This window comes from Streptomyces sp. Ru73, from assembly GCF_002920575.1.
Lineage (GTDB): Bacteria > Actinomycetota > Actinomycetes > Streptomycetales > Streptomycetaceae > Streptomyces.
Window position 1 is genome coordinate 55,518 of the sequence record NZ_PQSQ01000015.1, and the last position, 55,604, is coordinate 111,121.

Genomic DNA, 55,604 nt, shown 5'->3' on the forward strand with positions numbered 1-55,604 from the left:
ACCAGTACAACGGTGACACCGGCGACTCGACCACGTCCTACAAGGCGATACAGACCGATGCCTCGCTCAACCCCGGCAACTCCGGCGGTGCCCTGATCGACATGTCCGGCCGGATCATCGGCATCAACTCCGCCATGTACTCGCCGTCCAACGCCACCAGCAGCACCGCCGGCAGCGTCGGCCTCGGCTTCGCCATCCCGATCAACACCGTCAAGGCCGACCTGGACAACCTGCGCTCCGGCGGCAGCGGCAGCTGAGGAGCGGCGGCCGCACCTGAGAAGCTGGGGACGCAACCGTCCGCTTCCCGTACATACCGAGGACCCGACACCCATGAGCGCCGCCGAGCAGGGCGAGACGTCCGCCCGCATCCTGATCGTCGACGACGAGCCCGCCGTCCGCGAGGCGCTGCGGCGGTCGCTCGCCTTCGAGGGGTACGCCACCGAGGAGGCCGTCGACGGCCTGGACGCGGTGGAGAAGGTGGCCGCTTTCCGGCCCGAACTGATCGTGCTGGACGTGCTGATGCCGCGGATGGACGGCCTGACCGCGGCCCGCAGGCTGCGCGCGAGCGGGCTGACCGTGCCGATCCTGATGCTCACGGCCCGCGACACGGTCGGCGACCGGGTCACCGGACTGGACGCGGGCGCCGACGACTACCTGGTCAAGCCGTTCGAGCTGGACGAGCTGCTGGCCCGCATCCGGGCGCTGCTGCGCCGCAGTTCGTACGCTGCGGCGGCCGGCGCCACGCCCGACGAGGGTGACACGCTCACCTTCGCCGACCTGACGATGAACCTGGCCACCCGCGAAGTCACCCGCGGCGGCCGTCCGGTGGAGCTGACCCGCACCGAGTTCACCCTGCTGGAGATGTTCCTGGCCCATCCGCGCCAGGTCCTCACCCGTGAGCAGATCCTCAAGGCCGTCTGGGGCTTCGACTTCGAGCCCTCCTCCAACTCCCTGGACGTGTACGTGATGTACCTGCGGCGCAAGACCGAGGCGGGTGGCGAGCCGCGGCTGGTGCACACGGTGCGCGGCGTCGGGTACGTCCTGCGGTCCGGCGGTGCCGAGTGAACCTGCGCGAGAGGGCGGCCCAGCGCTACCGCCGGCTGCCCCTGCGGTCCCGGCTGGCGATGCTCACCGCGCTCGCCGTCGCGCTCGCGGTGGCCGCCTCGGCCGCCGCCTGCTGGGTGATCACCCGCGACCGGCTCACCGAGCAGTTGGACGGGACGCTGAGCAAGGTCAGCGTGGACGGCTCGTACGTACGGGCGCTGAGCGCCGAGTGCAACGGCATCACCCAGGGCGTGCGCTTCCCGCCCACGCCGTACACGGTGCAGCTGGTGTCGGTGGACGGCCGGGTGTGCACCTCCTCGGAGAAGTCGCAGATCCCCGCTTCGGCCGCGGACGTCCAGGTCGCGCGGGGCAGTGCCCCCGAGGCGCTGCACACCGCACGGGCCGCCGACGGCGCGGAGATGCGGGTGTCCACGAAGCCGTACGACGGCCCGGCCACCGACGCGTTCGGCAACCAGGTGGCGGTGTCCGTCGCCGCGCCCATGGACCAGGTCACCCGGCCGCTGAACCAGCTCGCGCTGGTCCTGCTGATCGTGTGCGGGGTGGGCGTGCTGGGCGCGGCGACCACCGGCCTGTGGGTGGCCAGGGCGGGCCTGAAGCCGGTGGACCGGCTCACCGCCGCCGTCGAGCACGTCGCCCGCACGGAGGACCTGGCGGTCCGCATCCCCACCGAGGGCGAGGACGAGATCGCCCGGCTCTCCCGGTCCTTCAACTCCATGACCGCGGCGCTCGCCGCCTCCCGCGACCTCCAGGCGCAGCTCATCGCGGACGCGGGCCACGAGCTGCGTACCCCGCTGACCTCGCTGCGCACCAACATCGACCTGCTGGAGCGCAGCGAGCGCACCGGCCGGGCCATCCCGGCCGAGGACAAGCTCGCCCTGCTGGACTCGGTGAAGGCCCAGATGGGCGAGCTGGCCGCGCTCATCGGCGATCTCCAGGAGCTGTCCAGGACGCCCGACCACGGGGCCGCGGGGCAGAGCGCGCCGCCGGTCGTCGCGCTGCACGACATCGCGGCGGCGGCGCTGGAGCGGGCCCGGCTGCGCGGCCCGTCCCTCACCCTCGACGCCGCCCTGGACCCCTGGTACGTACGGGCCGACCCGGCGGCGCTGGAGCGCGCCGTGGTCAACCTGCTGGACAACGCCGTGAAGTTCAGCCCGTCCGGCGGCACGGTCGAGGTGCGCCTCAAGGACGGCCTGCTGACCGTGCGGGACCACGGCCCCGGCATTCCGGCGCACGAACTCCCGCACGTCTTCGAGCGGTTCTGGCGCTCGCCCTCCGCGCGCAGCCTGCCGGGCAGCGGCCTCGGGCTGTCGATCGTGGCCCGCACCGCCCAGCAGGCCGGCGGCGGCGTCCGGCTGCGCCCCGCCGAGGGCGGCGGCACGCTGGCGGAACTCACCCTGCCGGGGGCCGCGGTGCCGCCCCCGGAGGAGCCGCCGACGGCCGGGTGAGGTTCAGCGGGCGAAGCGGCTCAGCGGGCGAAGCCCGACCCCAGCGCCGCGCCCGCCTCGGGGCCGCCGAGCGCACCGGGACCGTAGGAGACCACGCCCTTCGTGGTCAGCCCGGTGGTGGCACCGCGGAGGGCCCACACCGCGCCGGTGTTCTTCGGGGTCGTGCCGTCCTCGCCCGGCGCGCCGGCCGCGAGGTCGGCCTTGCCGTCGCCGTCGGTGTCCAGCAGCGAGACCGCCTCGCCGAACCGGTCACCGGCCTCGGCGACGCCCGGGACGCCCGCGGTGTCCTGGTGGAAGGACTGCGCGCCGGTGCCGGTCAGGCCGCCCTTGCCGCCCTTGAGCAGGACGGTGCTGCCCGCGTCCTTCAGGTTCGCGCCGGAGGCGGAGGTCAGGTCCTCGTACGGGACGCCGACCGCGACGTCCGCGTACCCGTCGCCGTTCACGTCGCCCGCGCTGAGCGAGTAGCCGAACTGGTCGCCCTCCTCGCCGGCACCGGGTACGCCCGCGCTGTCCTGGGTGAGCGTCGTGGTGCGCTTGCCCGGGCCGTCCGGCGAGCCGTACGCGACCTTGACGGTGCCCTTGTCGTACGGGAGGTCCTCGACGACGCCGCCGGGGACCGGGCGGTATATGAGGTCGCCGTAACCGTCCTTGTCGACGTCGCCGACGGTGGCCGACGCCGCGTCCGGCAGCGCGGTGGAGGTGGTGGCGAGGCCGTCCTTGCCGCCCTTCCACAGCTCGCTGGACTCCGACCGCTCCTCGAACTCGTGCATGCTGACCAGGTCGTCCCGGCCGTCCCCGGTGAGGTCGCCGGCCACCAGTTCCGAGGAGCGGAAGAGGTGGTCGGTCAGGAGGTCGGCGGTCCGGGCGGGCGCGCCGGCCCGGGTGAACGGCCCGTACATCACGTGCAGCCCGGAGGACTCGGTCCCGTCGCCGTCGGTGTCGGAGACCAGGTCGGCGTGGCCGTCGCCGTCGAAGTCACCGGCGGTGAGGTTGCCGCCGTCGGTGCCCTGGAGGGTGGCGGCGCCGCCCTTGCCGTCGGTGGAGCCCCACAGGACGTAGGCCTTGCCGCCGCCGTTGACGGCGAGGTCGCTGGTGCCGTCGCCGTCCAGGTCGCGGGCGACGGTGCGGTCGCCGAACCGGTTGTTCTCGCCGGGGTCGCCGGGCACGCCCGGGGTGGCGAGGCTGATGACCTGGTGCTTGCCGGTGGCCGCGCCGGAGGCGGAGCCGTAGACCACGGTGACGTAACCGGCCTTGGCCTTGCCGCCGACGGTGGCCTCGGGCGCGCCGGCAACGATGTCGGCGTAGCCGTCGTGGTTGAAGTCCGCCTGGGGTGCGGTACCGGCCGGGCCCTTGGCCGCGGCGGCCGCGGCGGCGTCGGCGGGGGCCGCGGTCGCCGGGGCGGCGAGCGCGAGCGGGGCGGTGATCAGGGCGGCCACCACGGCGCAGCGCGCTGCGGTGGGGGTGGAGCGGTGGCGCACAGTTCCTCCTGTGGTCGGCACCCGGACACCCCGGGTGCACCTGCCGTACACCCCCTACGACGTCAGTGGTGCGCGCGTGGTTGTACGCACACGCCTCATCTGCCCCTGAAGTCCCTTAGCGCTGCCCGTTTTTCGCGGTGTCCCCGAACGGAAGGTCCTTGCCCGAGAGCCGGGCGCGGATGCCGTCGCGCTCCACGGAGATGGTGCGCAGCCGTACGTCACCGGGGGTGGCCGGGAGGCGGAAGGAGAGGTCGAAGCGGTCGGCGATCTCCGGCTTGGTGAGCCCGGCGAGGCCGCCGAGGATCTTCGGGTCGATGCCGACCTTCCTCAGCAGCCAGGGGTGGTCGGCCACCACGTCGACGAGGTTGACCTTCATCAGCTTGCCGATGAAGCGGGGCGTGCCGATGAGGTCGTGCAGCTTCTGCTCGTTGTGCAGCGCGGCGTCGATGGTCGCGGGCGGGATGCCGATGCGGTCGGCGATGGCCGGCACGCCGAGCATGGCCTTGATCTTGGCCGCCTCCTGGCTGAGCCGGCGGGCCGTCTTGCGGGTGAGCTGCAGTCCCTCGCCCTTGCCGGTGCCGGGGCGGTAGACGGCGATGTCGCCGATGTCCAGCCGCATCCCGCTGATCTCGGTGGAGATGCCGCGGTCGCCGGCCTGCCGGATGCGGGCCGTGGCGTGCATCCGCAGTTCGTGCCCGGCGATCGGCAGTCCGCCCTCGGCGCGTACCGCGTCCGGCCCCAGCTCGCTGAACTTCACCTGTGAGGCGCCCAGTTCGCGGTTCATGTCCTCGAAGGAGAGCAGGACGTCGCCGTGCATCCGGCCGACGGTGCCGCCCTTGAGCGAGGTGGGCAGGTCGCCGTCGAGGGTGACGTCCTCCGCCGTCGCCTCGAACTTGGCGAGCGAGACCCGGTCGGCGGCGAGGTCGGGGATGGTCACCCGCACCCGGTCCAGCCGCTTGTCGGCGACCTGGGTGAGGAAGGGGAAGCCCTCGATGTCCACCTCGGGGTCGGCCGCCAGGTGCAGCGAGTCCTTGAGCTTCTCGGCCGCCTTGTTCTGCGCGTAGAGCACGGCGAACCGGTCGGCGAGACCGGCGAAGGAGGCCGCCACCAGGACGGTGGCGACCAGCTTCGCGGCGAGCGGCACGGCGGCGAACCAGCCGCGGCCGCGCCGGGACTTGCGGTGGTTGGGCGGGGACCAGGCGTCGTCGTCCTCGGTGTCCGGGCGCAGCCCGAGCCCCAGGGGGTCGTCACTGTCGTCGCGCGCGTCGAGGTGGCGGCGCGCGGGGCCCAGGTCCGGCTCGGGGTCGGCCAGCCCGGCGAGCTCCGCGTACGGGTTGACCGGCGCGAACTCGCGGGTGTCGCCGGGCCCGCCGGGGGCGGCCTCGGACGCGCGGGGCTCAGCTGCTTCCCGCGCGTCCTGGGGTGCAGGTGATGCGGATATGCGTGTGGGGGGTCGCATCGGCACATCCCACCATGCGTACGGCCATCGAACGCAAGTCCTACTGCCGGTAAGTGGGGATATGAACGGTTACTTCACCACGGTGATGCGGTCCGCCTTCGGCGGGTCCAGCGGGCCGGACGCCGAGGAGTGCGCGCCGAGGTACGCGGTGAAGGCGTCCAGGTCGGACGGGCCGACGTACTTGTCGGTGCCCTCCTTGAACGCGGTGAAGCCGTCGCCGCCGCCCGCCAGGAACTCGTTCATCGCGACCCGGTAGGTCTTCGCCGGGTCCAGCGGCGCGCCGTTCAGCTTCACCGAGTCCGCGACGATCCGGTCGGCGCCGGACTTGGTCATGTCGAGGGTGTAGGTGAGGCCCTTCGACACCTGGAGGATCTTGGGCGAGCTCTGGTTCGGGCCGCTCACCTGCTGCTGGAGCGCGGTGAGCAGCTGCTTCCCGGTCAGCGAGACCACGTTCATCATGTTGGTGAACGGCTGCACGGTGAACGCCTCGCCGTACGTCACCACCCCGTCGCCCTCGCTGCCCGACGCCTTGAACGCCAGGTCGGAGCGGATGCCGCCGGGGTTCATCAGGGCCAGCTGCGCGCCGCCCTCACCGCTGTCCGCCGTCGCCTCCAGCTGCGCGTCGGCGATGACGTCGCCGAGCGGCGACTCGGGGGTGCTCGCGCCGCGGCCCGCGATGTCGGCGGAGATGTGGCCGACCGGCTTGCTCGCGACCGGCGCGGCCAGCCTGTCCCAGCGCTTGATCAGCGCGGTCATGTCCGCCGCCCTGGGCTGGGTGCGGTCCACCACGTGGTTGGCCGACTTCACGGCCGTGCGCACGATGTCCTTGGTCTTCCGGTCGTACGTCAGCGTGGTGTCGGTGTAGAGCTTGCCGAAGGAGGAGGCCGAGGTGACCATCCGCGGCTGCCCGGCCGGGTCGGGGATGGTGCACGCGTACGCCTGGTGGGTGTGGCCGGTGACCAGCGCGTCGACGTCCGGCGTCACCTTCTTGGCGATCTCGGTGATCGGCCCGGATATCCCGTCGCCGGGACCGGGGCTGTCGCAGTCGTAGTTGTACGCGGTGGAGGCGGGCGCCCCGCCCTCGTGGATCAGCGCGACGACCGACTTCACGCCCTGCTTGCGCAGCACCTTGGCGTACTTGTCGATGGTCTCGGCCTCGTCGTGGAACTTCAGGCCCTTCACGCCCTCGGCGCTGACGATGTCGGGCGTGCCCTCCAGGGTGACCCCGATGAAGCCGATCCGCACGCCGTTGTGCCGCCAGACCGTGTACGGCTTCAGGATGGGCTTGCCGGTCTTCTCGTCGGTGACGTTCGCGGCGAGGTAGGGGTAGTCGGCGCCCCCGAAGGTCCGCCCCTTCTCGTAGCAGCCGTCCTTCGGGTGGCAGCCGCCGTTCTGCAGCCGGGCCAGCTCAGCGCGGCCCTCGTCGAACTCGTGGTTGCCGACGCTGGTGACGTCCAGCTCCAGCTTGTTCATCGCCTCCACGGTCGGCTCGTCGTGGAACAGGCCCGAGAGCAGCGGGCTCGCGCCGACCAGGTCGCCGGCCGCGGCCGTGACGGAGTACGGGTGGCCCCTGCGGGCCGTGCGCAGCGCGTTCGCCAGGTACTCGACGCCGCCGGCCTCGACCTTCTTCCGGCTGCCGTCGGCCTGCTCCTCCTCCACGGTGCCGGACGAGCCCTGCGGCGGCTCCAGGTTGCCGTGGAAGTCATTGAACGAGAGCAGCTGCACGTCGACGGTGCGCGAGGAGTGGCCGGGCCCGCCGGGGGTGCCGGCGCCGGCGGGCAGGGCCGCCGCCGTGACGCCGGCCGCGGCGGCCAGCACCGTCGCGGCGGCCGCAAGACGGCGCCAGGGGCGGCGCCGGTGCGGAGTGACTGACATGTCTCGTCCCCCTTGTGGACTGCGGATGAGGAGTGGTGAGCGACCGGAAGCCTACGGTCAACGCGCGTAGCGCAACAGGGGCGACGGGTTAAGGGACGGTTGCGGTGCGGAGGCCGCTCACCGCCCGCCGGCGGGCCCGGCGCAGGGTGCGTGGACGACGGCGGTGGTCACCGGCCGGGCCCCGCGCCGTACCCTTCGGGGCATGACTGACGCTGCACAGGGAACGGGCCGGCCCGGCCGGGGCATGCAGGTACTGGACGCGCTCACGCCGGACGTGGCCGGTGCCGTACTGGAGCTGATCGAGACGGCGGCACGGACGGACGGGCAGCCCGCCGTCTCCGAGCAGGGGCGGCTGCAGCTGCGCGGCGGCCACCGGGAGGGCGTCAAGCACCTCCTCGTCCGGGCCGAGGGCGACCGCATCGCCGGATACGGGCAGCTGGAGGGCACGGACCCGGTCGAGGCGCCCGCCGCCGAGCTGGTCGTGCACCCCGAGTTCCGCGGCCAGGGCCTGGGCCGCAAGCTCGGCAGCGCGCTGCTGGAGGAGTCCGGGCGGCGGCTGCGGCTGTGGGCGCACGGCGGCCACCCCGCCGCCCGCCACCTCGCGCAGACCCTGGGCCTGACCCTCTTCCGCGAGCTGCGGCAGATGCGCCGCCCGCTGTCCGGGCTGGACCTGCCCGAGCCGGTGCTCCCCGAGGGCGTCACCGTCCGCACCTTCCAGCCCGGCACGGACGACGCCGCCTGGCTCGCCGCCAACGCCGCGGCCTTCGCGCACCACCCCGAGCAGGGCTCGCTCACCCAGCGTGACCTGGACGACCGCAAGGCCGAGCCGTGGTTCGACCCCAAGGGCTTCTTCCTGGCCGAGAAGGCCGGTGAGCTGGTCGGCTTCCACTGGACGAAGAAGCACGCCGAGGAGGGCCGGGGCGAGGTCTACGTCGTCGGCGTACGGCCCGAGGCGCAGGGCGGCGGGCTCGGCAAGGCACTCACCGCGATCGGGCTGCGGCACCTGGCCGCCGAGGGCGTGCCGACGGCGATGCTCTACGTCGACGCGGACAACGTCCCGGCCGTCACCGTCTACGAGCGCCTCGGCTTCGTCACGCACGAGACGGACCTGATGTACCGGACCGAGCTGTGACGCACAGCGATACGCGCAGGCAAGGCTGTTGACGGTGTGTCATGAGCGGGCGGCGGGCCGATGGGCCCGCCGCTGCGGCGCCGCCCGGCACCGGGAAATCGCCTCCGGGTAGCCCCCCGCTTGCCTGTCCGCCATGTCCGCGTTACCGGCGATTCAAACTCGCTTGCGAGCATCACTGAATGCAGCCCTCCGCGCAGCCGGCCGGTGACCGATGGCTCCGGGCCGCCCCACCGCCTCCCGACGCGCTTTCCCGCCCGGAAGCGCGGAAGAATGAGGCCATGGACCAGCAGACCAGCGCCCAGGCCACGCCCCAGACGCCGTCCGCACAGGCGCAGCCCTCGGTCGGTTCGATCGCCGCGCACCGCCCGAACACGGTCGCCGCCTCCCTGCCCGAGCTGGAACCGGACCTCGACGCCGATCTCGACGCGTACGACGTCGACGGAGCGCTGGGCGACGACGGCGAGGAGCTGCCCGCCGGCCGTTTCCTGGACCGTGAGCGCAGCTGGCTCGCGTTCAACGAACGGGTCCTGGAGCTGGCCGAGGACCCGGCCACGCCGCTGCTGGAACGCGCCAAGTTCCTGGCGATCTTCGCATCCAACCTGGACGAGTTCTTCATGGTCCGGGTCGCGGGCCTCAAGCGCCGGATCGCCACCGGGGTCGCCACCCGCTCCGCCTCCGGGCTGCAGCCCCGCGAGGTGCTGGACCTGATCTGGACCCGCTCCCGCGAGCTCATGGCCCGGCACGCCGCCTGCTACCAGCAGGACGTCGCCCCCGAGCTGGCCGGCGCCGGCATCCACCTGATCCGCTGGCCCGAGCTGACCGAGAAGGAACAGGCCCGCCTGTTCACCCTCTTCCGGCACCAGATCTTCCCCGTGCTGACCCCGCTGGCCGTGGACCCGGCGCACCCCTTCCCGTACATCTCGGGCCTCTCGCTGAACCTCGCCGTGGTGGTGCGCAACCCCGTCAGCGGCCACGACCACTTCGCCCGGGTCAAGGTCCCGCCGCTGCTCTCCCGCTTCCTGGAGGCGTCCCCGCAGCGCTACGTCCCCATAGAGGACGTCATCGCGGCCCACCTGGAGGAGCTGTTCCCGGGCATGGAGGTGCGCGCGCACCACATGTTCCGGGTCACCCGCAACGAGGACCTGGAGGTCGAGGAGGACGACGCGGAGAACCTCCTCAAGGCCCTGGAGAAGGAGCTGCTGCGGCGCCGCTTCGGGCCGCCGGTCCGGCTGGAGGTCGAGGAGTCCATCGACCCCGCCGTCCTGGACCTGCTCGTCCAGGAGCTGAAGATCTCCGAGGCCGAGGTCTACCCGCTGCCGGGCCCGCTGGACCTGACCGGCCTCTTCGGCATCGCGGCCCAGGACCGGCCGGAGCTGAAGTACCCCAAGTTCGTCGCCGGCACCCACCGCGACCTCGCCGAGGTCGAGTCCGCCTCCGCGCCCGACGTCTTCGCCGCGCTGCGCGCCCGCGACGTCCTGCTGCACCACCCGTACGACAGCTTCTCCACCTCCGTACAGGCCTTCCTGGAGCAGGCGGCGGCCGACCCGCACGTCCTCGCGATCAAGCAGACGCTCTACCGCACCTCCGGCGACTCCCCGATCGTCGACGCCCTCATAGACGCGGCCGAGTCCGGCAAGCAGGTCCTCGTCCTGGTCGAGATCAAGGCCCGCTTCGACGAGCAGGCCAACATCAAGTGGGCCCGGAAGCTGGAGGAGGCCGGCTGCCACGTCGTCTACGGGCTGGTCGGCCTCAAGACGCACTGCAAGCTCTCCCTGGTCGTCCGCCAGGAAGGCGAGATGCTGCGCCGCTACTCCCACGTGGGCACCGGCAACTACCACCCCAAGACGGCCCGGCTGTACGAGGACATCGGACTGCTCACCGCCGACCCGCAGGTGGGCGCCGACCTCTCCGACCTCTTCAACCGGCTCTCCGGCTACTCCCGCCGCGAGACCTACCGGCGGCTGCTGGTCGCCCCCACCTCGCTGCGCGACGGCCTGGTCCAGCGCATCACCAAGGAGATCGCGCACCACCGCGCCGGCCACCCCGCGTACGTCCGCATCAAGGTCAACTCCATGGTGGACGAGGCCGTCGTCGACGCCCTGTACCGCGCCTCGCAGGCCGGTGTACCGGTCGACGTCTGGGTACGCGGGATCTGTGCACTGCGGCCGGGCGTGCCGGGCCTCAGCGAGAACATCCGGGTCCGCAGCGTCCTGGGCCGCTTCCTCGAGCACTCACGGGTGTTCGTCTTCGGCAACGGAGGGGAGCCGGAAGTATGGCTGGGCAGCGCGGACATGATGCACCGCAACCTCGACCGGCGGATCGAGGCGCTGGTACGGGTCACCGACCCCGGCCACCGCGCCGCGCTCAACCGCCTGCTGGAGACGGGCATGTCGGACGCCACCTCGTCGTGGCACCTCGGCCCGGACGGCAACTGGACACGGCACGCGGCCGACGCGGACGGCAGGCCGCTGCGGAACGTACAAGAAATGCTCATCGACGCCCGGAGGCGCCGGCGTGGCCTTGCGACCTGACCTCTCCCCGCCCTGCGAACGGAGCCGTGCACGCGCGGCCGCCGCGGCCGGTCCGGCCGCCGTCGCGTGCCCGGCCGCCACGGTCACCGTGAGGAGGACGGCATGACGCACGGAGCGAACCGCGGCACCGCGTCCGTATCGGCACCGGCCGGCCTGCTCGGCGCGGTGCCGGGGCCCGACCGGGCCACGGCGGGCGAGGTGCTCTCCGCCTATCTGCACGAGCAGTCGACGGCGTTCCTGCGCGCCCTGCGGCTGCACCGCGAGAGCGGCTCCGACGCGCGCAGCAGCGGAGAAGCGGCCCGTGAGCTGCGCGCGGCGGCCCGCCGGATCAGCGGCGCCCTGCACACCTTCCGGCCGCTGACCGACGAGTGCTGGGCCGACCAGCTCAGGTCCGAACTGGGCTGGCTGTCCGGCACCCTGGCCCGCGAGCACTCCTACGCCGACCGGCTCGAACGCCTGCTGGCCGCGCTGCACCGGGTGGCCGGACCCGCCGAGCCGGCCGGCGGCACCAGAGCGCCCGAGAACGGCACCCCGGCGCCGCGCACGCCGTCCCGCGCGGCGGCGGCCGGCGACCCCGGCCCGCGCACCGGCCGGGGTCGCGAGGAGCGGACCCGCGACCCCAAGGACCCGGCCGCCACGACCGCCGCCGGGGCCGCACGGGCCGGCGCGCTGCTGGACCGGCAGCTGACCCTCGCGCGCACCCGCGCCCACTCCGCTGCCCTCCAGGCCCTCGGCTCCTCGCGCTTCCACGCCGTCGCCGACGCGGTGGCGGTGCTCGCCTCCGAGGCCCCGCTGGACAAGAACGCCGCCGACCGGCCGGCCACCGAGGCGCTGCCCCCGCTGGCCGAGCAGGCGCACCGCCGGCTGGCCGAGGCCGTCGCCGCGCTGCCGCTGTCCCGCGCCGGGCACCCGTACAACGCCGCCGCGCTGGCCGCCGACGACCGGCACGACGCCCCCTGGCACCAGGTCCGGCTGCTGCTGCGGCACAGCAGGTACGCGCAGGAGGTCGCCGACGGCGGCGTCACCGACCTGCGGCTGGTGGAGGCGGGCCGGGCGCTGGAGCGGCACCGGGACGCGGCCGAGGCCGCCGCTGCCGCCTCCGCCGCCGCCCGCACCCCGCGCATCGCCCCGGCCACCGCCTACGCGCTCGGCGTGCTCCACGCCGACCAGCGGCACGAGGTCGAGGCCGCCCGGTACGCCTTCACCCGGGCCTGGAGGACCGTATGCCCGACGGAACGGTGATCCGCGCGGCGGGCTGCGTCCTGTGGCGGCACGCGCCGGCACCGGGCGGGCTGGAGATCGCCCTGGTGCACCGGCCGAAGTACGACGACTGGTCGCACCCGAAGGGCAAGCTGAAGCGGGGTGAGGAGGCACGCGCGGCGGCGGTCCGCGAGGTCGCCGAGGAGACCGGCATGGACTGCCGGCCGGGCCCCGAGCTGCCGTCCGCGCACTACGAGGTGAACGGCCGCCCCAAGGAGGTCCGCTACTGGGCGGCCGAGGCGTGCGGCGGCGCGTTCGCCGCCAACGACGAGGTCGACCGGGTGCGCTGGCTGCCGCCCGCCGAGGCGCGCGAGCTGCTCACCCAGGACCGGGACCGGCCGCTCGTCGACGCCCTCATGGACGCGCTGCACACGGCCTGACCTGGCTTTTTTCCGCCCTGCCGAACAAGCCTCGACTGACTTGAGTCGGGGCTTGTCAATTTTCCTTCGCGGAGCTATACCGGATGGCGAAGGGCATCGCAGTCAGCAGACAGCGTTGTGGGAAGGAGATGACCCGTGATGCTCATGCGTACCGATCCGTTCCGTGAATTCGACCGGCTCACCCAGCAGCTGTTCGGTACGACGACGCGGCCGGCGACCCTGCAGATGGATGCCTACCGCGCTGACGACACCTTCGTCGTCCACTTCGACCTCCCCGGCGTCGACCCGGAGAGCATCGCCCTGGACGTCGAGCGCAACGTCCTCACCGTCCGTGCCGAGCGCCGTTCGCCCGCGCCCGAGAACGCCGAGCTGATCGCGGCGGAGCGCACCACCGGTACGTTCAGCCGCCAGCTCTTCCTGGGCGACAGCCTGGACACCGAGCGCATCGACGCCTCGTACGACAACGGCGTCCTCACCCTGCGCATCCCGGTCGCGGAGCAGGCCAAGCCGCGCCGCATCGAGATCAGCGGCGGCAAGGGCGAACCGAAGCAGATCCAGGGCTGAGCCCTCAGGCCGCGCCGCGCGGCGCCAGCGCCGTCCAGCGGACGGTGACCTCACCCAGGCGCCAGCGGCGCGGCCCGTCGGCCAGCGGCCAGCCGGCGTCCCGCAGCGCCTGGACCGACCGGATCCAGCGCTGCCGGGCGCCGAGCGCGCCGTACGGCGCCGCGGCCGCCCAGGCGCGGTCGAAGTCCCGCAGGAAGGCGTGCACCGGCTCGCCCGGCACATTCCGGTGGATCAGCGCCTTGGGCAGGCGTTCCGCCAGGTCGGAAGGGGTTTCCAGGGAGCCGAGCCGGGCCGCGAAGGTGACCGTGCGGGGCCCCTCGGGGCCGAGCGCGACCCAGACGTGCCGGCGCCCGATCTCGTCGCAGGTGCCCTCCACCAGCAGCCCGCCCGGCGCCAGCCGCGCGCACAGCCGCGCCCAGACCCCGGCGACCTCCGCCTCGTCGTACTGCCGCAGCACGTTCGCCGCGCGGATCAGCGCGGGGGCGCGGCCGGGGGCGCCCGGCAGCGGCACCTCGAAGCCGCCGTGCAGGAAGACCAGCCCGTCCCGCTCGTACGGCCGCGCCGCCACGACCCGCTCCGGATCGATCTCGACGCCCACCACCTGCGCACCCCCGTGCGCCGTCCGCAGCCGCCCCAGCAGCTCGACCGCGGTCCAGGGCGCGGCCCCGTACCCGAGGTCGACGGCGACCGGGTCGGCGGTGCGGCGCAGCTGCGGGCCGTGCGCGGCGGCGATCCAGCGGTCCATGCGGCGCAGCCGGTTGGGGTTGGTGGTCCCGCGGGTGGCGTTCCCCACCGGGCGTGCGGAAGGGGGCGGGGAGGAGCTGCGGGCCATGACAAGACTTTATGCGCTGTACGCCGGGCGGCCGGGCGGCCGACCGGCGAGGGTCACGCTTTGGCAAAGAGGGCGGGCTCCGGGGCCCGGCGGGAAATGGCTCGGCCGCTTCCGTTGTTGGGCGGTTGAGAGGTGTTTTTGCGCCGGATTTCTGCCGGATTTTGGGAGGGAGCTCGCAGTGAGCCAATACGTGTCCCGGCTCCGCGGCCGACCCCAGGGCCAGTTCACCGGCCCGGCCAGGCTGCGGCTGGGGGGCTCCCGCAAGCCCCGCCGGGTGGCGATGCTGAGCGTGCACACCTCGCCGCTGCACCAGCCCGGCACGGGCGACGCGGGCGGCATGAACGTCTACATCGTCGAGCTGGCCAAGAAGCTCGCCTCGCTCAACATCGAGGTCGAGATATTCACCCGCGCCACCACCGGCGCGCTGCCGCCCTCCGTCGAGCTGGCCCCCGGCGTCCTGGTCCGGCACGTGGACGCGGGCCCGTACGAGGGCCTGAACAAGGAGGACCTGCCCGCCCAGCTGTGCGCCTTCACGCACGGCGTGATGCAGGCCTGGGCCGGGCACCGCCCCGGCCACTACGACCTGGTCCACTCGCACTACTGGCTCTCCGGCCACGTCGGCTGGCTCGCCGCCGAGCGCTGGGGCGTCCCGCTGGTGCACGCCATGCACACCATGGCCAAGGTCAAGAACGCCGCGCTGGCCGAGGGGGACACCCCCGAGCCGGCCGCGCGCGTCATCGGCGAGACCCAGATCGTGCGCGCCTCGGACCGGCTGATCGCCAACACCGCCGAGGAGGCCGGCGAGCTGGCCCGGCACTACGACGCCGAGCCCGGCAAGGTCGCCGTCGTGCACCCCGGCGTCAACCTCGACCGCTTCCGCCCGGCGAGCGGCACCGCTGACGGTGGCGCCGCCGACGAGCGGGCCGCGGCCCGCGCCCGCCTCGGCCTGCCCCAGCACGCGCTGATCCCGCTCTTCGCCGGCCGCATCCAGCCGCTGAAGGCCCCCGACATCCTGCTGCGCGCCGTCGCCGTCCTGCTCGACCAGGCCCCCTCGCTGCGCTCCCGCATCGTCGTGCCCGTCGTCGGCGGCCCGAGCGGCAGCGGCCTGGCCAAGCCCGAGGGCCTGCAGAAGCTCGCGGCGCGGCTCGGCATCGCCGACGTGGTGCGGTTCCGGCCGCCGGTCGGCCAGGACCAGCTCGCCGACTGGTACCGCGCGGCCAGCGTGCTGGTCATGCCCTCCTACAGCGAGTCCTTCGGCCTGGTGGCCATCGAGGCCGAGGCGTGCGGCACCCCCGTGATCGCCGCGGCGGTGGGCGGTCTGCCGGTCGCCGTGAAGGACGGCGTCAGCGGCTTCCTCATCGAAGGGCACGACCCCGCCGACTACGCCCGCGCGCTGCGCCGGTTCGCCGACGACCCCTCGCTCACGCCGCGGATGGGCGCGGCGGCCGCCCGGCACGCCGGCTCCTTCGGCTGGGACACCGCGGCCTCGGCGACCGCCGACGTGTACACCGCCGCGTTGCAGGAGCGGCGCCGTCGCCTACGATCACTGCATGGCTGAGGACAGCAGGGCCGCGGACGCGCGGCGGACCGTCGAGGAGACGCTGAACGACGCCGGACTGGAGTGGGAGTCCCCGGCGGAGGGCAACTACGTCGTCAAGCTGCCCGGTACGCGCAAGCTCTCCACCACCTGCTCGCTGCTGGTCGGCCGGCACTCGCTGTCGGTCAACGCCTTCGTCGTCCGCCGCCCCGACGAGAACCACGAAGCGGTGCACCGCTGGCTGCTGGAGCGCAACACCCGGCTGTACGGCGTGAGTTACGCGATCGACAAGCTCGGCGACATCTACCTGGCCGGCAAGCTGCCGCTGGCCGCCGTCACCCCCGAGGAGCTGGACCGCATCCTCGGCACGGTCCTGGAGAACGCCGACGGCGCCTTCAACACCCTGCTGGAGATGGGCTTCGCCACGGCCATCCGCAAGGAGTACGAGTGGCGGGTCGCACGCGGCGAATCCACCCGCAACCTGGAGGCGTTCGCCCACCTGACCGGCCGGGACAAGTAGCGGCCCCGGTCGGCCGGGTCGGCCGGGATGAGCAGCGGGGGCTGGTCGGCCGGCGGGCGAGCAAGGGCTCCGATCGGCCGACAAGGTCCGGCCTCGGCCGGCGGGGACGCGTAACGGCGCAGACCGGCCGGGGCAAGTAGCCGCTTTCGGCCCATTTCACGGCGTATCGTCCCGGCTCTTCCGCCGCCCGCCGGCCCCGTGGCATGCTCGCGGCTTCCTCTCCCATGCACCTCTTCACCTGCATGAAGGGCGGCCCATGGACATCAGCCGGCGCACCCTGCTGGGCAGCGCGACCGCCGTGGCGGCGGCCGCGGCACTGCCCGCCCTCCCGGCCTCGGCGGCCGGCCACGACACGGCCCTCTGGGACGAGTTCGCCGCCCGCCCCTTCACCCACCCGCAGATCCCGTACGTCGGCCGGGCCGGCTGCCGGCACCGCCCACGGGCCGCGGACCGGGGCCCGGTGATCGACGCGGTACGCGACCACGGCGCCGTCCCGGACGGCAGCAAGGACTCCGCCCCCGCCCTCAACCGCGCCATCGAGGCCGCGGGCCGCCGCGGCGGAGGCGTCGTCGCGCTCCCGCCCGGCACCTTCCGCATCGACGGCATCATCCGCATGGGCCACGACGGCGTCGTACTCCGCGGCGCGGGCAGCGGCCGCACCAAGCTCCTCGCCACCAAGCACCTCACCGAGCTGATCGGCCCGTACGGCAGCCGGTACGGCGGCGACAAGTCCGCCTGGTCCTGGACCGGCGGCCTCATCTGGCTCTGCCCCACGGCCCGCTGGAACTCCCTGATCGCGGCGATCAGGAAGAAGCACTGGCCGTACGAGGGCTGGACGGGCAACCGGCGCGACGAGTGGCGCACGCTCACCACCGTACGCCCGGCCCGCCGGGGCGACTGGACGGTGCGGGTCGCCGACCCGACGCGGCTGCGCCCCGGCGCGCTCGTCCTCCTCCGGCTCGCCGACGACCGCGGCCACACCCTCCTGGAGCACATGGCGGGCGGCGGCCCCGGCCCCGAGGCGTACCACTGGGACGACAAGGTCAAACTCACCAGCTACGTCCCGTACGAGTGGCCCGTGCGCATCGTCGCCATCAAGGGGCGCACGGTGACCCTGGAGCGCCCGCTGCCACTGGACGTACGCCCCGAGTGGGACCCCCGCTTCACCACCCACGTCCGCGCGCTCACCGGCGCCGGCGTCGAGGGCCTGACCATCGAGGCCGTCGAGACGCCGCAGTCCCCGCACCTGCACGACAAGGGCTACAACGGCATCACCCTGCAGTGCACGTACGACTGCTGGGTGCGGGACGTGGTCGCGCGCCACGTCGACAACGGCCTCGGGATAACGGCCGGCTCCGCCTGCACGATCAGCAACACCCGTGTCGCGGGCCGCGGCTGGCACCACGCGTACTACTGCCGCGAGGGCGCGCACGACAACCTCTTCGAGGACTTCGTGATCGAGCAGCGCACCGTCCCGGCCCCGCCCGGCACCATGCTGCACGGCATCAACGTCGAGAACCTCTCCAGCTACAACGTCTGGTCGCGGGGCCGGATGGAGATGGGCACGTTCGACTCCCACCGGGGCATGCCGTTCGCCAACGTCCGTACCGACATCGTCGTCAACAACACCGGCCGGCACGGCGGCGACATGCGCGCCGGGCCGCTCTTCGGGGCCCGCTTCACCCACTGGAACGTCCGCGTCACCAACGGCCGGGCCGACATGGTGAAGATCGACGGACTGGCCCTGTACAGCCTCACCGCCGGCGTCTCCCGGGTCCGCGAGTTCGACCAGACCGACAAGCCGGACTTCCCGGGCGACCTGCACAGCAGGCTGGTGGCGTACGGCCGCCCCGACTCGGTCAGGCCACGGAATCTGTACGAGGCACAGCGCCGGCTGCGCCCGTGACGGACGCCGGACCGGTCGAGTCCGTGACGGGCGCCGGACCGGTCGAGTCCGTGACGGGCGCCGGCTCCGCGTCCCGCACGACGGCTTCGGCGTCCTGGCCGGCGCCACGCTCCGCCTCCCGCACGACGGCCTCGGCGTCCCGCTCGGTGCCCCGCTCGGCGTTCATCCTGCGCAGCAGCAGCGCGTAGCCGAGGGCCGCCACCGTGCCGATCACGGCGCTGGCGGCCCACAGGGCGTCCGGGCCGTACCGGTCGATGACCGCGCCGCCGAGCAGCGGCGCGGCCAGCGAGGCCACCGACCAGGACAGCGAGTACATGCCCTGGTACCGGCCCCGGCCGTGGGTGGGGGAGAGGCGGACCACCAGCCCCATCTGCGTGGGGGAGTTGATGATCTCGCCGAGCGTCCAGACCGCGACGGCCACCGCGTACAGCGCCACCGACCCGGCGAACGCCGTCAGCCCGAAGCCGTACCCGGTCAGCAGTGCCGAGCCGATCAACAGGGCCGCCGGGCTGCGGTGTTCGATGAAGCGCGTCACCGGGATCTGCAGCAGCACGATCAGCACGCCGTTGGTGGCGATCACCAGCCCGAAGTCGGAGCTGGTGAACCCCGCCAGCCCCATCGTCACCGGCAGCGACACGTACGCCTGCTGGAAGAGCAGCGCGAGCAGCAGGTTCAGCCCGACGACGGTCATGAACCGCCCGTCCCGCAGCACGGTCAGCATCGACACCCGCCGCACGGACTCCTCCGCGGTGCTCTCCTCCGTCACCGCCGGCCGGGACTCGGGCAGCTTCACGAACACCACCACGGCACAGGCCAGCACCAGCGTGGCCTCGCCGAGGAAGAGCAGCAGGTAGCCGTACTGCGCGAGCAGCCCGGCCAGCGCCGAGGAGATCGCGAAGCCCATGTTCAGCGCCCAGTAGTTGAGCGCGAAGGCACGCACCCGGTCCTCGGGCGCCACGATGTCCGCCATCATCGCCTGCACCGCGGGCCGCGAGCCGTTGCTCGCCATGCCCACCACGCAGGCCACCGCCGCGATGGCCACCGGGTCCGTGAGGAAGCCCAGCAGCGCCACCGAGGCCGCGGTCGCCAGCTGCGCGACCAGCATCGTGGGCCGGCGCCCGAGCCGGTCCGTCGCGATCCCCGCGACCACCGACGAGACCACGCCGCCCAGCCCGTACAGCGCGCCGACCAGCCCCGCGTACGAGGCGGAGTACCCGCGCTCGACCGTGAGGTACAGCGCCAGGAAGGTCGCCACGAACGCGCCCAGCCGATTGATCAGCGTGCTCGTCCACAGCCACCAGAACTGCCGGGGCAGCCCCGACACACTCGCCACGACGGCTCGTCTCACCCTGTCTCCCCCAAAACCACCGGCGCACGTGGCCCGATGCAGGTGCCAGACCCACTGTGTGGGTGCCGCGCACTATGTAAGTGCCGCAACCCTCAAGGGCAACCTACAGACGCAGGTCACACCAGGCCACTGGATTAACACCAACCGTCAAACGTCGCGCCCCCGGCACAGACGAGCGGCCGCGTGTCCACAGGCCGGGCCCTTGCCGGAGCGGCGCCCCGCTTGGATTACGCTCAAAGACATGGCCGACGCACCGTACAAGCTCATCCTCCTCCGCCACGGCGAGAGCGAGTGGAACGCGAAGAACCTGTTCACCGGCTGGGTGGACGTCAACCTGAACGAGAAGGGCGAGAAGGAGGCGGTCCGCGGCGGTGAGCTGCTCAAGGACGCCGGCCTGCTCCCCGACGTCGTGCACACCTCCCTCCAGAAGCGCGCCATCCGCACCGCGCAGCTGGCCCTCGAGGCCGCCGACCGCCACTGGATCCCGGTCCACCGCAGCTGGCGCCTGAACGAGCGCCACTACGGCGCGCTGCAGGGCAAGGACAAGGCCCAGACCCTCGCCGAGTTCGGCGAGGAGCAGTTCATGAAGTGGCGCCGGTCCTACGACACCCCGCCGCCCCCGCTGGACCGCGACGCGGAGTACTCCCAGTTCGACGACGCGCGCTACGCCGTCATCCCCCCGGAGCTGCGCCCGCAGACCGAGTGCCTGAAGGACGTCGTCGTCCGGATGCTGCCGTACTGGTTCGACGGCATCGTCCCCGACCTCCTCACCGGCCGCACCGTCCTGGTCGCCGCCCACGGCAACAGCCTGCGCGCCCTGGTGAAGCACCTCGACGGCATCTCCGACGAGGACATCGCCGGCCTGAACATCCCCACCGGCATCCCGCTCACCTACGAGCTCGACGCCGAGTTCAAGCCCCTCAACCCGGGCGGCACCTACCTCGACCCGGAAGCCGCCAAGGCCGCCATCGAGGCAGTGAAGAACCAGGGCAAGAAGAAGTAAGCCCTTCGGCTCCCTGACGCCGGGCCCCCTGCCTGCGGTTCTCCGCGGGCCGGGGGCCTCGTGCCGTCCTGGGGCCGTCAGCCGCTTCACGTCACCCGCGTGCGCCAGCTTGCGAGGGTCGCTCGTCGCCCGGAGTCCGCGCTCCAAGTGCGGCTGTCATATGCCTGCCTCGGGGCAATTGGTTGATGCTTCGATTGCTTGGGGACCAACGGCGCCCGGGAGCAGGGGGAACGCATGGACAAGCCGAAGATCATGACGGTGACGGTCGAGTTCGAGGTGGGCAGGGGCGGCCGGAACACCCAAAAGCGCATCAAGAGCGCTCACGAAGCTGCCGTCCGTGCGGCCCTGGAAGCTGTCAAGACGAAGTTCGAGAAGGTCAGCGTCACGGTGGTGGGGAGCCGCATGACCTGGGACTACCGGGCTCCCCATCTGTCCGCACCGTACGCCGTCGTCGACCCTGACGCGGCGGAGGTCCCGCCGGCCGAGTAGCCGGGCCGCCCGAGCGCCCTCGGGTGCGGTGCGGCACGGCTCAAGCGGCGAGCCCCCGGTCTGCAGGCGCAGGCCGGGGGCTCGGTGCCGTTTCGGGGCGGGGCGGCGTCAGCCGCAGCTTCCGCCGCACTGGCAGGGGCCGCCGGACTGGCAGCCGCAGCCGCAGCCGGGGCCGCACGAGCAGCCGTTGGCGGCTTCGGGGGCGGGGGTGCTGGAAACAGGGGAGTGCGCCATGTAAGTGCCTCCTGGTCGGCAGCCATAGGGGAGGTTCCTTCCCTCCCCTACCCACGAGGGGAGGCGCACCAACGGCGCGCGGCGGCACGAACCGGGGCTCACGCCCCGACGCCCGCCCGCCCCGGGGGCCGGCGGCCCCCACAGACCGCCCGCGCCCGGAGGGGCCCAGCTCCCGTCGACCGCCGCCCCGAAGGGGCTCAGGCTCCCTCGACCGCCGTCGGCGGGGCGATCTCGTCCGCGTGCTCGCCCGTGACCAGGTACACCACGCGCTTGGCGACCGACACCGCGTGATCGGCGAACCGCTCGTAGTAACGGCCCAGCAGCGTGACGTCCACCGCCGTCTCGATGCCGTGCTTCCAGCGGTCGTCCATCAGGTGCTGGAACAGCGTGCGGTGCAGCAGGTCCATCGCGTCGTCGTCCTGCTCCAGCTGGAGCGCCAGGTCGACGTCCTTCGTGATGATGACCTCGCCGGCCTTCGCCATCAGACGCTGCGCGAGCTGCCCCATCTCCAGGATCGTCGCGTGCAGGTCCCGGGGGACCGCCGTCTCCGGGAACCGCAGCCGCGCCAGCTTCGCGACGTGCTGCGCCAGGTCACCGGAGCGCTCCAGGTCAGCGCTCATCCGCAGCGACGTCACGACGATCCGCAGGTCCGTGGCGACCGGCTGCTGGCGCGCCAGCAGGGCTATGGCCCGGGCCTCCAGATCGCGCTGCAGATCGTCGACCTTCTCGTCGCCGGCGATCACGTTCTCCGCCAGCTTCAGGTCCGCGTCGAGTATCGCCGTGGTGGCGCGCCCGATCGCGGAGCCGACGAGCCTGGCCATCTCGACCAGGCCTTCGCCGATCGAGTCAAGCTCCTCGTGGTACGCGTCCCGCATCAGTGACCTTCTCTCGCATCGAGTCTTACGGTGTGGGGCCTGCGACGCCCGTTTCTTACGGTGCGGACCTGCGAAGCCCGCCGGCCTCCGGGCCCGCGCCCTGCGCAATCGTGCGGGCTGCGCCCCTGGTGGTGCGTGGGTCTGCGATCCCCACGCTCCCACGTTCGAGGCCGGATGCGACCGGTTCGCCCATCCGGAGTGAACCAGCACCGTCGTGAAGGTGAACTCTCGGCAACGGGTGTTCGAGAGAGCCCTCTGATGGCTGTGGAACTGTCACAACCGGCGCATAACCTGGACTCATGAACGTGGACGCGGCCATCGCCGCAGTGGCAGCGATCGCCGGTTGCTGTACCGGTGTCATCGCCATGCTGGCGTTCCGCTGGAGCGAACGCGACCAGGCCAAACCCACCCGTACCTCCCTGCACACCGACGCCGTCCTGCCCCCCGGCGTGGACACCGTCCTGTCGGTGCTGCGGTCCTCCGCCGTCGTCCTCGACGAGGCCGACGGCGTCGTCAAGGCCAGCTCCGCCGCGTACGCGCTGGGCCTCGTACGGGGCGGCAAGCTCGCCGTCGACCCGATGCTGCAGATGGCCCGCGACACCCGCAGGGACGGCGAGATACGCCAGGTCGAGCTGGACCTGCCGCGCCGCGGCACCGGCCGCGGCGACGCCCTCGCCGTCTCGGCCAGAGTCGCCCCGCTCGGCTCCCGCCTCGTACTGCTGCTGGTCGAGGACCTCACCGAGGCCCGCCGCATAGAAGCGGTCCGCCGCGACTTCGTGGCCAATGTCAGCCACGAGCTCAAGACCCCGGTCGGCGCGCTCTCACTGCTCTCCGAGGCCGTGATGGACGCCAGCGACGACCCCGAGGCGGTGAACCGCTTCGCAGGCCGCATGCAGACCGAGGCCACCCGCCTCACCAGCCTCGTACAGGAGCTGATCGACCTCTCCCGGGTGCAGAACGACAACCCCCTGGAGGACGCCGAGCCCGTCCGCGTGGACGAGCTGGTCGAGGAGGCCATGGACCGCTGCCGCCAGCAGGCCAGCAGCAAGTCCATCACGATGGCCGTCGGCGGCATCGCCGACCTGCACGTATGGGGCAACAGAAGCCAGCTCGCCGGCGCCCTCGGCAACCTCGTCGAGAACGCCGTCAACTACTCCCCGGCCCGCACCCGCGTCGGCATAGCCGGCCGCCGTGTCCCGGCGTCCGGCGGCGCGATGATCGAGATCGCCGTCACCGACCAGGGCATCGGCATCTCCGAGAAGGACCGGGACCGGATCTTCGAGCGGTTCTACCGCGTCGACCCGGCGCGCTCCCGCGCCACCGGCGGTACCGGACTCGGTCTCGCCATCGTCAAGCATGTGGCCGCCTCGCACGGCGGGGAGGTCACGGTGTGGAGCGCCGAAGGACAGGGCTCCACCTTCACCCTGCGGCTCCCGGAAGCCGGCGCGGTCCGCGACCGCGACGCGCGTCGGGAGGACCCCGCGACAGACCCGGACGACCTCGATGGCGAGGACGGTCCGTACGACACCTTCAACGGCCCGGCCGTCACCCACCACCACACTTCCCCGGAAGCGCTACGTGCGCCCTATCCTGCCCCGGAGGTCCTTCCGTGACCCGAGTGCTCGTCGTCGAGGATGAGGAGTCCTTCAGCGACGCCCTGTCGTACATGCTCCGCAAGGAGGGCTTCGAGGTCGCCATCGCCGCGACCGGCCCCGACGGACTGGACGAGTTCGAGCGCAACGGCGCCGACCTGGTCCTGCTCGACCTGATGCTGCCCGGCCTGCCGGGTACGGAGGTCTGCCGCCAGCTGCGCGGCCGCTCCAACGTCCCGGTCATCATGGTGACCGCCAAGGACAGCGAGATCGACAAGGTCGTCGGCCTGGAAATAGGAGCCGACGACTACGTCACCAAGCCCTTCTCCTCGCGGGAGCTGGTCGCCCGCATCCGCGCGGTCCTGCGCCGCCGCGGTGAGCCGGAGGAGGTCACCCCGCAGGCCCTGGAGGCAGGACCGGTCCGCATGGACGTGGACCGGCACGTCGTCACGGTCTCCGGCGGCAAGGTCGACCTGCCGCTCAAGGAGTTCGACCTGCTGGAGATGCTGCTGCGGAACGCCGGCCGCGTGCTCACCCGCATGCAGCTGATCGACCGGGTGTGGGGCGCCGACTACGTGGGCGACACCAAGACCCTCGACGTCCACGTCAAGCGCCTGCGCGCCAAGATCGAGCCGGACCCGGGCGCCCCGCGCTACCTGGTCACGGTCCGCGGCCTCGGGTACAAGTTCGAGCCGTAAGCCGGTGAACCGATGAGCCGGTGAACCGGCAGGCAGGCCCGTACGGCTCCCTGCACGGCTCCGACAACGCATCGCTCCAGCGCTCCGCCGCATGCCGGGTGGGGCGCTTGTGGCGTTGTACGGGCGGCACGGGGCGGGGCGTACGGGCGGCCGCGCGCGGCTCCCGGTCTCGCTCCGCGCCGGTCCGTACGCACGCACGACCGCGCCCGCCGCGCTCCCGCCGGAGGGCGGGGGCACGACGGGCGTGGGACGAGCTGTGAGCGGCGCACCGGCATCCACCGGCGCCCGCGGCCACCTCAGCGGCCCGCGCGACTCAGTGGCATGTCTTGCGGGCCCGCGAGGCTCAGTGGCCGGCGTGCGCGCTCTCCGAGGCGGACTCGGACGGCTTGCCCGACTCCGACGGCTTGCCGGACTGCGACTCGGACGGCGAGGCGGTGCTCGACGGGCTGGCGGCGCCGGACTGGCCCGGCTGCGGCACCTCGCTCGGCCCGTAGTCCTTGAAGTAGCTGTTCGCCGGGACGACGAAGGCGTCCAGGGACACCTTGCCGGTACGGCTGAAGTCGAACGTCACGCGCTGCGCGTCGCCGTCCCGGACGGCCTCGCGGCCGCTGGACAGGACGGCCGAGGCGTTGCCCTTGCCGCCGATGACGACGGACCCGCCGGCCGGCACGGTGATCTTGCCGGAGCCCTTGGCGGGCTTCAGCTCGGCCTGCTTGCCGCTGCCGCCGAGCGTGATGGAGTCCAGGGTCTGGTCCTTCGTGCCGCCGTTGAACAGCGTCGCGGAGACGGCGGCCGGGCCCTTGGCGTCCGGCTTCGGCTGGGTGATCACGATGGCGTTCTGGACCTTGATGTCGCCGACGGAGGTCGCGGCATTGTCCGGCTTGACTTGCAGCGTCGCGGCGTCGTGTCCGGCCCCGCACGCGGAGAGCGAGGCGATCGAGAGCGTGAGGACGGTGGCGGCGAGGGCGCCGCGTCGAAGGCTGCGGCTCACGGCGGCGGCATCTCCTAGGACGAGCTTCGGCGACCGAACGGTCATGCCCGGTCGCGGGTGGACGGCTGGGCGGCCGTTCCGTACGCCGCGCGTCGGCGCAGTACGTAAAGCCGCCCTAAGGGTGTGTCAGCGCCGCTAGGTTACCGAGCCGCCCTTCAGGGGCCGCACCCGACCCGCCCCTCAGGGATCACGCGCCGGTCACATGATCGCGGCCGGCCGGCCGGAACGCCTCCGGAGTGTCTTCCCGCCGACCCGCCCGGCCGGGTGCGACCGGATTGCCGAAGCCCTCACGGGAACTGCCGCAAGAATTCACCTGACGTGCGTTCGAGTGACCGTCGCCGGTGAATCCATCGGGCCCGCCGGAGGAATAGCGGCAAACGCAAAGTAATGCGCCGCGTCACACGAATTGATCATGTCGGGCTCACCCGGGCGGGTGACGGGATGATCAATTCTCGATTCGGTCCGCGGTGATCGCGAGTGACCGAACGGAGTAGTGGAAGGGAGCCATCCGGATCCCGGCAAACCGGGACGTTCGTCCTCTCGATCCGGCACTTCCGGAGGTGTGACGGACGTGTTTCGCTCCGCTCAAGAAGCGCCTCCGACCTGCGAATACCTGCTTCCGGCAGGCGGCCGATGCACGTCACGGCCGTCGTTGTCAAGCCCCGAGATGCGCCCTGACCTGCGAAAACGCCATTCAGAACGAACCGTTCCCGTGTTAGGATGGATAGCCACGGAAGGGGTACCTGTCACATGACGTTCAAGGTTGGCGACACCGTGGTCTATCCCCATCACGGGGCCGCGCTGATCGAGGCCATCGAAACTCGCCAGATCAAAGGCGTGGACAAGACCTACTTGGTGCTGAAGGTCGCTCAGGGCGATCTGACGGTTCGTGTGCCAGCGGACAATGCGGAGTTCGTCGGTGTGCGCGATGTGGTCGGCCAGGACGGGCTCGACCGGGTCTTCGAGGTGCTTCGCGCGCCGTATGCCGAAGAGCCGACGAACTGGTCCCGTCGCTACAAGGCAAATCTCGAAAAGCTCGCCTCCGGCGACGTGATCAAGGTCGCCGAGGTGGTTCGCGACCTGTGGCGTCGTGAGCGTGAGCGCGGACTCTCCGCAGGTGAGAAGCGCATGCTCGCCAAGGCCCGCCAGATCCTGGTGAGCGAGCTCGCCCTCGCGGAGAACACCAACGAAGACAAGGCCGAGGCTCTGCTCGACGAGGTCCTCGCGTCCTGACGCCGATGCTGCCGGGTCGCCACAGCGTGCTCGCCCACAGTGGTGCACTCGGCGGTGCTCAGCACGAAAATGCCGCAGTGCCCGAGCGACGACTGCTTCCCCGGAAGCGGTCCGTTGCCGGGCGCTGCGGCATATCTGGCGCGAGACCCGTGGACCTCGGCCCTCGCGGACCGTCGTGAAGACCGGAAGAACCCTGTGAACGCTTGTCGGGGACCGGGACCCGGGCCGCGTCGACTGCCGCGATGATCCTTGAAGAACCCTCCCGGCCGGCCCGATCATCTGTCTGACCGAACGCGTCGGCCGGTCCGAGGTGCACGGACGTGCCGGGCCCGGGCAGCTGGCTCGACCGGTCGTCACGGAAGGGTCCGGTCGGGGCATCGCGCCCGGCACGGTGTGGCCATACCCACCCCGGCCGAGTAAACAAACCTGCCGCTCGAAATTCGGGGTGCGACCCCCGGCTCACGGAGTGCAACCGATGTCTGAAGATTCCCGCCGACTTCGCACGGCGGCGGTCATCCCCGCGGCCGGCCGAGGCGTACGCCTCGGCCCCGGCGCCCCCAAGGCCCTGCGCGCGCTGGGCGGCACGCCCATGCTCATCCACGCCGTACGCGCCATGGCGGCCTCCCGCGCCGTCTCGCTCGTCGTCGTGGTCGCACCGCCCGACGGCGCGCCCGAGGTCCGCGCGCTGCTGGACGGCCACACCTTCCCCGAGCGCACCGAGCTGCTGGTCGTCCCCGGCGGCGACACCCGCCAGCAGTCCGTGAGCCTCGGCCTGCGGGCGCTGCCCGACGACATCGACGTGGTGCTGGTCCACGATGCCGCGCGGCCCCTGGTGCCGGTCGACACGGTCGACACCGTGATCGCCGCCGTACGGGCCGGCGCGCCCGCCGTCGTGCCGGCGCTGCCGCTCGCCGACACCGTCAAGGAAGTACGGCCGGATCCCGACGCCGGGAGCGAGCCGGTGGTGGGCACGCCGGAGCGCGCCCGGCTGCGCGCCGTGCAGACCCCGCAGGGCTTCGATCGCGAAACCCTGGTCAAGGCCCACGAGACCGTCACCTTCGACGGCGAGGGCGCGACGGACGACGCCGGCATGGTCGAGCGGCTCGGCGCGCCGGTCGTCGTCGTACCCGGCCACGAAGAGGCCTTCAAGGTCACCCGCCCGCTGGACCTGGTCCTCGCCGAGGCCGTACTGGCGCGCAGGCGCGTGACGGACGGGTACGCCTGACGGTCGGGGCACGCCGGAGGCCCGGGTGCGTCCGGCGGGCCGGGCAGGTCCGACGGTCGGCAGGCCGGCTGCCCGTCCGGCGCGCCGGTTGCCCGCTCGGTGGTCGGGCTCGGTGCTCGAGTTCGGTTGTTCGGTACTCGGGTTCGGTCCGGTACTCGGGTTCGGCGGTGATCCGGGGTTTGGATCGGGGGCGGGGCGTATACGGGGGCGGCGGGGTGGGCCCCCTACCCGTCTGACGAGCGGGGGCGCGGGGGAGTTCTCGCGCGGTTCGATGTTCACTCGCAGGGAGGAAAATTTCATGGTCGCGCTGCCCCAGGTGGGGATCGGGACGGACGTACACGCCTTCGAGCAGGGGCGTGAGCTGTGGTGTGCCGGTCTCCTGTGGGACGAGGACGCGAGCGGCGGCTACGGCCTCGCCGGGCACAGCGACGGCGACGTCGCCGCGCACGCCGCCTGCGACGCCCTCTTCTCCGCCGCCGGCATCGGCGACCTCGGCGCGCACTTCGGCACGAGCCGCCCCGAGTGGTCCGGCGCCTCCGGCGTCACCCTGCTCGCCGAGGCCGCCCGCATCGTCCGGGCCGAGGGCTTCGAGATCGGCAACATCGCCGTGCAGGTCATCGGCGTACGCCCGAAGGTCGGCAAGCGCCGCGAGGAGGCCCAGAAGGCCCTCTCGGCGGCGGCCGGCGCGCCCGTCGCCGTCTCCGGCACCACCACCGACGGCCTCGGCCTCACCGGCCGCGGCGAAGGCCTCGCCGCACTGGCGACGGCTCTGGTGTACCGGGCGGACTGACGGCGCGCGGCCGGCAGGCGGGGCACTGCGCCGCGCGACGGAGCGCACCGGGGAATGCCGCGCGCCGTACGGATGTTGGCCGGGCATCGAGGTAGACGTACTCCGTCCGATGCCCGTCCGCTCCGCAGGAAGGAACCGCCGTGGCAGCCCAACTGTCCGACGCCCTCAAGGACCTCCTCGACTCCAAGGTCTTCGTCACCGTCGCCACCGTCCAGCCCGACGGCAGCCCCCAGGTCTCCCCGGTCTGGGTCAAGCGGGACGGCGACGACCTGCTGATCTCCACGACCGTCGACCGCCGCAAGGCGAAGAACCTGCGCCGTGACCCCCGCGTCACCGTCGTCGCCCAGCCGGCGGACGCGCCGTACACCTACGCCGAGATCCGCGGCACGGCCGAGCTCACCACCGAGGGCGGCCAGGAGCTCATCGACGAGCTGTCCGTGAAGTACACCGGCAAGCCGTACGCGGAGTTCAACCCCGAGTCGGCCAAGGACGCCGAGCGCCTGGTCGTCCGCATCCGCCCGCGGAAGGTCGTGGGCCGCCTCTGAGACGCCGACACCGCCGGGCGCCCGGCGCGTGCTGCGGAGCCCGGCACCCGGCGCGCGCCCCGACTCGTGACCCGCCCCTCCCGGCCGCGCGCCCCGCGTGTGCCCCGTCCCCCGACCCCCGACGCGCGCCCTGTCGCACACATCACCCATACCGCCACGAAGCCCCTCGGACCACTCATAGCGCACTCACGAGTGTCACGCTTCTGTGTCCCGGTGCCCCCTGGGGTCGCGGGGCACTGCCTCGTTCCGTCTACCCTTGATGCGTGACCATTCGCCTGTACGACACCAGCGCCCGGCAGATCCGTGACTTCACCCCGCTCACGCCGGGCTGCGTCTCGATCTACCTGTGTGGCGCGACCGTGCAGGCCGCCCCGCACATCGGGCACATCAGGTCGGGACTGAACTTCGACATCATGCGCCGCTGGTTCGAGTACCGCGGCTACGACGTGACGTTCGTACGCAACGTCACGGACATCGACGACAAGATCATCAGGAAGTCGGCCGAGCAGGGCCGCCCCTGGTGGGCGATCGGGTACGAGAACGAGGTCGCGTTCAACACCGCGTACGACACCCTCGGCTGCCTGCGGCCGACGTACGAGCCGCGCGCGACCGGGCACGTCCCCGAGATGATCGAAATGATGCGCGGCCTGATCGACCGCGGCCACGCCTACGCCGCCGACGGCAACGTCTACTTCGACGTCCGCTCCTTCCCCGACTATCTGCAGCTGTCCGGCCAGGAGCTGGACAAGCTGAAGCAGCCGTCCGGTGAGGGCGAGACCGGCAAGCGGGACCCGCGCGACTTCGCGATGTGGAAGGCGGCCAAGGAAGGGGAGCCCAGCTGGGAGACCCCCTGGGGCCGCGGCCGGCCGGGCTGGCACCTGGAGTGCTCCGCGATGGCGCACAAGTACCTGGGTGAGCGGTTCGACATCCACGGCGGCGGCGTCGACCTGGTCTTCCCGCACCACGAGAACGAGATCGCGCAGGCCAAGGCCTACGGTGACGAGTTCGCGCGGTACTGGGCGCACAACGCCTGGGTCACGATGAGCGGCGAGAAGATGTCCAAGTCGCTGGGCAACTCCGTGCTCGTCTCCGAGATGGTCAAGCGCTGGCGCCCCATCGTGCTGCGCTACTACCTCGGTACCCCGCACTACCGTTCGATGATCGAGTACAGCGAGGAAGCGCTGCGCGAGGCGGAGTCCGCTTTCGCGCGCATCGAGGGCTTCGTGCAGCGCGTCGTCGAGCTGGCCGGGGGGCCGGTCGAGCCCGCCGACGAGGTGCCGCTGGCCTTCGCCGAGGCGATGGACGACGACCTCGGCGTCCCGCAGGCGCTGGCGATCGTGCACACGACCGTCCGCCAGGGGAACTCCGCGCTGACCGCCGACGACAAGGAAGCCGCCGTCGCCCGGCTGGCCGAGGTGCGCGCCATGCTCGGCGTGCTGGGCCTGGACCCGCTGGACGAGCAGTGGACCGGCAGCGGCTCCGAGCGCGGCGAGGACCTGCACGGCGTGGTCGACTCCCTCGTGCGCATGGTCCTGGACCAGCGCCAGGCGGCCCGCGCCCGCAAGGACTACGCCACCGCCGACGCGATCCGCGACCAGCTCCAGCAGTCCGGCCTCGCCATCGAGGACACCCCGTCGGGACCGCGCTGGTCGCTGTCGTGACGGACGCGATGCCCGCGCCCACGTCGGTGGGCGCGGGTCGTGCGATTTCCGTCCCGGTCGCCCGCACGGGGCGCCGCGGGTGACACTCATACGTATACGCAGCAGACATCCACGTCGAGAGACGTCGAGAGCAGTAAGAAACAGGTGACCCATGGCCGGCAACAGCCAGCGCAGGAACCGCCGCACGTCCAACAAGAAGGGCGCGCAGGTCGGCAGCGGCGGCCAGCGGCGCCGGGGCCTGGAGGGCAAGGGCCCCACCCCGCCCGCCTCCATGCGGAAGGGGCATGCGAAGAACCGCATCGCCAACGCCAAGGCCAAGCAGGCGGCCCACCGCCGTCCGGCCCCGCGCCGCGGCGGCGCGAAGGGCACGGCCGAGCTGGTCGTCGGCCGTAACCCGGTCGTGGAGGCGCTGCGCGAGGACGTGCCCGCGACGACCCTCTACGTCCAGCAGTTCATCGACAGCGACGAGCGGGTGCGCGAGGCGCTCCAGCTCGCCGCCGACCGCGGCATGAACATCCTCGAGGCGCCGCGCCCCGAGCTGGACCGCATGACCAACGGCCTGAACCACCAGGGCCTGGTCGCGCAGATCCCGCCGTACGAGTACGCGCACCCCGAGGACCTGTCGGCGGCCGCGTTCGACGAGGGCGAGGACCCGCTGATCGTCGCCCTGGACGGCGTCACCGACCCGCGCAACCTCGGTGCGGTCGTCCGCTCCGTCTCCGCGTTCGGCGGCCACGGCGTGGTCGTGCCGGAGCGGCGCGCGGCCGGAATGACGGCGGGCGCGTGGAAGACCTCCGCCGGTACGGCGGCGCGCACGCCGGTCGCGCGCGCCACCAACCTCACCCGTGCGCTGGAGACGTACCAGAAGGCGGGCATGACGGTCGTGGGCCTGGCGGCCGACGGCGACGTCGAGCTGCAGGACCTGGAGGTCCTGGACGGCCCGGTCGTCATCGTGGTCGGCAGCGAGGGCAAGGGCCTCTCCCGCCTGGTCGGCGAGACCTGCGACATCCGCGTCCGCATCCCGATGCCGGGCGGCGCCGAGTCCCTGAACGCGGGCGTCGCCGCGGGCGTCGTCCTCTGGGAGGCGGCGCGCCGGCGCGCGTGAGCGACGTACGAGGTACGTACGGACGCGGCGCTCGTGACGCCGGGTACGCCCCTGGTGGCGTACGCGGCGGTGACGGGCGCCGCGTACGCTCCCGTGTGTGAGCGGGGGTGCGAGGGCGTGAGGCCGGCAGCCCGCCCTGTCGTCGGTGACTCCCGGCACACCTCCGGCCATACATTCGCCCCTAACTCCGGGCAGAACATCACCCTCCGTGCAACCCGGGAAGTTTTGACGGGTCTCGGACAGATCGGCGCGGTCAAGGCAGTGTCTTAAACGCTGGTCACTCGGTTAGATGAGCGTGGACACCAGAACACCCCGCAGGCCTACGGGGGGACGCTCGCCGGGCTTCGATGACGAGCCGGTACTGAGCTCGGTCAAGGTGCCGTGCGACCCCGCGCAGGTCATCGTCAATCACGCCAGTTTCCGCGTGCAGCTCGCGGCCCCCGTGTCGGCGGGCGCCGCGCGGGGTGCCACGGCCGGCGCCGCGTCCGGTGCCGGGCCCGCCCCCGCCCGGCGGCGCGCGCCCGTCGTCTGGAGCGGCCGTACGACGCCGGGCGACACCTCGGCGCCCACCACCCAACTCCTGCACGCCGTGCGGAACAACGCGGGTGGTCGCAGCGAAGACGCCGGCGCGACCCAGGTCCTGCCCCGGGTCAGGCCCGACGGGACCGCCGCCTTCGCGCCGCCCCCGTCGGCCGGCGTGGTCGGGCCCCGTGGCGCCTCGGACGACACCGAGCTGATCCCGCGGCTCCCGCAGTCCCGCCCCGCGGACGACACATGGTCGGACGGGACGTACGCCGGTGCCGGTGCCGAGGACGAGGCGTACGTCACGGCGGGCGCGGGCGGCACCTGGCGCGAAGGGGCACACGCGGGCGCCTGTGCCGGTGCCTACGCCGGTGCAGCCGACGGCTCGTACGCCGGTTCGGGCAACGGCGCGTACGCCGGTTCGTCCGGTGGCGCGGCCGGCGGGCTCGCCGACGGGCCGCACGGCGGTTCCGGCGCCGACTGGGACGAAGGCCCGTACAGCGACGCCGAATTCGAGCCCCGCCAGGGCGGCGGCCGCCGCTTCGCCGGCGACAAGCAGGCGTTCTATCCGGGGCGCCGGATGAACCTCGGCGTCGTGCTGCTCCCGCTGCGCGTCTTCCTCGGCTTCATCACCATCTACGCCGGCATGGGCAAGCTCTGCGACCCCGTGTACTTCGACGGCGGCGAGCGCGGCTCCATGGTCAAGTGGCTGGAGTCGCTGCACCCGTGGGCGCTGGCCACCCCGCTGCGCGACTTCGCGCTCGCGCACCCGGTCGGCGCCGGCCTCACCGTCGCCTTCCTCCAGGTCGTCGTCGGCGTGCTCACCGTCTGCGGCCTCTGGCAGCGGGTCGCCGCCTCCCTGGGCGCGCTGCTCTCGGCGGCCCTGCTGATGACCGTCAGCTGGCGCAACGTCCCGGTGTACGACGCGCCGGACATCATCTACCTCGCCGCCTGGAGCCCGCTGATCATCGCGGGCGCCCCCGTCTACTCCCTCGACGCGCGGCTCGCCGGCGAGGCGTGGCGCAACCTCGGCCCCCGCGTCGAGGTCTGGGACCTGCGGCGCCGGGTGCTGCGCCGCGGCGCCGTGATGACCGCGGTGGTCGCCGGCCTGACCCTGCTGGTCGGCTCGCTCCTCGGCGGCGCCGTACGTTCCGCCTCCGGCCCGACCGTCCCGAAGCCGGGCGAGCCGCCGACCAACAGCCTGCCGGGCCGCCCGCTGCACACCCACCGCGAGGACCCGGGCCGTACGCAGAGCGGCCGTACGGGCGGCACCACGCAGGGCAGCGCCTCGCCCACCGCCGGCGCCTCCCGCGGCACGGGCTCGCCCACCACCCCGTCGGCCTCGCAGCCCGGCACGGCCCGGGAGACGGCCGGCGCCACCCAGGGCGCCCAGCCGGGCCAGACCACGAGCGGCCCGCCCCAGCAGTCGGCCCCCGCCGACACCGCCCCCGCCACCCAGGCCCCGCCCACCACGGCCGGCACCGGCGGCGGCACCACGGGCGGCGGCTCCTCCTCGGGCGGCTCCTCCGACGGCGGCTCCTCGGGAGGCTCGTCGGGAGGCGGGACGTTGGGCGGGTTGTTGGGGTGATTCCCGACGGTGGCTCGTCGGGCGGGCCCTCGGGCCGCCCACGACCCGCCGCGTACCCGCCACACGGCAAGCGCTGAGTCCCTGCCGCCCCCTTCTTCGCCCACTGGGCGGGGAAGGGGGCGGTGGTGTGGGGGGGGAGCTGTCCGTCGTGCGGAGCACCGGAAGACTCGCGTGCAGGCCCTGGCGGCCTCTGGAGGCCCAGGCCCGGCCTGGGACTGGCCTAAGTGCCCACAAGGGCTCTCGCGGCCGCGACGCCTGGCCCCGGGCCCGCCGCCTCCTACTTGCTACTTGTGGCCGTAGCGAGTGAGTTCCCGCGCGGCCTCGGTGAGGTCCTTCGCCGTGTCGATCGCGCGCCAGTAAGCCCCCTGCGGCAACGGGAAACCGGCCAGCCGGCGCTCGCGTGCGAGCCGCGGGAACGTCGTCCGCTCATGGTCGCCGCGGTCCGGCAGCAGCCCCGTGAAGGCCGCCGAGAAGACGTAGACGCCCGCATTGATCAGGTACGGCGACGGCGGCGCCTCGATGAAGTCCAGCACGTGCCCGAACGGGTCGGTCTCGACGGCGCCCCACGGAATCCGCGGGCGGGCCAGCGCCAGCGTGGCCTCCGCGCCGCGTTCGTGGTGGAAGTCCGCCATCTCACGCAGGGAGAAGCGCGTCCAGATGTCCCCGTTGGTCGCGTACCAGGCCTGATCGGGACGCGGGAGGGAGGCGGCGGCGTACTTCAGCCCGCCACCGCGGCCCAGCGGTTCGGTCTCCACAACGGTGGTGACCCGCAGCGGCAGTTCGGCCTCCGCCAGCCAGTCCTGGAGTACCTCGGCGAGATGTCCGCAGGAGACGACCGCGTCGGTGACGCCTTCCGCCGCCAGCCAGGCGAGCTGATGACCGATGATCGGGGTGCCGGTGCCCGGGATCTCCACCATCGGCTTGGGCCGGTCGTCGGTGTACGGGCGGAGCCGCGAGCCCTGGCCACCTGCCAGAACCACGGCCTGCGTGGGATGCGGATACGGGACACCTGTCATGATCCGCACCCTATGCGCTGACGGCGCGGGCTGGGCGTTGCGCGGAACGCGGGGCGGGTGTGGTGGCCGTAGGGGGCGCGCTATGGCTGCCGTGGGGCGGTGGTGGCCGTCGAGGGGGGGATGGTGCGGGCCGGCGGTCGCGCGGGGCGTGGTGGCCCTGCTGCCGTACTGGCCTGCTGTCGGGTCGGCCTGCTGTCGTACTGGCCTGCTGTCGGGCCGTTCTGCCGCCGTAATGGTCTGCTGTCGGGCCGGCCTGCTGTCGTACTGGTCTGCTGTCGGGCCTGTCGTACGGGCCGTCCCGCGTGCCGCCGTGCAGGCCGCGCCGTTGCGCTTGGACGTGCCGGCCGCGCTGGTCGCGCTGGCTGTGCCGGCCGCGCTGTCTGTGCTGTCTGTGCTGTCTGTGCCGACCGCGCTGGCTGTGCTGTCTGTGCCGGCCGCGCGGGCCGAAAGGGGCCGTGCCGTTCGCGAGGGACCGTCCTGTCCGCGAGGGACCGTCCTGTCCGCGCGGGACCGTCCTGTCGGCGAGGAGCCGTGCTGTTCGCGCGGGGCCGTTCTGCTCGCGAGGGACCGTCCTGCTCGCGAGGGGCCGTCCTGTTCACACGGGACCGTCCGAGGCGCTGGTCGCTGCCCCGGCCGCTACCCGGCCGTCGACGGCTTGGGCCTCCCGTTTTCCCGCCCCCTTCACCAACGACGATCTCGATCCGAGCACGTAAGGGCACTGACCGCTGCCGCCGGGCACCCGTCACCTCACCACCCGGCAAGCCCCCGCTGGCCTGGGCGACTTCCTCCCTCACCCGTAATGGGCGGGGACGGGCCGCCTCACCTGCGCTCGTGGGCACAGATCTGCCGTCTCTGGGCACAAGCTCTGGACACAAGTCTGTGCACAGAAGTGTGCGTGCCTGAGCGCATACCTCTGTGCACAGTTTTCGGAGCCGTTCCGTCACGACGGGGCGAGCGGTCACTGCGCAGCGGCGACCCCGCTCGCGAACGACGTGTCACAGACGGGCCGCGAGAAGGCCTGGGCGCGGTGCGCGACGCCGTACTTCTGAACCGCGGCACGGCCCAGCGCACGGGCGATGGACGCGCAGTGCTTGGCCAGCGACGGCCGCTTGGTGGTGGCCTCCTGGAGGTGGGTGAGGGCGGTTCCCGGGTCCTTCTCCTGGAGTTCGGCCAGCAGCTGGTCCCGCAGGACGTCCTGCGGGGCACGGTTCTGAGGCTGGTGGCTGGTCGCCGTACCGGAGGACGCGGTGAGCATCTGCGACTCGGAGGTCGGTGATGCCCACGGGACGCGGGTGACGGCGAGTGTCCCGGAGAGTACGAGGACGACGGGCAGTACGAGAGCGAGAGTTCGGCCGATACGCCGGGCTGCGGAGTTCACGTCCGTGATGGTAGCGAGCAGTGATGATTTGGCGACATTTAGTCACCCGGTCGAGGGACGAATTCGCCCGTCGCGTGCTAAATGATGTTGACGCACGCTGCTCGAAATGGCGGAACTGCCGGGGTATTTGTCGACAACGAGCAAGCCCCGTACCTCCCCACCCACCCCCTCACCTCAAACCGAAGGGCCGATCGGACCATGAGCTGCCGCCCAACTCACTCCACTCCACGGTCCCCTGAACGCCGACGGGCGGCCCTCCCCGAAGGAAGGCCGCCCGTCCACGATCTCCACCACTGGTGACTCCAGCACCAGTGATCAGTCACCTGCCACCGGGGCCACCGACTCACTCACCACCGAGGTAAGCGACTCAGCCACCGAGGTAAGCAACTCGGTCACCGAGATCACCGACAACACCGATGTCGCCGGCATCACCAGCATCACCGGGATCACCGATGTCACCAGCGCAGCGTCCCCGACTCAATCGCTGAGCCGCTCACCCGTCGACGTCGAGAAGACGTGCGTCTCACCGGCCCGCGGCACGACGTGCAGCCGGGCGCCCTTCTCCGGCACCTGCCGCCCGTTCACGCGGACGACCAGGTCCTTGACCTCGCCGCCGACCTCGGCCGTGCCGTACACGTACCCGTCAGCGCCCAGCTCCTCGACCACGTTCACGGTGATGGCCAGGCCGGCGGGCGCGTCAGCGGACTCCTTGGCCAGCGTCTTCGCCGCACCGCCGTTCTGCTCGACGACGTCGAAGTGCTCGGGACGGACGCCGACGGTGACCGTACGGTCGCCCTTGTCCGCGGCCGCGCTCAGCGCCTCCCGGCTGACCGGCACGACGCTGTTCCCGAACTTCACGCCGCCGTCGGTGATGGGAACCTCCACGAGGTTCATGGCGGGCGACCCGATGAAGCCGGCCACGAAGAGGTTCGCCGGCCGGTCGTACATGTTCCGCGGCGAGTCGATCTGCTGCAGCAGCCCGTCCTTGAGGACGGCCACCCGGTCGCCCATCGTCATGGCCTCGACCTGGTCGTGCGTGACGTACACGGTCGTGATCCCGAGGCGGCGCTGCAGGCCGGCGATCTGCGTACGCGTCTGCACGCGCAGCTTCGCGTCGAGGTTCGACAGCGGCTCGTCCATGAGGAACACCTGCGGCTCACGCACGATCGCGCGGCCCATCGCGACACGCTGCCGCTGACCACCGGAGAGCGCCTTGGGCTTGCGCCCGAGGTACTCGGTCAGGTCCAGGATCTTCGCCGCGTCCTCGACCTTCTGCCGGATCTCGGCCTTGTTCACGCCCGCGATCTTGAGCGCGAAGCCCATGTTGTCCGCGACGGTCATGTGCGGGTAGAGCGCGTAGTTCTGGAACACCATGGCGATGTCCCGGTCCTTGGGCGGCAGATGGGTGACGTCGCGGTCCCCGATGCGGATCGCGCCTGCGTTGACGTCCTCCAGGCCCGCGAGCATCCGCAGGGAGGTGGACTTGCCGCACCCGGACGGCCCGACCAGGACGAGGAACTCCCCGTCCTCGATCTGGATGTCGAGCTGATCGACGGCGGGCTTGTCGGAACCCGGGTAGATCCGGGTTGCCTGGTCATAGGTGACCGTAGCCATGGCGATATGTCCCTTCACCGGCAGGAACGTGCCGGACGATCCGAGTAAAGGAAGGAATGTGACAGCCCGGTGTGCGGGTGGTGTAGTCCACTGCACACGGACTGCCAGGGACGGTACCCGTACCGGCACCCGGTGTCAGTAGGTCGGACATCACGAAATTCCCCCGCCAGGTAACCTCTAGCCCTGGGTACACTTCACCAGACACGCCTCCTTAGCTCAGCTGGTCAGAGCACCGCTCTTGTAAAGCGAAGGTCGTCGGTTCGAATCCGACAGGGGGCTCAGAGCGCTGAACAGCGGAAACGCCCCGGACCAAGATCGGTCCGGGGCGCTTGACATCTACAGTCGACATCAGCCGGGGCAGATCTCTCGCGGCTGGTGGGGGGAGACCCGCCGCTTGAGCAACCGGTCCATGTGACTGATCGCTTCCCTCTGCGTGTCCTGCGCAACGTGCGTGTAGACATCCATGGTCATGCTGATCTGGCTGTGCCCCAGGATCTCCATCAGAACGCGCGGTGCGACGCCGGCCGCGGTGAGCAGAGTCGCGCACCCATGCCGGGCGTCGTGCAGCCGGATGGGCCGGAGGCCGGCGGCCGCGGTGAGCCGGGTGAAGGACCGGTTCAGATTCCGCGGCTCGATCGGCCGACCGTACCGAGTGGTGAAGACGAGCCCGGCCGGGTCCAGCGCCGTACCCCGCCTCTCCGCCTCGGCGGCCTGGCGAAGCCGATGCCAGCGCAGAGCAGCCAGGCAGATGAGCGGCAGCGGTACTGGCCGTACCTTCCCCGTCTTGGTCGTGTCCTGGTACAGCTCCTTGCCGATGCGCTGGAGCTGGTTGCTTATCCGGATGACCCGTCCGTCCAGGTCGACGTCCGACCAGCGCAGCCCCAGCACCTCACCGCGCCGTAGCCCCATCGCGATGGCGAGCACGAAGGCCGCGTACAGCGGGTCACTCCTAGCCTCCTCCAGGAACCTCAGCGTCTCGTCCAGAGACCACGGAGTCGTCTCCCGACTGACGACCTTCGGGGCTTCCACGAGGGAAGCGACGTTCCGCGTCACCAGTTCTTCCCTGACGGCCGCCGTGAGCGCCGTACGAAGCACGCGATGAGCTTCCTTGGCCGTCGCCGCCGATGACTTCCGTGACACCTCGGCGAGGAACACCCGGACATCACGAGGACCAAGGCTTTCCAGCCGCTTCTTACCGATCAGCGGCACGAGGTACAGCCGAATGTGCATCTCGTACTTGCTGTACGTGCTCCGCTTCCGATTCGGCTTGATCACGCTCTCCAGCCAGTACGGCAGCCACTCGGCCAGCTTGGCCGACCGAGTCGGTACGGCAATGCCGTTGCTGACCTTGTCGAGCAGGTCACGACGCTTCTCGTCGCACTCGGCCCAGGTCTTGCCGTAGGCGAACTTCCGAGCGCGAGTGCCGTCGGGCTGGAGGACGTACACGGCGGCCTGGTAGCGGCCGTCCTTCCGCTTGGTGATGGTGCCCGCCCCATTGGGGTTCCGCTTGCGCTGCTGAGCCATCAGGCGGCCTCCGCAATCTGGTCGGCGATGAACGCGCGGAGGGAGGTCGCGGGGATGCGCCGGCAACGGCCCACCTTGATGGAGACCAGGCGATGTGAGCGGATCAGGTCGTAGACCGTCGAGCGGCCGAGCTTGAGCAGGGCCATGACCTCCGGGACGGTCAGCAGCTGGTCATCGGGCACGAGTGTTCTCTCCTTCCGTGTCATCAGGGGTGAAGGCGGCGGCCAGCCATTCCTCGCCGCGTGAGAGGCCGATCCCGGCGAAGACCCAGTGGGCGAGGACGAGCGTCGTGTCCTCATCCGGGCCGTACGCGTCGTCACCGCGGGCCATGGCGGCCTGGAGGCGGCGCCACTGGGCGCGGGCTTCCCGGAGGGCGCCGAGAGTGGTCGAGTAGCGGCGGGTCTTGGTCGAGAAGTGACCGCGGAAGCCGAGCATGTGGGCCCAGGCCCGTAGACGGAGGTCCGCCAGTTCGCGCCGGGCGCCGAGGTGCCAGGCGGTGCGGATCAGCTGCCGGGCATGCTCGTTGATGTCCAGCTGGGCGAGTTCGGCCAGGAACTTGAGCGGCCGGTCGAGGGTTCCTGTCGCGATCTCGGCCCCCTTGGTCGCGTACTTGGCGACGTACGCGGCTACGGCCCGATCTGTCAGTTCGGCGGGGCCGTCGAAGTCCGCGGACCGGATGGCGCGGATGTCGAGCTGGCGGCCGAACGCGAAGTCGTACGCGCGACCGTCGATGACCGGACCGGGCACCTCGGCGGCGGTGCCGGCGGCGCGTATCGCGTCGGCCAGCAGCTCGGCGGTGGCCCAGGCCGGAGGCGGGGAGTCGCCACCTTCCGGGCCATCGATCCGGATCACCGCATGGAAGTGGATCGCGCCGCGCTTCTGGTACTCGGCGACCTTGGCGAAGGAGACGCGGGCATGGTGACGGAAGGCCCGTTGGCTCAGACCCGCGCGCTTGGCGACCTCGCGGCGCAGGTAGATGGAGAAACGGGCCCAGATCTTCGAGGCATGCGCATTCCACAGGACGGCGGCTTCGTAGTCGTACGTGTCCGGGTCGAGGGGAGTGCCCAGCTCGGGCGCATCCTCGGCGTGGCGGGTGCCGCAGCGGCAGCGACCGGAGGCCGGGCGGTTGTGTACGGGGCCGAAGCTGGGGGCGGTGAAGGTCGCGAAGACGCGTGGGTGGGTGGCGACCCGCTCCGGGGTGCCCTTGCCGCCGCGCAGTCCGGCGGTGATGAGCTGGTAGGTGTCGCGGCGGTAGATCTCGGCGCAGGAGGCACAGCGAGTGGCACGACGGTTGTTGCAGCGGACCAGCAGGTTGCCGGCGGGCAGATCGGCCGAGTGCAGTTCGTGGAGGATTTCGCCAGTGCCGCTGTGAATCTCGGTGCGGTGGCCGTCGAGCCGGATGGGGGTGGTGCACCCGCCCAGTCCGCGCAACTGGCGGACCAGGGCGGGCATGTCCCCGTGCCGGGCGAGGAAGGCGAGATCGCCGACCGGCGGCTTAGTCGGGGTGAGGTCGAGCAAGGCCGGTCACCTCGCGGCCCGGACGAGGGCGGGAGCCGGGGCGCGGCCGGTGCCCTGGCAAGTGGGGCACGTGACGGGGAACGTCTTCCGGGTGCCATCGCGGTGGCGCATGCCGGTGTCGATGGCCACGACCGGGAAGCCGTCGCAGTCGGCGCAGATGCGCGTGCGGGCAGGGGCGGCCTGGGACATGATGGGGCTTCCTTTCGATTGCGGTTGGAAGGGGCTGGCCGTCCGGGTGGCGGCGTGCTTGGCGGCTTGTGCGCCACCCGGCGGCTGGTCAGCGAGAGATCTGGGAGCCGCGGCGACCGTGGCCCTTGTCCGCGTACATCGCGGCGTCGGCGGCGCTCAGTGCATCGGTCAGGCGGGGAATCGGCAGGTCCGCCATGCGGCAGACGCCGACGGAGGCAGCCAGCGGCAGTGAGGTGCCGCGGTAAGGCAGCGGCTGGTGGAGGTCGGCCGTGAGGGCCGCCGTGTCTTCGGCGGACAGGTTGCGGACGACGACTACGAACTCGTCTCCACCGAGCCGACCGGCGACGCCGTTCCTGTCGCACCAGACGCGGAGACGGGCAGCGACCTCGACGAGCGCGGCGTCCCCGGCGGCATGGCCGTGGGTGTCGTTGAGGTCCTTGAATCGGTCGAGGTCGACGAGGAGCACGGCGGCGGTGCGGTGCCGGCGGATGAGACGTTCGGCGCGAACCGTCCAACCGGCACGGGTGTGGAGACCGGTGAGCGGGTCGCGGCGTGCGGAGGACAGACGGCGTGTGAGCAGGCTGCCGTGTATCGCCCAGCCCAGTAACGGCGTGACGGTGGCAAGGGCTTGAACGTCCATGGTCTTTCCCTTCGGGATAGCGGTTGGAGGTGGTCCGGCCCTGGCGGTGGCGGCGTGCTTGGCGGCTTGTGCGCCACCGCCAGGACCGGTCAGCGGCGCCGGATCTCCTGTCGGGCCATGCGGACCAGGAGCAGCAGCACGGCGGCGCTGACGGTCAGCGCGAGGGCGGTGAGAGCGACCGCGAGGAGCATGGAGACGGCGACCGCACCGACCACGAGGGCGATGGCTGCACCGCCGACGAGCGCCACGGCAGGCTTACTGCGGACGACCTCGGCGAACCCGTTGGACGCCGGACGCGGGGCAGCAGCGGCCTGATCGGCCGAGGTGACGACGAGAGGCGTGGGCGCGGTGTGCGTGGTGAGCGGCTGGGTGTCGGAGATGGGGTACTTGGGGCGCAGCATCGTTTCTCCCTTCGGCCCTTACTTGGTCGTGGTGTTGACCACGTCGACGCCGGTCTTGGTGGCGCCCTCGATAGCCGGGGCGATGAAGCTGTCGGCGAGCAGGAAGCCGCCGAGGAGGAGCAGGACGACCAGCCAGAGCGGCGGGCGCATGAGCTTGATGCCGAAGTAGCCGATGATGGCGACCAGGACGATCAGTGGCAGGTTCACGGTCATGGCGATGACTCCTTGCAGGTCAGGCGACGCGGCAGCGGTGCGTACGGGCGGCGAGGGTGGCGGCGGAGCGGCTGGAGTAGTCCGAGGACCAGCCGCAGCCGTCGGTGGTGCACACGGCGGCGTGGCGGGTGCGGCCGAGGCGGTCCCGGTGGGTGCCGATCTCGACGGGGCCGACGCGGGAGATCGAGTGGAAGAAGTCGCGAGCAGGCACGTGTCTGCGTCCTTTCGGGTCAGGTGAGCTGTGCGGCGATCTGGTCAGCGAGTACGGGCGGGACGCCCAGCCGGGCGCGGAGGGTGTCGGTGTCGATGGGCGAGCCGGTCCGGTCGCGGTGTGCGTCGGCGACCTTCCGCGCGTGCTCGACCAGGGCGGCCGGGACGGTCGGAGCGGGGCGAGCAGGGGCGGGTGCCGGAGACGGGGCCTTGACGGGTTCGGCCGGTTCGGCGGACTCAGGGCTCGCAGCAGGTTCCGGCTCGACGGTGGGGAGGGCCGGCGCGGTAGTCGGCTCGACCGGAGACGAAGACGGGGCCGGAGCCGGTGCAGCGGACGCGGATGCTTTCGCCCGTTCGACCTCGACCGCTGCCGAGGCATCAGCCGCTGTACCTGTCTCGCTTGCCGGCTGGTGGGCGAGGAGCGTCCCGCCGAGGAAGGCCAGCGCGGGCCATCCGGCGACGAGGATGCGCAGCCAGGCCGGTACCGCGCTGAGGTCGAGGAGGCCGGCAGTGGCGACGTTCGCGCCGAGCGAGGCAGAGAGGGCGACGGCGAACCATGTCCAGGCGGCCTGTCGGTTGCCGCCCGAAGCGCGCAGGGTGCGAAGTCGGTGCCAGGCGGCGACCAGGAGCAGGTCTACCGAGACCGGGTAGGCCCAGGCTTTCCACCCGTCCTGTCCGGCCGCTTCGGCGAGATCATGAAGATGGGCGAAGGACAGAGCACCGGCGATCACGGCCTGCACGAGTACGGCGTCGGGCCGGAGCGAGCGTGACACGGGTCCTCCTTCCGATTTCAGGCATGGCGGGAGTAGGGACACGGCGCGAAGCGGTCGCGCCGACCGGTGGGAGCTGGAGAGATCAGGCTGTAGCCGGAGCAGATCCGGTAGCCGGGACGGCTTCCTTGCCGGTGCTCAGCGGCGGCAGAACGGGACGGAACTCGGCGAGCTCGGGCAGTTCGGGAGTGCGGTCCGCATGGGCGTGACAAGCGCTGACGGCCTGGCGGAGCGTGGTGAACGGCGTCCGGGTGCGGACCCAGCCGCCGGAGGAGTCACCGGCGATGGCCATGCCGGGCATGTCCTCGGGGATCTGGATGGCGGCCAGCACGGCGTCCGGGGAGATGTCGCCAAAGGCCATCTTGGCCGACGCCTCATCGTTGACCCGGTGCGCGATGCGGCCGGTCAACTGGGCCCGCAGCATGGTGATGCCCTTGCCCAGGTCCGAACCGAACCGCTGACCACAGATCTCGACGTAGATGCCGGCAGCGCGGCCGAGCTGGGTGAGACGGACGAGTGACGTGATGATCCGGTCTCGGCGCTTCTCCTCTTCCTTGGTGGTGAACAGGGCCAGCTCGGCCACCTCGTCGACCAGGAGGACGACGGGCACCGGCCGCAGGTCTTCCGGCAGGCCCCAGATGTCGGCGGTGATTTCCGCGTCCGGCACATCCGCACTGATGCGCTGCTCGCGGCGGATGATCCTGTAGGTGTTGGCCATCCTCACCACCAAGGCATCCAGCAGCTCGGCCGCATCATCGGCGTTGTCGGCGAGCGCGGAGAACCGTCGCGCCAGTGGTGCCAGCTCGACGCCTTCCTTGCAGTCGATGCCGACCAGGGCCACGTCCAACGGGGCCAGCTCGGTGACCAGGCGGCGCTGGTAGACCGACTTCCCCGAGTGCGTGGCGCCGAGGTTCAGCGAGTGCGGAACCTGCCGGTAGTCGCGGTAGTGCACCGAACCGTCATCCCGAAGCGCCACCGGTACTCGCAGACCTTCGCGGTTCACGCGAGCGGGCATCTGGACCCGCTTCAGCACGTCGTAACCGGTCATGCTCAGTTCCACCACACCGGAACGGACTTCACGCGAGACCACACCGTGCATCGCGAAGGAGTGCCGCAACCGGTCAGCCGAGGCCGCGAAGTCGAAGGCGTCCTGCCCCGGCCGCATCTTCAGCCGGAGGACCAGGCCGGTTCGGGTCGCTCGTATCCGGAGGAGGCGTGGAGCCCGGTCGCCGGGAACCTCACGCCGGGTGACACGGGCCAGCGTCAGACGCCAACGTGCGGGCGGAACGGTCAGCCCGCACGCCTCCATGACCGACCGGTACCGGACGAGGACTCGGACCAGGGCGAAGGCGGCACCGAAGATCAGCCAGTACCAGGCCCGGTTCCGCCACCGAAGGATCTGCGCGGCGGTCACCACGACCAGCAGGACGATCAGCGTCTCCGACATGGCGGTCAGCTCTCCGCGCCGGCGGCGACCGGGTTCAGCGGAGTGATGGCCACGGTCCGGAAGGCGATGCCGAACCGCTTCTCACCGTTGAAGGTGTTCTCCCAGTCCCGTGCGCGGAGCCCGGTCACGGCCACCGGCATCCCCGGAACCAGTCCGCTCTGGATGCCCGTCTCAGGCACGCTCACCGTGTAGAGGTTGGCCTCGCCCTCGTCCGCGACGGTCAGGCCGATGGTCACCATCTTCGCGCCCGTCTCCCGGTCGATGGCGACCTCACCGGTCTCCCGGTTGATCACCTTGTGCTTCGGCTCGACGGCGACGAACACGACGGCGGTCGAAAGGTCGATCTTGAACGAAGACATGCAGACTCCTGGGTCGAAGAAGTTGACGTACTTAGTACGTCAGGTTCGATAACGAGAGTGCACTTGTCATGCCAAGTAAGTCAAGTGGCTTCTCGACTCGTGTCAGTCAGTTGTGCTGCACTTGGTACGACAACCGCGAAGAGGGGTTATGGCCGAGTTCACTGGACAGCTGCCGGCGTACATGCAGATCGCCAACCGGATCAAAGCCGAGATCCGGGCAGGCGAGCGGGCGCCGGGCGACAAGCTCCCGTCCGAGGCGGAGCTGATGCGGGAGCACTCCGTGTCGCGCACCGTCGCCCGTCAGGCGATCTCCCGCCTGCGTGAAGACGGATTCGCCGTCTCCCACCAGGGCAAGGGCAGCTTCGTCGCCAATCTCGAAGAGGGCGCGCAGCGGCGTCCCAGCTCCGAGTACGAGCAGATCACCGAGCATCTCGACCAGGTCCTTCGTGACGTCCGCGACCTCGCTCGGCGCATGGACGCTCTTGAAGAGGTAGTCCGTCGCCAGACCGCAGGCTCCTAGCCAGCGCATCGGCCCGTCGGGCGACCTCTTGCACCTCCCGGCCCACCAGCTCGATCCGCTTCATCAGTTCCCATCGCTCGTCCGGTGACAGTGCCACCTGGCCCCCTACGTCGTACTCGGTTCGCCAACCCCTTGGGGTGTCAACGACGGTAGGTCTCAGCCAGAGTGAGACCCCGGAAAATCTCTCCGGGGTCCGCAGAGGAAGCAGAGGGACGCTCTTCCCATGCGAGGAATGACGACGAATCTGACGATCGGCGAACGTGTCGCGTGGTACCGCCGGAGGCGCGGACTGTCCCAGGAAGTGCTGGCCGGACTGGTCGGCCGGACGGTCGACTGGCTCAGCAAGGCCGAGAACGGCCGCATCGAACTGGACCGCCTCTCGGTCATCAAGTCCCTGGCCGACGCCCTGGACGTCTCCCTGGGCGACCTCATCGCAGAGCCCACGCTCATGGAGTGGACCCCCGACAGCGGAACCAACACGGTGCCGGCACTGCGCTCAGCCCTGATGAACTACCGCCAGCTCACCCCGCTCTTCGGCCTCCCGACCGAAGGCGAACCGCCCGCGCTGGACGAGCTGCGGCGCAACGTCGCCGAAGTCTGGGACGCCTACCAGGACTCCCGATACGGCCTGGCGACCCGGCGCCTTCCGCTCCTGCTGACCGATGCGCTGATCGCCGGGCAGGCGTACGAGGGCCAGGAGCGCGAGCGTGCCCATGCGCTCACCGCCATGACGTACCAGGGCGCCGCAATGGTCCTCACCAAGCTCGGCGAAGCGGATCTCGCATGGATCGCCGCGGACCGGGGCCTCACAGCAGCTCAGCAGTCCGGCGACGCCGTGGTGACCGGCTCCCTCTTCCGCTCAGTGGCGCACTGCCTGCTCTCGACCGGCCGCTTCGACGCCGCGGTACAGCTGGTCAGCGATGCATCGGACTACCTCCGGCCCGGTCTGGTCACAGCAAGTCCCGACTTCCTCTCCGTCTACGGGACGCTCTTCCTGGCAGGCTCCATGGCCGCGGCGCGAGCCGAGGACCGCGACATGGTCCGTTCGTTCCTCGCCGAAGCCGACCAGGCCGCGCGGCAGCTCGGACGAGACGCCAACCACATGTGGACCGCGTTCGGTCCGACCAACGTGGCCATTCACCGCGTCGCGACGGCCGGCGAACTCGGCGACATTCAGGTAGCCCTCGATCTCGGACCCCAGGTCGACACCAGCAATCTGCCGACCGAACGCCGGACCCGTCACAACCTCGAAGTCGCCCGCGCGCTCAGCTCGCACAACCGGATCGATGAGGCCCTGGCGATGGTGCTGGAAGCGGAGAGCTGGGCGCCCGAGCAGGTCCGCAGTCACTACCTGGCACGCGAGCTGGTGCTCTCCTGGGTCCGTAACCAGCGGGGCCGCCCCAGTCGGCCCATGGCCGAGCTGGCGAAGCGGCTGCACGTCGTGTGACGTATGTAGGCTCGGCGGCATGGCTGCGAACGAGCACGAAGCGAAGATGGCGCACCCCCGTATGGCGGCGGGTGCGCTCTTCTTTGACGCCGCCGGGCGGGTCCTCATGGTGGAGCCGTCGTACAAGGACTACTGGGAGATCCCGGGCGGCTACGTCGAGACCGGTGAATCCCCCTTGCAGGCGTGCGTCCGCGAGGTACGCGAGGAGCTGGGCATCACGCCGCCGATCGGTCGGCTTCTGGCCGTCGACTGGGCGCCCAACGCCAAGGAAGGCGACAAGGTCCTTTACCTCTTCGACGGCGGCCAGCTCCCGACTGACCTGCTGCCCCACATCGTTCTTCAGCCCGAAGAGCTTCTGTCGTATGAGTTCCTGGCCCGCAGCGACGTAGCCGGACGCACGATCCCGCGGCTCGCCCGACGCATCGAGGCAGCCATGGACGCCCGGGACCAGGCGGCGCCTGTCTACTTGGAGCACGGAGAGGCTCCTGCTTCCCAGGCCGCGTAGCGCAATGACCACCCCACGGCACTCGGTATCCGTCGCCGGAGTAGTCGTACGGGAAGACGGCCGCATCCTGGCGATCCAACGCGCAGACAACGGCACCTGGGAACCACCGGGCGGAGTACTGGAACTCGACGAGAGCCCGCAGGCCGGCACCCGCCGCGAGGTCCAGGAGGAGACCGGTCTCCTGGTCCAAGTCGAACAACTGACCGGCGTCTACAAGAACATGGCGCGCGGAGTCGTGTCCCTGGTCTTCCGTTGCAGCCCAGTCGGCGGCAGCGAACAGACATCTGCCGAGTCCCAAGCCGTCTCGTGGCTGACCCCTGATGAGGCCCGCGAGCGCATGAACGCGACCTTCGCGATCCGAGTCCTGGATGCCCTCAGCGCCGATGGCCCGTATGTCCGCACCCACGATGGCCAAAAGCTCATCGCGGCCGAGTGAGTAAAAACCTTCTCTACGGGTTCAAGGCGGCTCGCTCCGCTCGCCGCGCGCGGCCCGGCTCCCCGCCGGACCTGCGCTCCTGTCTCCGCCCCGCTCCAGCCCGGCGGTCCGCCCGCCTGCGCACACGAGACAGTGCGAGCACCGTTCCCATGAGGTTCATACGAGGCCGGCTGTGGCTGGGGCGGTCGGCTCCACGGCTTTAGGCAGCCACTTTGGGGCGAGCCTCTACGATCATGGCCCCAACGTCGTGCTTTACCGGGCAGGTCCACAGACTGCCCGACGCGCCGCAAGCTTACGGGGCCATGATCACTCGCCCCAAAGCAGCTCCAGCCCAAAGCCGCTCCGCCGACCTTTCAGATCGCCTGCGGCCCGCAACTAACGGTTTACCCGATTTACTCTTACGGTGGAATCGCCTATTGGATTACCTGCATCATGATCCGACACGTCGATTAGAAGCCTGAAAAGCCACACCAAACGGAGGGATCTTATAGCTCCAAAAAATATTAGATATTCCGTGATCCAGCCACCCAGGCCGATTTCCTTCCTCGTGTCCGACATCATGACAGCAAGGCAGCCGAATGAGACCAGAAGCATCGAAGTCAGTAGGCCGACCCAGTTGCGTCGAAGGTGGACGCCAAACATCTGACGCAGAACCGTCATTCGCTGACCGGAGCTAGTTGCGTACTGGCTGATTGCTGCTGTCCCGAATCCGCCAACGATCGCTGCCACTGACGCGACCGTTGCATAGATGTTCATGCGCTGATCGGCATCGTGATTGGCTAGGATGTGATGACCTTGCGCCAAAGCTAATGCGCCTACTGACAGGGCAGTCAAGGCGAAGTCGACGGCGGGGTGGTGACTCCACCTGTTGTAAACGTAGCCCCGTGCACTGCGTATCGCGCCCATGGCGCACCCCCTTCAGGCTCAGTTGGAGCCTAGGGCATGGCACTGACAGCAGCTCTCAGGTCGCGTTCGTGCTCCATAGCTGCCTGCATCACGGCCTGCACTGCTGCCTCGTACCACGGGCCCGCCCCGCCGCCGCGAGGTAGCGTCACTTGCTTGGAGGCTGTGATGTGGTCGTTGACGAAGTTGATTTTGTCTTCGACGATGCTGCCATCGGATGCGGACAGCATTACTTCGGCAATTGCCCGGTCGATAACGCCATGGGGGCCAACTAGGCTTCCGAATTCAGAGAGGAATTCATGGACGCTTGCGTGTAGACGGCGTTCGCCTCTTGCTCTCGCAGCGCTGCGGGATAGCCCTCGTCCCTTGGGGATCTTTATCGACAGCGTGATTAGCGCATCTGGGTTCTGCTTGTGAGCGTGCCGAGCGAAGTCCCCTAGCCCTTCGACGGATGTAGGGAAGATTGATGTCGCGGCAGGGCGGAGGCGCATCTCGAAAAGATTGACCGAGTCGGCCTCCTTCAATTTATCCCAGGCGTTCTTCCCTATCAGAGGGATAATTGCCAGGTCTTCTTCGATGCCTGAGCGCATTGCATTCAGCCATCGTTGTAGAGCTGTCGGCCTTGGCGCGGAAGCGCTACCCTGGATTACTCCGATTACGTTCCCGTAGGGCAGGAAGCAGACGATTGTCGTGTCGACAACGCTTCTGTTCCCGTCAAGCTCCAACGAGTCGATTTTTTGAGCTTCGTAATCGATTTGCTGCAAGTCGCCGTCGCGGAGGCGAGCTAGCACTAAGTGCTTACCTTGCGAAGAGTTAATGGGCTCGCCGATGTACACATCATCATCGTGTCTCATGTGCCGCTCATGCACCGTCAGGGCGCCGAGGTTGTCTAGTACAAACCCCCAGTCAAGACGGTCAAAGCGGAGGTGGCCGGCATCTTTCGCTCGGACGACCTCATAGAAGGCGACGGTCTTTTTCCGCTGTCCGCTCAACTCGGCCCCCCAGCGCGCGTTGGTCATGTGCATCTGTCACATGCAGAGGATCAGTATGGCGAGTGCATGTGATGGTTCGTCAACCGGATCGGGCGACTCAGTGACCGAGTCGACACGGGGAGTCGCTCCTCCGGCAGGCCCTGAGAGTGATTGGCAGGTTAAGAGTCGGTCTTGCCCGCATCGACTAGGGCTTCGTGGTGGTGCCAGATGAGGAAGCGATCCTCCCGGCGGAGCTCTGCAGAGCCCCACTCGACTCTCACTACGCCTCGCTCCATCGAGCAGGCGTAAGCGATGAGAACGAGACGAACCCCTGCGGGGATGAGTCCGAGGTCAGGGGAAAGCTCGGTGTCGTCGAGCTCATCCAAACCGAGGTCGAACGATTGCTGCATCGGCTCTGGCCCATGGCGGCGAATGAGATCCGCTCGGAAGCCCCTCGCACGCCTGAGGCGTGCGGCCGTGACGGGGACGTTCTGCTTCGCATAGCGGATTGGGTAGACGAGATGGTTGCGAACAAGCATGATCGTCCGCCCCTGCAGACGTAAAGAGTCTCCGTAGGGGGCAAGGCCGGTGGCTAACTCCTCATACTGAACTGCGTGCAGACCATGACCGTACGCCTCTAGCGTCTGTGTGTGCACGCCTTCCTGGCCATTGCGAGCCCTGTCGTGGGCCCGTGCCAGGCAGGCAGGGATGATGTCGACCAAGTTGCCGGCCACATCACCGAAGGTGTTCTGGGCCCACTGACTTACAGATCGCACGACAGAACGCTCCTCCCCCACATGGCGCCGGAGCGCCCAGCAGCATCGAGTCAAACCGTGCGTGACCCTTGCGAGGTAGGCAAGGGCGCACCGAGGGCGCAGCTGAAGCGGCAGAAGCACAGAGATGACGACATCTACTGTCGACATCAACAGGGACGGTCGGTTGGACCCACCACTGACCTAGCGCGGTCGGACCGAGCGTGGGTGAGTCTCAGGGCAGCGGGCCTTGATCGAACTTGGAAAGCGAAGGTCGTCGGTTCGAATCCGACAGGGAGCTCAGAGCGCTGAACAGCGGAAACGCCCCGGGCCGTGGTTGGTCCGGGGCGTTTCGTATGTCGGCTGGTGGGTCGGTCCGGCTTGTGCCTTGGGGAAGCCATCAGCGGGTCTCGTGTGCCGGGGGCCGGGGAGCGGTTAGTGGGCGCTCGGGCTCGCGCACGTTCACGGCGTTGGCTCCGCGGCTGCGCTGGTCCGCGTGAGTTGCCGCGGTGTTGGCCGGGTGGTGGGGCTCGGGTGGGGGCGCTTATCGGCAGGGGTGAGTTTTCTGGTGTGGCCGGGTGGTGGGGGCCTGGGTTTTTAGACTGCTGGTTCCTTCGCTCGTCGGTTCGGGGCGGGGGTAGGGGTTGGCGAGCCGAGAGAAGGTAGGGCGATGGGGGAGAGCCGTGAGGAAGAGGCGGTTTCCAGGGAGGACATGCGTGCCGAGTGGCGTGCCATTGTCGAGGCCGGGGAGGCCGTACCGGGGTCGGGTCTCGCTGCGCTGAGCGCTCGTATGCGGGCCACCGGGAACTGGCCGGAGGACCTTCGCTCGGCGCCGGTGATCATCGACACGGACATCGGTGGCGATGCGGACGACGCCCTGGCGGTCGTGGCGGCGGCCCGTTCCCTGCCGCGGCTGGCTCTGGTGCTCACCAGTGACGAGACCGGGCCGGCCGTGGGGTATGGCGAGAGGGCGAGGTTCGCGAGGTACCTGCTGGATCTGACCGGTCGTACGGACGTGGCGGTCGCATCGGGTGTCTCGCTCGGTGACACCCGGTACTACTGCGCGGACGGTCTGGTGCCCGACGAACTCCCTCGCCAGCCGGCCGACGTCGTGGCGGCGGTGCGGGCCGTGTGTGCGGCGGTTCCGGGCCCAGTCCAGTGGGTCGGCATGGGCCCGCTCAGTAACCTCGCGCTGGTTCTGGAGGCCGCTCCCGAGCTGGCTCCCCGGCTCCACGTGACCCAGATGGGCGGGGCCCTGAACTACCGGGACCCCAGCCGCGCCGAGCACAACTTCCGACTGGACGTCCCGTCCGTGCACAAGGTCTTCGAGGCGGTGGGCACCGGCCTGCTGCCGACGCCGTACTTCGTCACGTCCGAGGTCACATTCACCTCGGAGATGGAGGTCACGGCCGAACACCCGGTGTACGGAGCGCTGGCCGCGCCCGGGGCGCCGGCCTGGGCAGGCCTGCTGGTGGCGCACATGCGGCAGTGGTTCGCACGCTTCCACCCGGGGACCATCCAGCACGACGCGCTGACCCTGTCGGCCGCGCTCCAACTGCCCTTCGTCGACTTCGACAAGATGCCGGTGGCGCTGGACGGCATCGGGCGGACCACCCGCGCCGACACCGGCGTGCCGGTCTGGCTGAGCCTGTCCGCCCATTACCCCGCTTTCATGCGGTGGCTCTCCCAGCGGCTCGACCCGGCTTGGGAACCGTCGGAAGCGGGCGCCTGATGGCGGCGCGTCCCGTCGATGAACTGTACGGCCATGTGGCCGACATCCATACGGCTTACGGGCTCACGGACCCCGACCAGCGCCGGGCGGCGGAGGAGGCGTACGAGGTCTTCCGTGAGCACAGCGGTCCGTTCATGGTGTCCGTCGCCGCGGAGATGCTCGACGATTTACGGGCGGACGTACGGCAGAACCCCGACAGGGTGATTGCCTTCCTAGGCCGGGACGGACACAGCCTGGCCGCGGCCGTGCGCGGGCTTGATCCGGAATTCTTCGACCGGCACTGCCGTGAGGTGGTGGTGTCCAGAGCCGTGGTCGATGCGGCACTCCAGGACCTGGAGAAGAACATCGGCGCGAGTTTTCCGGAGGCCGAGCCGTTTCGCGGTGCCCGCAACAAAGTGAATCCGGCGGACGTCGACGGTTCTTATCGGTACCTCACGGACTATCTCCGTGTTTCGGGAGTACCGATGGGGCGGCCCGGCAGTTCGGTCGTTCTGGTCGACACCAGTTTCAAGGGTACGGTCCAGGAACTGATGACTGCTGCTTACCCGCAGACGGAGATCCAGGGCCGTTACGCATTTCTGGCGCTCTCCCCGGACGACCCGCACCCGGCGGCCAAGAAGGGTTACGTGTTCCATCAGGAACCGGACGCCGTCTGGCACGGGCTTCCGCAGTCGTACCTGCCGGAGCAGCGGTCACAGACCTTTGGGAACCAGGACGCGCTCGGCGTCATCGAGGAAACGCTGCACGGGCCGATGGGCAGTCCGCTGAGCGTCACCGCACAGGGACCTCGGCAATTACCACAGCAGTTGGAGCAGCAGCCGCTGGCGGGCATCAACCCGGTGGTCATCGCGGACCAGTACCGTGATCCGAAGGTGCGCGAGGCGGTCAAAGCGGCTGCCGTACTCGCCGTGTACGACAGCGCGCTGGAAGCGGCTCGGAACCGGGACGCGGGCCATGACTGGAAAGGCGCATTACGCCAGGCGCGCGAAAAATTCACCGATCAGGTGCGGTCCTGGGTGTCCCGGGACGGCCGGACCGATGCCAGGCTCGCACCTGTCCTGGACAGCTTCGTCCGGCGCGCCGACAAGAACATCATCAAAGACCTCGACAAGGCACTGCAACGGGCGGGCGTGAACCAGCGGGAGGCCGAGCCGTTGTGGAAACGGTTCGGGGAGCTGACGGAGCCGGCCGAGAAGAAGCAGTTCCTCCGGGACGCGGTCACGCCGACGCCCGGGAGCAGGAAGACGCCGCAGGAGCATTTGCGCGCGGTAGTGGCCGCATCGGCCGTCTCCCATTCGCGGGGAGCCGGCGGCGCGGTTGCGGGGACGTCGGTGGCCGAGTTCGCGAGCCTGCACCTCAGGGGGAAGTCCACCAGAAATCCTGCGCCGGGTGCGCAGAATTCCTCGAATGGTCCGCAAAGTGCCTCGACGTCACGGGCCGACAAAAACCCGGGCGTTGTGCCGCGGCGGGTACCACGTCAGCCCGGTAGGGCCTCATCGGGTGGCAACGGCCCAACCGGCGGAACCGGCGGACGGGGCGGACCCGGCGGAACCGGCGGACATGGCGGGCGCGATGGACACGGCGGAAGCGATCGGAACAGTGGGAACAACGGTGGGCCGAAGCGCTGAGCCGGGGTGGGTGATGGGTCAGCTGAGGTGATGGGCTGGAGGGCGTGAGCCAGCCCATCCGGTGTCGTCCGTGACCGTGTGCCGGCGTCGGCCGACCGCGGCATCTCGGTGTTCACAGTGTTGGCGGTGTTGATCGAGGGCAATCGGAGCGGTTGCGGCGTAGGTTCGCGGTATGGCGACCTTTGAGGGGACTGCGGAAGGGCGGGGTTCGGGGATGACGGACGGTGCGGGTGTGGGGGGCCGGGGTGCCGGGCGCGCTGGCGGGCTTTCGCGTGCGGATTATGAGCGGCGGATGGTGCGGGCCGGGCGGGCGGCGGCGGATGCGGGGTTGGCCGGGCTGATCGTTACGCCGGGGCCCGACCTGGTGTGGCTCACCGGGTACCAGCCGACTGCCGTCACCGAGCGGCTGACCGCCCTGGTCGTGGCCGTCGACCGGCGGCCGCGGCTGCTGGTGCCCGTACTGGAGCGGGCCGACGCGCAGCATGCGGCCGGGGCCGGCGCGACGGAGATCGTGGGGTGGCGGGACGGCGAGGACCCGTACGCGGTGCTGGCGGAAATGCTGGAGCCGGACCGGCGGTACGGCATTTCCGATTCCGCGTGGGCCATGCATCTGCTCGGGCTGCAGCGGACGCTGCCCGGCAGCGCGTACTCCTCGCTGACCGAGGCGCTGCCGATGATGCGCGCGGTCAAGGACGCGTACGAGGTGGAGTGCCTGGCGGCGGCGGGTGCGGCGGCGGACGCCACGTACGAGGAGATCCTGGGCGTGCCGTTCGCCGGGCGCCGGGAGTGCGACGTGGCGGCGGACCTCGCACGACTGCTGCGCGAACACGGGCACAGCCAGGTGGACTTCACGGTGGTGGGCTCCGGGCCGAACGGGGCCGACCCGCATCACGAGGCCGGCGACCGTGTCATCGAGGACGGCGACATGGTCGTACTGGACTTCGGGGGCCTGAAGGACGGGTACGGGTCGGACACGACGCGCACCGTGCACGTGGGGGAACCGACCGCGGAGGAGCGGAAGGTGCACGACATCGTGCGGGAGGCGCAGCAGGCGGCGTTCGAGGCGGTGCGGCCGGGGGCCGCGTGCCAGGACATCGACCGGGTGGCCCGGAAGGTGATCAAGGCGGCGGGGTACGGCGAGTACTTCATCCACCGGGTCGGGCACGGCATCGGTGTGACGACGCACGAACCGCCGTACATGGTCGAGGGGGAACACCTGCCGCTCGTACCGGGGATGTGCTTCTCGATCGAGCCGGGGATCTACCTGCCGGGGCGGTTCGGGGTGCGGATCGAGGACATCGTGACGTGCACGGAGACGGGCGGGCGCCGGCTGAACAACACGGCTCGGGAGATGGGGATTGTGGGGTAGGGCCTCCTCGGCTCCCGGGGAAGCCTCCTGCTGCCGGGCAGGGCAGGCCGGGGGTTGCGGGGTGGGTGGAGGCGTTTTCGCAGGTCGGTTCGCTGGTCGGGGGGATTGTCAGTGGTGGGGTGCACGATGGTTCGGACGGGAGCGGAGACGGAGCCGCGCGGAGGCTGAACGGCGCGGAG

The 55,604-nt window shown here is 70.9% G+C and carries 53 protein-coding genes and 1 tRNA gene (1 of these 54 only partly in view); 30 read left to right on the top strand and 24 right to left on the bottom strand.

Annotated features, from left to right (window positions below; all coding sequences use genetic code 11):
- The 3 genes from C3486_RS09880 to C3486_RS09890 all read left to right on the top strand — a co-directional run.
- Positions 1 to 257, top strand: the final stretch of a protein-coding gene (locus C3486_RS09880) for a S1C family serine protease (protein WP_103832290.1). It extends 796 nt beyond the left edge of the window; 257 of the gene's 1,053 nt are visible here — the last part of the coding sequence; the start codon falls outside the window, past its left edge; the stop codon is at positions 255 to 257.
- 73 nt (positions 258 to 330) lie between these two features.
- Complete coding sequence (locus C3486_RS09885) at positions 331 to 1,065, top strand: response regulator transcription factor (RefSeq protein ID WP_103832235.1); 735 nt, start codon at positions 331 to 333, stop codon at positions 1,063 to 1,065.
- A 59-nt stretch (positions 1,066 to 1,124) separates the two neighbouring features.
- Positions 1,125 to 2,510 (top strand): cell wall metabolism sensor histidine kinase WalK, encoded by a 1,386-nt coding sequence (locus tag C3486_RS09890; protein WP_103832291.1) that lies wholly within the window; start codon positions 1,125 to 1,127, stop codon positions 2,508 to 2,510.
- Positions 2,511 to 2,530: 20 nt separating this feature from the next.
- Here the strand turns inward: C3486_RS09890 and C3486_RS09895 are convergent, their stop codons facing one another.
- The 3 genes from C3486_RS09895 to C3486_RS09905 all read right to left on the bottom strand — a co-directional run bounded on the left by C3486_RS09895 (position 2,531) and on the right by C3486_RS09905 (position 7,322).
- Positions 2,531 to 3,988 (bottom strand): FG-GAP and VCBS repeat-containing protein, encoded by a 1,458-nt coding sequence (locus C3486_RS09895; RefSeq protein WP_103832236.1) that lies wholly within the window; start codon positions 3,986 to 3,988, stop codon positions 2,531 to 2,533.
- Between the two features lie 115 nt (positions 3,989 to 4,103).
- Positions 4,104 to 5,447 carry a DUF2993 domain-containing protein gene (locus C3486_RS09900; RefSeq protein ID WP_103832237.1) on the bottom strand — a complete coding sequence of 448 codons (1,344 nt, stop codon included), beginning with the start codon at positions 5,445 to 5,447 and terminating at the stop codon, positions 4,104 to 4,106.
- A 69-nt stretch (positions 5,448 to 5,516) separates the two neighbouring features.
- Positions 5,517 to 7,322, bottom strand: a complete 1,806-nt coding sequence (locus C3486_RS09905; protein ID WP_103832238.1) for a bifunctional UDP-sugar hydrolase/5'-nucleotidase — start codon at positions 7,320 to 7,322, stop codon at positions 5,517 to 5,519.
- Positions 7,323 to 7,524: 202 nt separating this feature from the next.
- On the opposite strand from C3486_RS09905, the gene mshD reads away from it, so the two are divergent.
- From mshD to C3486_RS09930, 5 genes are all read left to right on the top strand, one after another.
- Positions 7,525 to 8,454: a mycothiol synthase gene (mshD, locus tag C3486_RS09910; RefSeq protein WP_103832292.1), complete on the top strand. Its 930-nt coding sequence runs from the start codon at positions 7,525 to 7,527 to the stop codon at positions 8,452 to 8,454.
- Between the two features lie 278 nt (positions 8,455 to 8,732).
- Complete coding sequence (locus C3486_RS09915; protein WP_103832239.1) at positions 8,733 to 10,985, top strand: RNA degradosome polyphosphate kinase; 2,253 nt, start codon at positions 8,733 to 8,735, stop codon at positions 10,983 to 10,985.
- A 102-nt stretch (positions 10,986 to 11,087) separates the two neighbouring features.
- Positions 11,088 to 12,227, top strand: coding sequence for a CHAD domain-containing protein (locus tag C3486_RS09920; RefSeq protein ID WP_103832240.1), 1,140 nt, complete (start codon positions 11,088 to 11,090; stop codon positions 12,225 to 12,227).
- Positions 12,209 to 12,625 carry an NUDIX hydrolase gene (locus C3486_RS09925; RefSeq protein ID WP_103832241.1) on the top strand — a complete coding sequence of 139 codons (417 nt, stop codon included), beginning with the start codon at positions 12,209 to 12,211 and terminating at the stop codon, positions 12,623 to 12,625. Before C3486_RS09920 ends, C3486_RS09925 begins: the two co-directional genes overlap by 19 nt.
- A 138-nt stretch (positions 12,626 to 12,763) precedes the next feature.
- Complete coding sequence (locus C3486_RS09930; protein WP_103832242.1) at positions 12,764 to 13,189, top strand: Hsp20/alpha crystallin family protein; 426 nt, start codon at positions 12,764 to 12,766, stop codon at positions 13,187 to 13,189.
- A gap of 4 nt (positions 13,190 to 13,193) precedes the next feature.
- On the opposite strand, the gene C3486_RS09935 is transcribed toward C3486_RS09930, so the two are convergent.
- Positions 13,194 to 14,021 (bottom strand): class I SAM-dependent methyltransferase, encoded by an 828-nt coding sequence (locus C3486_RS09935; protein WP_103832243.1) that lies wholly within the window; start codon positions 14,019 to 14,021, stop codon positions 13,194 to 13,196.
- A 178-nt stretch (positions 14,022 to 14,199) separates the two neighbouring features.
- Between C3486_RS09935 and mshA the strand changes: the two genes are divergently transcribed.
- The 3 genes from mshA to C3486_RS09950 all read left to right on the top strand — a co-directional run bounded on the left by mshA (position 14,200) and on the right by C3486_RS09950 (position 17,984).
- Positions 14,200 to 15,579 (top strand): D-inositol-3-phosphate glycosyltransferase, encoded by a 1,380-nt coding sequence (mshA, locus tag C3486_RS09940; RefSeq protein WP_181138505.1) that lies wholly within the window; start codon positions 14,200 to 14,202, stop codon positions 15,577 to 15,579.
- The gene (locus tag C3486_RS09945; protein WP_103832245.1) at positions 15,572 to 16,078 is read left to right on the top strand and encodes a YbjN domain-containing protein; all 507 of its coding nucleotides are present in this window, start codon (positions 15,572 to 15,574) and stop codon (positions 16,076 to 16,078) included. The genes mshA and C3486_RS09945 overlap by 8 nt, the downstream gene beginning before the upstream one ends.
- Positions 16,079 to 16,334: 256 nt before the next feature.
- Positions 16,335 to 17,984 (top strand): glycosyl hydrolase family 28-related protein, encoded by a 1,650-nt coding sequence (locus tag C3486_RS09950; RefSeq protein WP_103832246.1) that lies wholly within the window; start codon positions 16,335 to 16,337, stop codon positions 17,982 to 17,984.
- Here the strand turns inward: C3486_RS09950 and C3486_RS09955 are convergent.
- A complete protein-coding gene (locus tag C3486_RS09955; RefSeq protein ID WP_103832247.1) occupies positions 17,938 to 19,332 on the bottom strand; it encodes an MFS transporter in 1,395 nt (464 codons plus the stop codon). The genes C3486_RS09950 and C3486_RS09955 overlap by 47 nt on opposite strands.
- A gap of 241 nt (positions 19,333 to 19,573) precedes the next feature.
- Between C3486_RS09955 and C3486_RS09960 the strand changes: the two genes are divergently transcribed.
- A complete protein-coding gene (locus tag C3486_RS09960; RefSeq protein WP_103832248.1) occupies positions 19,574 to 20,335 on the top strand; it encodes a phosphoglyceromutase in 762 nt (253 codons plus the stop codon).
- Between the two features lie 234 nt (positions 20,336 to 20,569).
- A complete protein-coding gene (locus tag C3486_RS09965) occupies positions 20,570 to 20,824 on the top strand; it encodes a hypothetical protein (RefSeq protein ID WP_103832249.1) in 255 nt (84 codons plus the stop codon).
- 431 nt (positions 20,825 to 21,255) lie between these two features.
- On the opposite strand, the gene phoU is transcribed toward C3486_RS09965, so the two are convergent.
- A complete protein-coding gene (phoU, locus tag C3486_RS09970; RefSeq protein ID WP_103832250.1) occupies positions 21,256 to 21,933 on the bottom strand; it encodes a phosphate signaling complex protein PhoU in 678 nt (225 codons plus the stop codon).
- Between the two features lie 299 nt (positions 21,934 to 22,232).
- On the opposite strand from phoU, the gene C3486_RS09975 reads away from it, so the two are divergent.
- Entirely contained in the window at positions 22,233 to 23,546 is a 1,314-nt protein-coding gene (locus tag C3486_RS09975) for a cell wall metabolism sensor histidine kinase WalK (RefSeq protein WP_103832251.1), read from the top strand.
- Positions 23,543 to 24,223, top strand: coding sequence for a response regulator transcription factor (locus C3486_RS09980; RefSeq protein WP_006603892.1), 681 nt, complete (start codon positions 23,543 to 23,545; stop codon positions 24,221 to 24,223). Before C3486_RS09975 ends, C3486_RS09980 begins: the two co-directional genes overlap by 4 nt.
- Positions 24,224 to 24,566: 343 nt before the next feature.
- Here the strand turns inward: C3486_RS09980 and C3486_RS09985 are convergent, their stop codons facing one another.
- Positions 24,567 to 25,214 (bottom strand): DUF461 domain-containing protein, encoded by a 648-nt coding sequence (locus C3486_RS09985; protein WP_103832252.1) that lies wholly within the window; start codon positions 25,212 to 25,214, stop codon positions 24,567 to 24,569.
- Positions 25,215 to 25,964: 750 nt separating this feature from the next.
- On the opposite strand from C3486_RS09985, the gene C3486_RS09995 reads away from it, so the two are divergent.
- The 7 genes from C3486_RS09995 (at position 25,965) to C3486_RS10025 (ending at position 33,883) form a co-directional block, all read left to right on the top strand.
- Complete coding sequence (locus C3486_RS09995) at positions 25,965 to 26,447, top strand: CarD family transcriptional regulator (protein ID WP_003953493.1); 483 nt, start codon at positions 25,965 to 25,967, stop codon at positions 26,445 to 26,447.
- 475 nt (positions 26,448 to 26,922) lie between these two features.
- Complete coding sequence (gene ispD, locus C3486_RS10000) at positions 26,923 to 27,672, top strand: 2-C-methyl-D-erythritol 4-phosphate cytidylyltransferase (protein ID WP_103832254.1); 750 nt, start codon at positions 26,923 to 26,925, stop codon at positions 27,670 to 27,672.
- Between the two features lie 298 nt (positions 27,673 to 27,970).
- Complete coding sequence (gene ispF / locus C3486_RS10005; protein ID WP_103832255.1) at positions 27,971 to 28,462, top strand: 2-C-methyl-D-erythritol 2,4-cyclodiphosphate synthase; 492 nt, start codon at positions 27,971 to 27,973, stop codon at positions 28,460 to 28,462.
- A 140-nt stretch (positions 28,463 to 28,602) separates the two neighbouring features.
- Positions 28,603 to 29,007: a PPOX class F420-dependent oxidoreductase gene (locus C3486_RS10010; RefSeq protein ID WP_103832256.1), complete on the top strand. Its 405-nt coding sequence runs from the start codon at positions 28,603 to 28,605 to the stop codon at positions 29,005 to 29,007.
- A 263-nt stretch (positions 29,008 to 29,270) separates the two neighbouring features.
- The gene (gene cysS / locus C3486_RS10015) at positions 29,271 to 30,668 is read left to right on the top strand and encodes a cysteine--tRNA ligase (protein ID WP_103832257.1); all 1,398 of its coding nucleotides are present in this window, start codon (positions 29,271 to 29,273) and stop codon (positions 30,666 to 30,668) included.
- A gap of 151 nt (positions 30,669 to 30,819) precedes the next feature.
- On the top strand, positions 30,820 to 31,773 hold the full coding sequence (gene rlmB, locus C3486_RS10020; protein ID WP_103832258.1) for a 23S rRNA (guanosine(2251)-2'-O)-methyltransferase RlmB: 954 nt from the start codon (positions 30,820 to 30,822) through the stop codon (positions 31,771 to 31,773).
- A gap of 289 nt (positions 31,774 to 32,062) precedes the next feature.
- Positions 32,063 to 33,883, top strand: a complete 1,821-nt coding sequence (locus tag C3486_RS10025; RefSeq protein WP_103832259.1) for a DoxX family protein — start codon at positions 32,063 to 32,065, stop codon at positions 33,881 to 33,883.
- 284 nt (positions 33,884 to 34,167) lie between these two features.
- On the opposite strand, the gene C3486_RS10030 is transcribed toward C3486_RS10025, so the two are convergent.
- The 4 genes from C3486_RS10030 to C3486_RS10040 all read right to left on the bottom strand — a co-directional run bounded on the left by C3486_RS10030 (position 34,168) and on the right by C3486_RS10040 (position 37,891).
- Positions 34,168 to 34,899: a nucleotidyltransferase family protein gene (locus tag C3486_RS10030; RefSeq protein WP_103832260.1), complete on the bottom strand. Its 732-nt coding sequence runs from the start codon at positions 34,897 to 34,899 to the stop codon at positions 34,168 to 34,170.
- A gap of 958 nt (positions 34,900 to 35,857) precedes the next feature.
- A complete protein-coding gene (locus C3486_RS10035; RefSeq protein ID WP_103832261.1) occupies positions 35,858 to 36,277 on the bottom strand; it encodes a hypothetical protein in 420 nt (139 codons plus the stop codon).
- Between the two features lie 315 nt (positions 36,278 to 36,592).
- Complete coding sequence (locus C3486_RS37205) at positions 36,593 to 36,736, bottom strand: hypothetical protein (protein WP_181138506.1); 144 nt, start codon at positions 36,734 to 36,736, stop codon at positions 36,593 to 36,595.
- Positions 36,737 to 36,754: 18 nt separating this feature from the next.
- Positions 36,755 to 37,891: an ABC transporter ATP-binding protein gene (locus tag C3486_RS10040; RefSeq protein ID WP_103832262.1), complete on the bottom strand. Its 1,137-nt coding sequence runs from the start codon at positions 37,889 to 37,891 to the stop codon at positions 36,755 to 36,757.
- Positions 37,892 to 38,096: 205 nt separating this feature from the next.
- On the opposite strand from C3486_RS10040, the gene C3486_RS10045 reads away from it, so the two are divergent.
- Positions 38,097 to 38,170: transfer RNA gene (locus C3486_RS10045), tRNA-Thr, on the top strand.
- A 69-nt stretch (positions 38,171 to 38,239) separates the two neighbouring features.
- Here C3486_RS10045 and C3486_RS10050 read toward each other — a convergent pair.
- From C3486_RS10050 to C3486_RS10100, 11 genes are all read right to left on the bottom strand, one after another.
- Positions 38,240 to 39,415 carry a site-specific integrase gene (locus C3486_RS10050; RefSeq protein ID WP_103832263.1) on the bottom strand — a complete coding sequence of 392 codons (1,176 nt, stop codon included), beginning with the start codon at positions 39,413 to 39,415 and terminating at the stop codon, positions 38,240 to 38,242.
- Positions 39,415 to 39,597, bottom strand: a complete 183-nt coding sequence (locus tag C3486_RS10055) for a helix-turn-helix domain-containing protein (protein ID WP_258052691.1) — start codon at positions 39,595 to 39,597, stop codon at positions 39,415 to 39,417. Before C3486_RS10055 ends, C3486_RS10050 begins: the two co-directional genes overlap by 1 nt.
- Complete coding sequence (locus C3486_RS10060; protein WP_103832293.1) at positions 39,587 to 40,867, bottom strand: replication initiator; 1,281 nt, start codon at positions 40,865 to 40,867, stop codon at positions 39,587 to 39,589. The genes C3486_RS10055 and C3486_RS10060 overlap by 11 nt, the downstream gene beginning before the upstream one ends.
- Positions 40,868 to 40,939: 72 nt before the next feature.
- Positions 40,940 to 41,122 carry a hypothetical protein gene (locus C3486_RS10065; RefSeq protein WP_103832265.1) on the bottom strand — a complete coding sequence of 61 codons (183 nt, stop codon included), beginning with the start codon at positions 41,120 to 41,122 and terminating at the stop codon, positions 40,940 to 40,942.
- Positions 41,123 to 41,210: 88 nt separating this feature from the next.
- Positions 41,211 to 41,762, bottom strand: a complete 552-nt coding sequence (locus tag C3486_RS10070) for a GGDEF domain-containing protein (protein WP_103832266.1) — start codon at positions 41,760 to 41,762, stop codon at positions 41,211 to 41,213.
- A gap of 89 nt (positions 41,763 to 41,851) precedes the next feature.
- Entirely contained in the window at positions 41,852 to 42,163 is a 312-nt protein-coding gene (locus tag C3486_RS10075) for a SpdD protein (RefSeq protein WP_103832267.1), read from the bottom strand.
- Positions 42,164 to 42,181: 18 nt separating this feature from the next.
- Complete coding sequence (locus tag C3486_RS10080) at positions 42,182 to 42,376, bottom strand: hypothetical protein (protein WP_181138507.1); 195 nt, start codon at positions 42,374 to 42,376, stop codon at positions 42,182 to 42,184.
- A gap of 19 nt (positions 42,377 to 42,395) precedes the next feature.
- Complete coding sequence (locus tag C3486_RS10085) at positions 42,396 to 42,587, bottom strand: mobile element transfer protein (protein ID WP_103832268.1); 192 nt, start codon at positions 42,585 to 42,587, stop codon at positions 42,396 to 42,398.
- A gap of 19 nt (positions 42,588 to 42,606) precedes the next feature.
- Positions 42,607 to 43,359 carry a DUF2637 domain-containing protein gene (locus C3486_RS10090; protein WP_103832269.1) on the bottom strand — a complete coding sequence of 251 codons (753 nt, stop codon included), beginning with the start codon at positions 43,357 to 43,359 and terminating at the stop codon, positions 42,607 to 42,609.
- A gap of 82 nt (positions 43,360 to 43,441) precedes the next feature.
- Positions 43,442 to 44,803: an FtsK/SpoIIIE domain-containing protein gene (locus C3486_RS10095; RefSeq protein ID WP_103832270.1), complete on the bottom strand. Its 1,362-nt coding sequence runs from the start codon at positions 44,801 to 44,803 to the stop codon at positions 43,442 to 43,444.
- 5 nt (positions 44,804 to 44,808) lie between these two features.
- On the bottom strand, positions 44,809 to 45,162 hold the full coding sequence (locus C3486_RS10100; protein ID WP_103832271.1) for a hypothetical protein: 354 nt from the start codon (positions 45,160 to 45,162) through the stop codon (positions 44,809 to 44,811).
- A 148-nt stretch (positions 45,163 to 45,310) separates the two neighbouring features.
- Here C3486_RS10100 and C3486_RS10105 point away from each other — a divergent pair, with 148 nt between their 5' ends.
- The 4 genes from C3486_RS10105 to C3486_RS10120 all read left to right on the top strand — a co-directional run bounded on the left by C3486_RS10105 (position 45,311) and on the right by C3486_RS10120 (position 48,070).
- Positions 45,311 to 45,682 carry a GntR family transcriptional regulator gene (locus C3486_RS10105; RefSeq protein WP_103832272.1) on the top strand — a complete coding sequence of 124 codons (372 nt, stop codon included), beginning with the start codon at positions 45,311 to 45,313 and terminating at the stop codon, positions 45,680 to 45,682.
- Between the two features lie 232 nt (positions 45,683 to 45,914).
- Positions 45,915 to 47,129, top strand: coding sequence for a helix-turn-helix domain-containing protein (locus C3486_RS10110; RefSeq protein WP_103832273.1), 1,215 nt, complete (start codon positions 45,915 to 45,917; stop codon positions 47,127 to 47,129).
- 19 nt (positions 47,130 to 47,148) lie between these two features.
- Positions 47,149 to 47,634 (top strand): NUDIX hydrolase, encoded by a 486-nt coding sequence (locus C3486_RS10115; protein WP_103832274.1) that lies wholly within the window; start codon positions 47,149 to 47,151, stop codon positions 47,632 to 47,634.
- Between the two features lie 4 nt (positions 47,635 to 47,638).
- Positions 47,639 to 48,070: an NUDIX hydrolase gene (locus tag C3486_RS10120; protein ID WP_103832275.1), complete on the top strand. Its 432-nt coding sequence runs from the start codon at positions 47,639 to 47,641 to the stop codon at positions 48,068 to 48,070.
- A 935-nt stretch (positions 48,071 to 49,005) separates the two neighbouring features.
- Here C3486_RS10120 and C3486_RS36915 read toward each other — a convergent pair.
- Positions 49,006 to 49,992, bottom strand: coding sequence for a hypothetical protein (locus C3486_RS36915; protein WP_146074981.1), 987 nt, complete (start codon positions 49,990 to 49,992; stop codon positions 49,006 to 49,008).
- A 131-nt stretch (positions 49,993 to 50,123) separates the two neighbouring features.
- Positions 50,124 to 50,720, bottom strand: coding sequence for a hypothetical protein (locus C3486_RS10125; protein WP_103832276.1), 597 nt, complete (start codon positions 50,718 to 50,720; stop codon positions 50,124 to 50,126).
- Positions 50,721 to 51,366: 646 nt separating this feature from the next.
- Between C3486_RS10125 and C3486_RS10130 the strand changes: the two genes are divergently transcribed.
- The 3 genes from C3486_RS10130 (at position 51,367) to C3486_RS10140 (ending at position 55,425) form a co-directional block, all read left to right on the top strand.
- Positions 51,367 to 52,428, top strand: a complete 1,062-nt coding sequence (locus tag C3486_RS10130) for a nucleoside hydrolase (protein ID WP_103832277.1) — start codon at positions 51,367 to 51,369, stop codon at positions 52,426 to 52,428.
- Positions 52,428 to 54,056: an ABC transporter permease gene (locus C3486_RS10135; RefSeq protein ID WP_181138508.1), complete on the top strand. Its 1,629-nt coding sequence runs from the start codon at positions 52,428 to 52,430 to the stop codon at positions 54,054 to 54,056. The genes C3486_RS10130 and C3486_RS10135 overlap by 1 nt, the downstream gene beginning before the upstream one ends.
- A gap of 292 nt (positions 54,057 to 54,348) precedes the next feature.
- Positions 54,349 to 55,425 carry an aminopeptidase P family protein gene (locus C3486_RS10140; protein WP_258052692.1) on the top strand — a complete coding sequence of 359 codons (1,077 nt, stop codon included), beginning with the start codon at positions 54,349 to 54,351 and terminating at the stop codon, positions 55,423 to 55,425.
- The last annotated feature ends 179 nt before the right edge of the window (positions 55,426 to 55,604 follow it).

What these genes read in the sequence shown, in the direction of transcription:
- C3486_RS09885 (WP_103832235.1), top strand. Translation starts at nt 331, where the DNA reads ATGAGCGCCGCCGAGCAGGGCGAGACGTCCGCCCGCATCCTGATCGTC.
- C3486_RS09890 (WP_103832291.1), top strand. Translation starts at nt 1,125, where the DNA reads ATGCTCACCGCGCTCGCCGTCGCGCTCGCGGTGGCCGCCTCGGCCGCC.
- C3486_RS09900 (WP_103832237.1), bottom strand. Translation starts at nt 5,447, where the DNA reads ATGCGACCCCCCACACGCATATCCGCATCACCTGCACCCCAGGACGCG.
- C3486_RS09905 (WP_103832238.1), bottom strand. Translation starts at nt 7,322, where the DNA reads ATGTCAGTCACTCCGCACCGGCGCCGCCCCTGGCGCCGTCTTGCGGCC.
- mshD (WP_103832292.1), top strand. Translation starts at nt 7,525, where the DNA reads ATGACTGACGCTGCACAGGGAACGGGCCGGCCCGGCCGGGGCATGCAG.
- C3486_RS09915 (WP_103832239.1), top strand. Translation starts at nt 8,733, where the DNA reads ATGGACCAGCAGACCAGCGCCCAGGCCACGCCCCAGACGCCGTCCGCA.
- C3486_RS09920 (WP_103832240.1), top strand. Translation starts at nt 11,088, where the DNA reads ATGACGCACGGAGCGAACCGCGGCACCGCGTCCGTATCGGCACCGGCC.
- C3486_RS09925 (WP_103832241.1), top strand. Translation starts at nt 12,209, where the DNA reads ATGCCCGACGGAACGGTGATCCGCGCGGCGGGCTGCGTCCTGTGGCGG.
- C3486_RS09930 (WP_103832242.1), top strand. Translation starts at nt 12,764, where the DNA reads ATGCTCATGCGTACCGATCCGTTCCGTGAATTCGACCGGCTCACCCAG.
- C3486_RS09935 (WP_103832243.1), bottom strand. Translation starts at nt 14,021, where the DNA reads ATGGCCCGCAGCTCCTCCCCGCCCCCTTCCGCACGCCCGGTGGGGAAC.
- C3486_RS09945 (WP_103832245.1), top strand. Translation starts at nt 15,572, where the DNA reads ATGGCTGAGGACAGCAGGGCCGCGGACGCGCGGCGGACCGTCGAGGAG.
- C3486_RS09950 (WP_103832246.1), top strand. Translation starts at nt 16,335, where the DNA reads ATGGACATCAGCCGGCGCACCCTGCTGGGCAGCGCGACCGCCGTGGCG.
- C3486_RS09960 (WP_103832248.1), top strand. Translation starts at nt 19,574, where the DNA reads ATGGCCGACGCACCGTACAAGCTCATCCTCCTCCGCCACGGCGAGAGC.
- C3486_RS09965 (WP_103832249.1), top strand. Translation starts at nt 20,570, where the DNA reads ATGGACAAGCCGAAGATCATGACGGTGACGGTCGAGTTCGAGGTGGGC.
- phoU (WP_103832250.1), bottom strand. Translation starts at nt 21,933, where the DNA reads ATGCGGGACGCGTACCACGAGGAGCTTGACTCGATCGGCGAAGGCCTG.
- C3486_RS09975 (WP_103832251.1), top strand. Translation starts at nt 22,233, where the DNA reads ATGAACGTGGACGCGGCCATCGCCGCAGTGGCAGCGATCGCCGGTTGC.
- C3486_RS09995 (WP_003953493.1), top strand. Translation starts at nt 25,965, where the DNA reads ATGACGTTCAAGGTTGGCGACACCGTGGTCTATCCCCATCACGGGGCC.
- ispD (WP_103832254.1), top strand. Translation starts at nt 26,923, where the DNA reads ATGTCTGAAGATTCCCGCCGACTTCGCACGGCGGCGGTCATCCCCGCG.
- ispF (WP_103832255.1), top strand. Translation starts at nt 27,971, where the DNA reads ATGGTCGCGCTGCCCCAGGTGGGGATCGGGACGGACGTACACGCCTTC.
- rlmB (WP_103832258.1), top strand. Translation starts at nt 30,820, where the DNA reads ATGGCCGGCAACAGCCAGCGCAGGAACCGCCGCACGTCCAACAAGAAG.
- C3486_RS10025 (WP_103832259.1), top strand. Translation starts at nt 32,063, where the DNA reads ATGAGCGTGGACACCAGAACACCCCGCAGGCCTACGGGGGGACGCTCG.
- C3486_RS10030 (WP_103832260.1), bottom strand. Translation starts at nt 34,899, where the DNA reads ATGACAGGTGTCCCGTATCCGCATCCCACGCAGGCCGTGGTTCTGGCA.
- C3486_RS10040 (WP_103832262.1), bottom strand. Translation starts at nt 37,891, where the DNA reads ATGGCTACGGTCACCTATGACCAGGCAACCCGGATCTACCCGGGTTCC.
- C3486_RS10050 (WP_103832263.1), bottom strand. Translation starts at nt 39,415, where the DNA reads ATGGCTCAGCAGCGCAAGCGGAACCCCAATGGGGCGGGCACCATCACC.
- C3486_RS10060 (WP_103832293.1), bottom strand. Translation starts at nt 40,867, where the DNA reads ATGCCCGCCCTGGTCCGCCAGTTGCGCGGACTGGGCGGGTGCACCACC.
- C3486_RS10065 (WP_103832265.1), bottom strand. Translation starts at nt 41,122, where the DNA reads ATGTCCCAGGCCGCCCCTGCCCGCACGCGCATCTGCGCCGACTGCGAC.
- C3486_RS10070 (WP_103832266.1), bottom strand. Translation starts at nt 41,762, where the DNA reads ATGGACGTTCAAGCCCTTGCCACCGTCACGCCGTTACTGGGCTGGGCG.
- C3486_RS10075 (WP_103832267.1), bottom strand. Translation starts at nt 42,163, where the DNA reads ATGCTGCGCCCCAAGTACCCCATCTCCGACACCCAGCCGCTCACCACG.
- C3486_RS10080 (WP_181138507.1), bottom strand. Translation starts at nt 42,376, where the DNA reads ATGACCGTGAACCTGCCACTGATCGTCCTGGTCGCCATCATCGGCTAC.
- C3486_RS10095 (WP_103832270.1), bottom strand. Translation starts at nt 44,803, where the DNA reads ATGTCGGAGACGCTGATCGTCCTGCTGGTCGTGGTGACCGCCGCGCAG.
- C3486_RS10100 (WP_103832271.1), bottom strand. Translation starts at nt 45,162, where the DNA reads ATGTCTTCGTTCAAGATCGACCTTTCGACCGCCGTCGTGTTCGTCGCC.
- C3486_RS10105 (WP_103832272.1), top strand. Translation starts at nt 45,311, where the DNA reads ATGGCCGAGTTCACTGGACAGCTGCCGGCGTACATGCAGATCGCCAAC.
- C3486_RS10110 (WP_103832273.1), top strand. Translation starts at nt 45,915, where the DNA reads ATGACGACGAATCTGACGATCGGCGAACGTGTCGCGTGGTACCGCCGG.
- C3486_RS10115 (WP_103832274.1), top strand. Translation starts at nt 47,149, where the DNA reads ATGGCTGCGAACGAGCACGAAGCGAAGATGGCGCACCCCCGTATGGCG.
- C3486_RS10120 (WP_103832275.1), top strand. Translation starts at nt 47,639, where the DNA reads ATGACCACCCCACGGCACTCGGTATCCGTCGCCGGAGTAGTCGTACGG.
- C3486_RS36915 (WP_146074981.1), bottom strand. Translation starts at nt 49,992, where the DNA reads ATGACCAACGCGCGCTGGGGGGCCGAGTTGAGCGGACAGCGGAAAAAG.
- C3486_RS10130 (WP_103832277.1), top strand. Translation starts at nt 51,367, where the DNA reads ATGGGGGAGAGCCGTGAGGAAGAGGCGGTTTCCAGGGAGGACATGCGT.
- C3486_RS10135 (WP_181138508.1), top strand. Translation starts at nt 52,428, where the DNA reads ATGGCGGCGCGTCCCGTCGATGAACTGTACGGCCATGTGGCCGACATC.
- C3486_RS10140 (WP_258052692.1), top strand. Translation starts at nt 54,349, where the DNA reads ATGGTGCGGGCCGGGCGGGCGGCGGCGGATGCGGGGTTGGCCGGGCTG.